The 54165-nt window shown below is 71.6% G+C and carries 56 protein-coding genes and 1 pseudogene (2 of these 57 cut by a window edge); 38 read left to right on the plus strand and 19 right to left on the minus strand.

The genetic code is table 11. The features are described 5' to 3' along the window. From hflX to PE066_RS20940, 7 genes are all read left to right on the plus strand, one after another. Nucleotides 1-484, plus strand: the end of a protein-coding gene (gene hflX, locus PE066_RS20910) for a GTPase HflX (protein ID WP_440480553.1). It extends 656 nt beyond the left edge of the window; 484 of the gene's 1140 nt are visible here — the last part of the coding sequence; the start codon falls outside the window, past its left edge; its stop codon occupies nt 482-484. Between the two features lie 45 nt (nt 485-529). Continuing rightward, on the plus strand, nt 530-1852 hold the full coding sequence (gene hflK, locus PE066_RS20915; protein ID WP_271234440.1) for an FtsH protease activity modulator HflK: 1323 nt from the start codon (nt 530-532) through the stop codon (nt 1850-1852). 22 nt (nt 1853-1874) lie between these two features. Beyond that, on the plus strand, nt 1875-2774 hold the full coding sequence (gene hflC, locus PE066_RS20920) for a protease modulator HflC (protein ID WP_271234441.1): 900 nt from the start codon (nt 1875-1877) through the stop codon (nt 2772-2774). A 10-nt stretch (nt 2775-2784) separates the two neighbouring features. Beyond that, nucleotides 2785-2973: a DUF2065 domain-containing protein gene (locus PE066_RS20925; RefSeq protein ID WP_271234442.1), complete on the plus strand. Its 189-nt coding sequence runs from the start codon at nt 2785-2787 to the stop codon at nt 2971-2973. 110 nt (nt 2974-3083) lie between these two features. Then, nucleotides 3084-4232 (plus strand): ATP phosphoribosyltransferase regulatory subunit, encoded by a 1149-nt coding sequence (locus PE066_RS20930; RefSeq protein ID WP_271234443.1) that lies wholly within the window; start codon nt 3084-3086, stop codon nt 4230-4232. 31 nt (nt 4233-4263) lie between these two features. Further along, nucleotides 4264-5592, plus strand: a complete 1329-nt coding sequence (locus tag PE066_RS20935; RefSeq protein WP_271234444.1) for an adenylosuccinate synthase — start codon at nt 4264-4266, stop codon at nt 5590-5592. A gap of 47 nt (nt 5593-5639) precedes the next feature. After that, a complete protein-coding gene (locus tag PE066_RS20940; protein ID WP_271234445.1) occupies nt 5640-6164 on the plus strand; it encodes a phosphoribosyltransferase in 525 nt (174 codons plus the stop codon). Between the two features lie 7 nt (nt 6165-6171). On the opposite strand, the gene PE066_RS20945 is transcribed toward PE066_RS20940, so the two are convergent. Then, nucleotides 6172-7086, minus strand: coding sequence for a LysR substrate-binding domain-containing protein (locus PE066_RS20945; protein WP_271234446.1), 915 nt, complete (start codon nt 7084-7086; stop codon nt 6172-6174). 108 nt (nt 7087-7194) lie between these two features. On the opposite strand from PE066_RS20945, the gene PE066_RS20950 reads away from it, so the two are divergent. The 3 genes from PE066_RS20950 (at nt 7195) to PE066_RS20960 (ending at nt 9370) form a co-directional block, all read left to right on the plus strand. Further along, on the plus strand, nt 7195-7842 hold the full coding sequence (locus PE066_RS20950; protein ID WP_271234447.1) for an FMN-dependent NADH-azoreductase: 648 nt from the start codon (nt 7195-7197) through the stop codon (nt 7840-7842). Nucleotides 7843-7885: 43 nt separating this feature from the next. Beyond that, the gene (locus PE066_RS20955; RefSeq protein ID WP_271234448.1) at nt 7886-9097 is read left to right on the plus strand and encodes a PLP-dependent transferase; all 1212 of its coding nucleotides are present in this window, start codon (nt 7886-7888) and stop codon (nt 9095-9097) included. 81 nt (nt 9098-9178) lie between these two features. After that, nucleotides 9179-9370: a hypothetical protein gene (locus PE066_RS20960; protein ID WP_271234449.1), complete on the plus strand. Its 192-nt coding sequence runs from the start codon at nt 9179-9181 to the stop codon at nt 9368-9370. 47 nt (nt 9371-9417) lie between these two features. Here the strand turns inward: PE066_RS20960 and mnmH are convergent, their stop codons facing one another. Next, nucleotides 9418-10479, minus strand: a complete 1062-nt coding sequence (gene mnmH / locus PE066_RS20965) for a tRNA 2-selenouridine(34) synthase MnmH (RefSeq protein ID WP_271234450.1) — start codon at nt 10477-10479, stop codon at nt 9418-9420. After that, nucleotides 10476-11099 (minus strand): arylesterase, encoded by a 624-nt coding sequence (locus PE066_RS20970; protein WP_440480554.1) that lies wholly within the window; start codon nt 11097-11099, stop codon nt 10476-10478. The genes mnmH and PE066_RS20970 overlap by 4 nt, the downstream gene beginning before the upstream one ends. Nucleotides 11100-11114: 15 nt before the next feature. Here PE066_RS20970 and PE066_RS20975 point away from each other — a divergent pair, with 15 nt between their 5' ends. Genes PE066_RS20975 through PE066_RS20985 form a run of 3 tightly spaced genes read left to right on the plus strand, consistent with a single transcriptional unit; the run spans nt 11115 to nt 13283 of the window. Then, nucleotides 11115-11789, plus strand: a complete 675-nt coding sequence (locus PE066_RS20975) for an ABC transporter ATP-binding protein (protein WP_271234451.1) — start codon at nt 11115-11117, stop codon at nt 11787-11789. Nucleotides 11790-11820: 31 nt separating this feature from the next. Beyond that, complete coding sequence (gene rlmB, locus PE066_RS20980) at nt 11821-12558, plus strand: 23S rRNA (guanosine(2251)-2'-O)-methyltransferase RlmB (RefSeq protein ID WP_271234452.1); 738 nt, start codon at nt 11821-11823, stop codon at nt 12556-12558. After that, nucleotides 12555-13283 (plus strand): SIR2 family NAD-dependent protein deacylase, encoded by a 729-nt coding sequence (locus PE066_RS20985; protein ID WP_271234453.1) that lies wholly within the window; start codon nt 12555-12557, stop codon nt 13281-13283. The genes rlmB and PE066_RS20985 overlap by 4 nt, the downstream gene beginning before the upstream one ends. A gap of 3 nt (nt 13284-13286) precedes the next feature. On the opposite strand, the gene PE066_RS20990 is transcribed toward PE066_RS20985, so the two are convergent. The 5 genes and pseudogenes from PE066_RS20990 to PE066_RS21010 form a co-directional block, all read right to left on the minus strand. Then, a complete protein-coding gene (locus PE066_RS20990) occupies nt 13287-13859 on the minus strand; it encodes a chromate transporter (protein ID WP_271234454.1) in 573 nt (190 codons plus the stop codon). 10 nt (nt 13860-13869) lie between these two features. Next, nucleotides 13870-14466: a chromate transporter gene (locus PE066_RS20995; protein WP_271234455.1), complete on the minus strand. Its 597-nt coding sequence runs from the start codon at nt 14464-14466 to the stop codon at nt 13870-13872. Continuing rightward, nucleotides 14463-15350 carry a DMT family transporter gene (locus PE066_RS21000; protein ID WP_271234456.1) on the minus strand — a complete coding sequence of 296 codons (888 nt, stop codon included), beginning with the start codon at nt 15348-15350 and terminating at the stop codon, nt 14463-14465. Before PE066_RS21000 ends, PE066_RS20995 begins: the two co-directional genes overlap by 4 nt. Before the next feature lie 7 nt (nt 15351-15357). Next, a pseudogene (locus tag PE066_RS21005) lies at nt 15358-15843 on the minus strand (GNAT family N-acetyltransferase); the annotation flags it as partial. A 116-nt stretch (nt 15844-15959) separates the two neighbouring features. Further along, entirely contained in the window at nt 15960-16718 is a 759-nt protein-coding gene (locus PE066_RS21010) for an alpha/beta hydrolase (protein WP_271234457.1), read from the minus strand. A 514-nt stretch (nt 16719-17232) separates the two neighbouring features. On the opposite strand from PE066_RS21010, the gene PE066_RS21015 reads away from it, so the two are divergent. From PE066_RS21015 to PE066_RS21035, 5 genes are all read left to right on the plus strand, one after another. Further along, entirely contained in the window at nt 17233-19359 is a 2127-nt protein-coding gene (locus PE066_RS21015) for an AAA family ATPase (RefSeq protein WP_271234458.1), read from the plus strand. Between the two features lie 227 nt (nt 19360-19586). Beyond that, nucleotides 19587-20084: a response regulator gene (locus PE066_RS21020; RefSeq protein ID WP_271234459.1), complete on the plus strand. Its 498-nt coding sequence runs from the start codon at nt 19587-19589 to the stop codon at nt 20082-20084. Between the two features lie 139 nt (nt 20085-20223). After that, the gene (locus PE066_RS21025) at nt 20224-22347 is read left to right on the plus strand and encodes a hybrid sensor histidine kinase/response regulator (protein ID WP_271234460.1); all 2124 of its coding nucleotides are present in this window, start codon (nt 20224-20226) and stop codon (nt 22345-22347) included. Between the two features lie 84 nt (nt 22348-22431). Continuing rightward, nucleotides 22432-22713: a hypothetical protein gene (locus PE066_RS21030; RefSeq protein WP_271234461.1), complete on the plus strand. Its 282-nt coding sequence runs from the start codon at nt 22432-22434 to the stop codon at nt 22711-22713. 69 nt (nt 22714-22782) lie between these two features. After that, on the plus strand, nt 22783-25122 hold the full coding sequence (locus PE066_RS21035; RefSeq protein WP_271234462.1) for a DUF3482 domain-containing protein: 2340 nt from the start codon (nt 22783-22785) through the stop codon (nt 25120-25122). 9 nt (nt 25123-25131) lie between these two features. On the opposite strand, the gene PE066_RS21040 is transcribed toward PE066_RS21035, so the two are convergent. From PE066_RS21040 to PE066_RS21050, 3 genes are all read right to left on the minus strand, one after another. Next, nucleotides 25132-25317, minus strand: a complete 186-nt coding sequence (locus PE066_RS21040; protein ID WP_271234463.1) for a CsbD family protein — start codon at nt 25315-25317, stop codon at nt 25132-25134. A 107-nt stretch (nt 25318-25424) separates the two neighbouring features. Beyond that, on the minus strand, nt 25425-26243 hold the full coding sequence (locus PE066_RS21045; RefSeq protein WP_271234464.1) for an alpha/beta fold hydrolase: 819 nt from the start codon (nt 26241-26243) through the stop codon (nt 25425-25427). 124 nt (nt 26244-26367) lie between these two features. Further along, nucleotides 26368-28629 (minus strand): ATP-dependent DNA helicase, encoded by a 2262-nt coding sequence (locus PE066_RS21050; RefSeq protein WP_271234465.1) that lies wholly within the window; start codon nt 28627-28629, stop codon nt 26368-26370. Nucleotides 28630-28683: 54 nt separating this feature from the next. Between PE066_RS21050 and PE066_RS21055 the strand changes: the two genes are divergently transcribed. The 8 genes from PE066_RS21055 (at nt 28684) to PE066_RS21090 (ending at nt 38496) form a co-directional block, all read left to right on the plus strand. Next, nucleotides 28684-31614 (plus strand): monovalent cation/H+ antiporter subunit A, encoded by a 2931-nt coding sequence (locus PE066_RS21055; RefSeq protein ID WP_271234466.1) that lies wholly within the window; start codon nt 28684-28686, stop codon nt 31612-31614. Further along, nucleotides 31614-31958, plus strand: a complete 345-nt coding sequence (locus PE066_RS21060) for a Na+/H+ antiporter subunit C (RefSeq protein ID WP_271234467.1) — start codon at nt 31614-31616, stop codon at nt 31956-31958. Before PE066_RS21055 ends, PE066_RS21060 begins: the two co-directional genes overlap by 1 nt. Further along, entirely contained in the window at nt 31955-33646 is a 1692-nt protein-coding gene (locus PE066_RS21065; RefSeq protein ID WP_271234468.1) for a monovalent cation/H+ antiporter subunit D, read from the plus strand. The genes PE066_RS21060 and PE066_RS21065 overlap by 4 nt, the downstream gene beginning before the upstream one ends. After that, nucleotides 33643-34131: a Na+/H+ antiporter subunit E gene (locus tag PE066_RS21070; RefSeq protein WP_271234469.1), complete on the plus strand. Its 489-nt coding sequence runs from the start codon at nt 33643-33645 to the stop codon at nt 34129-34131. Before PE066_RS21065 ends, PE066_RS21070 begins: the two co-directional genes overlap by 4 nt. Beyond that, complete coding sequence (locus PE066_RS21075) at nt 34128-34406, plus strand: K+/H+ antiporter subunit F (protein WP_271234470.1); 279 nt, start codon at nt 34128-34130, stop codon at nt 34404-34406. Before PE066_RS21070 ends, PE066_RS21075 begins: the two co-directional genes overlap by 4 nt. Further along, entirely contained in the window at nt 34403-34750 is a 348-nt protein-coding gene (locus tag PE066_RS21080) for a Na+/H+ antiporter subunit G (protein ID WP_271234471.1), read from the plus strand. Before PE066_RS21075 ends, PE066_RS21080 begins: the two co-directional genes overlap by 4 nt. A gap of 105 nt (nt 34751-34855) precedes the next feature. Then, nucleotides 34856-35746, plus strand: a complete 891-nt coding sequence (locus PE066_RS21085; protein WP_271234472.1) for a universal stress protein — start codon at nt 34856-34858, stop codon at nt 35744-35746. Then, a complete protein-coding gene (locus PE066_RS21090) occupies nt 35746-38496 on the plus strand; it encodes a cation-transporting P-type ATPase (protein WP_271234473.1) in 2751 nt (916 codons plus the stop codon). The genes PE066_RS21085 and PE066_RS21090 overlap by 1 nt, the downstream gene beginning before the upstream one ends. 102 nt (nt 38497-38598) lie before the next feature. Here PE066_RS21090 and PE066_RS21095 read toward each other — a convergent pair whose 3' ends face one another. From PE066_RS21095 to PE066_RS21105, 3 genes are all read right to left on the minus strand, one after another. Next, complete coding sequence (locus PE066_RS21095; RefSeq protein WP_271234474.1) at nt 38599-38844, minus strand: DUF6139 family protein; 246 nt, start codon at nt 38842-38844, stop codon at nt 38599-38601. A 25-nt stretch (nt 38845-38869) separates the two neighbouring features. Beyond that, nucleotides 38870-39040, minus strand: coding sequence for a hypothetical protein (locus PE066_RS21100; protein WP_271234475.1), 171 nt, complete (start codon nt 39038-39040; stop codon nt 38870-38872). 109 nt (nt 39041-39149) lie between these two features. Next, nucleotides 39150-39602 (minus strand): hypothetical protein, encoded by a 453-nt coding sequence (locus tag PE066_RS21105; protein ID WP_271234476.1) that lies wholly within the window; start codon nt 39600-39602, stop codon nt 39150-39152. A gap of 110 nt (nt 39603-39712) precedes the next feature. Here PE066_RS21105 and PE066_RS21110 point away from each other — a divergent pair, with 110 nt between their 5' ends. After that, a complete protein-coding gene (locus PE066_RS21110; RefSeq protein WP_271234477.1) occupies nt 39713-39940 on the plus strand; it encodes a hypothetical protein in 228 nt (75 codons plus the stop codon). A gap of 30 nt (nt 39941-39970) precedes the next feature. Here the strand turns inward: PE066_RS21110 and PE066_RS21115 are convergent, their stop codons facing one another. Further along, nucleotides 39971-40216, minus strand: a complete 246-nt coding sequence (locus PE066_RS21115) for a hypothetical protein (protein ID WP_271234478.1) — start codon at nt 40214-40216, stop codon at nt 39971-39973. A 127-nt stretch (nt 40217-40343) separates the two neighbouring features. Between PE066_RS21115 and PE066_RS21120 the strand changes: the two genes are divergently transcribed. Then, on the plus strand, nt 40344-41162 hold the full coding sequence (locus tag PE066_RS21120; protein WP_271234479.1) for an exodeoxyribonuclease III: 819 nt from the start codon (nt 40344-40346) through the stop codon (nt 41160-41162). Between the two features lie 17 nt (nt 41163-41179). Continuing rightward, nucleotides 41180-41554, plus strand: a complete 375-nt coding sequence (locus PE066_RS21125; RefSeq protein WP_271234480.1) for a hypothetical protein — start codon at nt 41180-41182, stop codon at nt 41552-41554. Nucleotides 41555-41561: 7 nt separating this feature from the next. Here the strand turns inward: PE066_RS21125 and PE066_RS21130 are convergent, their stop codons facing one another. Beyond that, entirely contained in the window at nt 41562-42128 is a 567-nt protein-coding gene (locus PE066_RS21130) for a DUF924 family protein (RefSeq protein ID WP_271234481.1), read from the minus strand. 82 nt (nt 42129-42210) lie between these two features. Here PE066_RS21130 and PE066_RS21135 point away from each other — a divergent pair, with 82 nt between their 5' ends. Continuing rightward, nucleotides 42211-42498, plus strand: a complete 288-nt coding sequence (locus PE066_RS21135; protein WP_271234482.1) for a hypothetical protein — start codon at nt 42211-42213, stop codon at nt 42496-42498. Nucleotides 42499-42565: 67 nt separating this feature from the next. Further along, on the plus strand, nt 42566-44368 hold the full coding sequence (locus PE066_RS21140; RefSeq protein WP_271234483.1) for a sensor histidine kinase: 1803 nt from the start codon (nt 42566-42568) through the stop codon (nt 44366-44368). Nucleotides 44369-44557: 189 nt separating this feature from the next. Here the strand turns inward: PE066_RS21140 and PE066_RS21145 are convergent, their stop codons facing one another. Both PE066_RS21145 and pobA read right to left on the minus strand, forming a co-directional pair. Then, nucleotides 44558-45454 carry a CoA transferase gene (locus PE066_RS21145; RefSeq protein ID WP_271234484.1) on the minus strand — a complete coding sequence of 299 codons (897 nt, stop codon included), beginning with the start codon at nt 45452-45454 and terminating at the stop codon, nt 44558-44560. Between the two features lie 29 nt (nt 45455-45483). Then, nucleotides 45484-46674 carry a 4-hydroxybenzoate 3-monooxygenase gene (pobA, locus tag PE066_RS21150; RefSeq protein ID WP_271234485.1) on the minus strand — a complete coding sequence of 397 codons (1191 nt, stop codon included), beginning with the start codon at nt 46672-46674 and terminating at the stop codon, nt 45484-45486. A gap of 130 nt (nt 46675-46804) precedes the next feature. Here pobA and PE066_RS21155 point away from each other — a divergent pair, with 130 nt between their 5' ends. The 7 genes from PE066_RS21155 (at nt 46805) to PE066_RS21185 (ending at nt 52856) form a co-directional block, all read left to right on the plus strand. Then, nucleotides 46805-47560 (plus strand): IclR family transcriptional regulator domain-containing protein, encoded by a 756-nt coding sequence (locus PE066_RS21155; RefSeq protein ID WP_271234486.1) that lies wholly within the window; start codon nt 46805-46807, stop codon nt 47558-47560. A 91-nt stretch (nt 47561-47651) separates the two neighbouring features. Next, nucleotides 47652-48293 (plus strand): peroxiredoxin, encoded by a 642-nt coding sequence (locus tag PE066_RS21160; RefSeq protein WP_271234487.1) that lies wholly within the window; start codon nt 47652-47654, stop codon nt 48291-48293. 57 nt (nt 48294-48350) lie between these two features. Then, nucleotides 48351-49343: a sulfate ABC transporter substrate-binding protein gene (locus PE066_RS21165; RefSeq protein ID WP_271234488.1), complete on the plus strand. Its 993-nt coding sequence runs from the start codon at nt 48351-48353 to the stop codon at nt 49341-49343. Nucleotides 49344-49442: 99 nt separating this feature from the next. Further along, nucleotides 49443-50291: a sulfate ABC transporter permease subunit CysT gene (gene cysT / locus PE066_RS21170; RefSeq protein ID WP_271234489.1), complete on the plus strand. Its 849-nt coding sequence runs from the start codon at nt 49443-49445 to the stop codon at nt 50289-50291. 1 nt (nt 50292) lies between these two features. Further along, complete coding sequence (gene cysW / locus PE066_RS21175) at nt 50293-51174, plus strand: sulfate ABC transporter permease subunit CysW (protein WP_271234490.1); 882 nt, start codon at nt 50293-50295, stop codon at nt 51172-51174. Nucleotides 51175-51190: 16 nt separating this feature from the next. Next, nucleotides 51191-52285 (plus strand): sulfate/molybdate ABC transporter ATP-binding protein, encoded by a 1095-nt coding sequence (locus PE066_RS21180; RefSeq protein ID WP_271234491.1) that lies wholly within the window; start codon nt 51191-51193, stop codon nt 52283-52285. 49 nt (nt 52286-52334) lie between these two features. Beyond that, nucleotides 52335-52856, plus strand: a complete 522-nt coding sequence (locus PE066_RS21185) for a disulfide bond formation protein B (RefSeq protein ID WP_271236634.1) — start codon at nt 52335-52337, stop codon at nt 52854-52856. 81 nt (nt 52857-52937) lie between these two features. On the opposite strand, the gene argA is transcribed toward PE066_RS21185, so the two are convergent. Next, on the minus strand, nt 52938-54165 hold the 3' portion of the coding sequence (argA, locus tag PE066_RS21190) for an amino-acid N-acetyltransferase (protein ID WP_271234492.1). 122 nt of this gene lie beyond the right edge of the window; 1228 of the gene's 1350 nt are visible here — the last part of the coding sequence; its start codon lies beyond the right edge, outside the window; the stop codon is at nt 52938-52940.

A 54165-nucleotide genomic window follows, 5' to 3' on the forward strand; every position in this document is an offset into this window, starting at 1 on the left:
CCTGGATACCACCACCCGCCGGCTCTACCTCGACGACGAGGAGGGCGGCAGCGGCGGCCGGTCGGTGTCGCTGTCCGACACGGTCGGGTTCATCCGCGACCTGCCGCACGGCCTGATCGACGCCTTCCAGGCCACCCTGCAGGAGGCGGCCGACGCCGACCTGCTGCTGCACGTGGTCGATGCCGCCAACCCGCACCACCCCGAGCAGATCGAGGAGGTCCAGCGGGTGCTGCACGAGATCGGCGCCGACCGGGTGCCGCAGCTGCTGGTCTTCAACAAGCTCGATGCGCTGGACGCATCGCGGCGCCCGCATCGGCTGGCCGACCATGTCGAGGTCGAGGGCACGCCGGTGCGCCGCCTGTTCGTCAGCAGCCGCACCGGCGAGGGCCTGGCCGCGCTGCGCCGCGAGCTCGCGGCCCGTGCCGCCGCCCGCGCCAGCGCATCCATGCCGCCGACCCCCGAATTGCACGATGCCGCCGCCTGATTGGGCACAATCGGCCCAGCCCAACGAAAAGAAACACCGACCGGAATGAAGCCTCACGCCCCCCGCATGCTCGCCGCGCTGTCCTGGCGCCTCCGAGGCATGTTCAACCTGAACGATCCGCGCTGGGGGCGCGGCAACGGCAACGACGACGGCAAGGACAACCGGCCCGACCCCCAGCGCCCGGATGGCCCGCGCGGCCCGAACCAGGGCCCGCCCGACCTCGACGAACTCTGGCGCGACTTCAACCGCCGCCTGGGCGGGCTGTTCGGCGGCGGCCGCGGCCGCCGTCCCGAGCCGAACGGCAACTTCCAGCCGGACATGAAGAGCGCCGGCATCGGCATCGGCCTGATCATGGCGGTGCTGGTGCTGATCTGGCTGGGCACCGGGTTCTTCATCGTGCAGGAAGGCCAGCAGGCGGTGATCACCCAGTTCGGCCGCTACAAGTCCACGGTGGGCGCCGGCTTCAACTGGCGGCTGCCGTACCCGATCCAGCGGCACGAGGTGGTGTACGTCACCCAGATCCGCTCGGTCGACATCGGCCGCGACGCCGTGATCAAGGCCACCGGGCTGAAGGAATCCGCCATGCTGACCCAGGACGAGAACATCCTGGACGTCAAGTTCTCGGTGCAGTACCGGCTGAAGGATTCGCGCGCCTACCTGTTCGAGATCCGGAACCCGGCCGAGACGGTGGGCCAGGCCGCCGAGACGGCGGTGCGCGAGGTGGTGGGCAACATGCAGATGAACGCCGCGCTGGGCGAGGAGCGCGAGCAGATCGCCCCGCGCGTGCGCGGCGTGATGCAGGCCATCCTGGACCGCTACAACTCCGGCGTCGAAGTGGTCGCCATCAACCTGCAGCAGGGCGGCGTGCGCGCGCCCGAGCAGGTGCAGGCGGCGTTCGACGACGTCAACAAGGCCAGCCAGGAGCGCGAGCGCCTGAAGAACGAGGGCGCCGCCTACGCCAACGACGTCATTCCGCGCGCCGCCGGCTCCGCCGCGCGCCTGCGCGAGGAAGCCGAGGCCTACAAGGCGCGCGTGGTCGCCACCGCGCAGGGCGATGCGCAGCGCTTCCGCTCGGTGCTGACCGAATACCAGAAGGCGCCCCAGGTGACGCGCGACCGCATGTACCTGGACACCATGCAGCAGGTCTACGCCAACGTCACCAAGGTGATGGTCGATTCGCGCCAGGGAAACAACCTGCTGTACCTGCCGCTCGACCGCATCATGCAGCAGGTGGCGCAGGGCGGCGCCGCGACGGTGCCGCCGGAGCCGGCCGCCAACCCCGGCGCCGCGGCGCCCGGCGGCAGCGCCAGCCCCTCCGATGCGCGCACGCGCGACAACGCCCGCGGCCGCGAGCGCGAGACCCGCTGAGCGCGAAGGACTCACGAGAAACATGAACCGGATCGGACTCTTCGCCGCCGCCGCCCTCGTGGTGCTGGCCCTCCTCAGCTCCATGCTGTTCGTCGTCGACCAGCGCCAGTTCGGCGTGGTCTATGCCCTCGGCCAGATCAAGGAAGTGATCACCCAGCCGGGCCTGAACTTCAAGCTGCCGCCGCCGTTCCAGAACGTCAGCTACATCGACAAGCGCCTGCTCAACCTGGACGGCAACGACACCACGCCGGTGCTCACCGCCGAGCGGCAGCCGGTGGTGATCGACTGGTACGTGCGCTGGCGCATCACCGACCCCACCCAGTACATCCGCAACGTCGGCCTGGACGAAGCCACCGGCGCCAACCGCCTGAGCAACGTGGTGCGCAGCGCCTTCAACCAGGAGGTCAACAAGCGCACCGTGCGCGAGCTGCTGTCCTCCGAGCGCGACGAGGTGATGAACGACGTCAAGAACCAGGTGCTGGCGCAGGTCAAGGGCGCGCAACCCTGGGGCATCGACGTGGTCGACGTGCGCGTGACCCGCGTCGACTACAGCGAGGCCATCACCGAATCGGTCTACCGCCGCATGGAAGCCGAGCGCAAGCGCGTGGCCAACGAGCTGCGCTCCACCGGCGCCGCCGAGAGCGAGAAGATCCGCGCCGACGCCGACCGCCAGCGCGAGGTGATCATCGCCAACGCCTACCGCGACGCGCAGAAGGTCAAGGGCGAGGGCGATGCCCAGGCCGCCGCCATCTACGCCGACGCGTTCGGCCGCGACCCGCAGTTCGCCCACTTCTACCGCAGCCTGGAGGCCTACCGCGCCACGCTGAACAAGCGCAGCGACCTGCTGGTGGTCGATCCCGACGGCTCCGAGTTCTTCCGCGCCTTCCGTGGCGGCGCGGGCGCGTCCGGCCCCCGACGGTAGGGGGGCTGCGTTGGACGGCTCGACGCTCTGGGCCGCGCTGGCCCTGGTGCTCGTCTTCGAAGGGCTGTTTCCCCTGCTGGCCCCGCGCGCCTGGCGCGACACCTTCCGCAAGCTGCTGGAGCTGCGCGACGGCCAGCTGCGCTTCTTCGGGCTGTGCAGCGTGGGGCTCGGCCTGCTGCTCCTGCTGCTGGTGACATAGCGCCGGCGCGGGCCCGCAGACCGGGCGCCGGCGAGGCGGCCCATGGCCGAGGCAGCGGACCTCATCGCATGCGCCGGTAGAATCCCTCTTTTAACAGCCCCCCTTTGTCCATGTCCGCCTGGGTCCTGCCGGATCACATCGCCGACGTCCTGCCTTCCGAGGCCCGGCACATCGAGGAATTGAGGCGCCAGCTGCTCGACACCGCGCGAGGCTACGGCTGCGAGCTGGTGATGCCGCCGCTGCTGGAGCACCTGGAGTCGCTGCTCACCGGCACCGGCGAGGCGTTGGGGCTGCAGACCTTCAAGCTGGTCGACCAGCTCTCCGGCCGCACGCTGGGCCTGCGCGCCGACACCACGCCGCAGGTCGCGCGCATCGACGCCCACCTGCTCAACCGCGCCGGCGTGGCCCGCCTGTGCTACTGCGGGCCGGTGCTGCACGCCCGCCCCGACCGTCCCCATGCCACCCGCGAGCCGCTGCAGTTCGGCGCCGAGGTCTATGGCCACGCGGGGCTGGAAGCCGATCGCGAGGTGCTGCTGCTGGCGCTGGACTGCCTGCGGGCGACCGGGGTCGCGCCCCTCACGGTGGACCTGGCCGACGCGCGCATCGTGCGCGCCCTGTTCGCCGGCGTGCCGGTCGATGCCCAGGTGCTGCGCGACGTGCACGCGGCGCTGGCCGCCAAGGACGCCACGGCGCTGGCGCAACTGACCCGCAACTTCCCGGCCGCCTCGCGCGAGGGGCTGGCCGCGCTGGTGACGCTGTACGGCGATGCCCAGGTGCTGGCCGAGGCGCGCCGCGTGCTGCCGGCATCGACCGCCATCGGGCAGGCGCTGGACCAGCTCGAATGGCTGGGCCGCGACCTGGGCGAGGCGGCGGTGAGCTACGACCTGGCCGACCTGCGCGGCTACGCCTACTACAGCGGCATGCGCTTCGGCATCTACACCCCCGGCGCCACCGACGCGCTGGTGCGCGGCGGCCGCTACGACGAGGTCGGCGCGGTGTTCGGCCGCAACCGGCCGGCAGTGGGTTTTTCGCTCGACGTGCGCGAGCTGTCCGGCGTGGCCGCCGCGCGGCCGCTCAAGGCCGCCATCCGCGCGCCCTGGGGCGAGCAGCCCGAGCTGCGCGCCGCGATCGCGCGCCTGCGCGCCGACGGCGAGACGGTGGTGTGCGTGCTGCCGGGCCACGACAGCCAGGTGGACGAGTTCCACTGCGACCGCGAGCTGGCCGAGCAGGCCGGCCGCTGGGTCGTGCGCGGCCTCTGATCCTCTTTTTTTCATTTCCGGTTTTCAAGTCATGAGCAAGACAACGGGTCGCAATGTGGTCGTCGTGGGCACCCAGTGGGGCGACGAAGGCAAGGGCAAGCTGGTCGACTGGCTGACCGAGATGGCACAGGGCGTGGTGCGCTTCCAGGGCGGCCACAACGCCGGCCACACGCTGGTGATCAACGGCGTCAAGACGGCGCTGCACCTGATTCCCAGCGGCATCATGCGGCCGGGCGTGAAGTGCTACATCGGCAACGGCGTGGTGCTGTCGCCGGCCAAGCTGTTCGAGGAGATCGAGGGGCTGGAGAAGGCCGGCGTCGAGGTGCGCTCGCGCCTTCGCATCAGCGAGGCCTGCCCGCTGATCCTGCCGTTCCACGCCGCGCTGGACGTGGCGCGCGAGGCGCTGCGCGAGAAGGGCGGCGACGAGAAGATCGGCACCACCGGCCGCGGCATCGGCCCGGCCTACGAGGACAAGATCGCCCGCCGCGCGCTGCGGGTGCAGGACCTGAAGAACCCGGCGCGCTTCGCCGAGAAGCTCAAGGTGCTGCTGGAGCTGCACAACCACGTGCTGACCACCTACCTGCACGCGCCGGCGGTGGAGTACCAGCCGGTGCTGGACGAGGCGCTGCGCCTGGGCGAGCAGCTCAAGCCGATGATGGCCGACGTCTCGCGCGAGCTGAACGAGGCGCACCGCCACGGCGACAACCTGCTGTTCGAAGGCGCCCAGGGCACGCTGCTGGACGTGGACCACGGCACCTACCCGTACGTGACGTCCAGCAACGTCGTGGCCGGCAATGCCGCCGCCGGCGCCGGCGTCGGGCCCGGCATGCTGCACTACATCCTGGGCATCACCAAGGCCTACTGCACGCGCGTGGGCGGCGGCCCGTTCCCCACCGAACTGGACTGGGAGAAGCCGGGCACCGTGGGCTACCACCTGTCCACCGTCGGTGCCGAGCGCGGCGTCACCACCGGCCGGGCGCGCCGCTGCGGCTGGTTCGACGCCGCGCTGCTCAAGCGAAGCGCCCAGGTCAACGGCCTTTCGGGCCTGTGCATCACCAAGCTGGACGTGCTGGACGGCCTGGAGGAGCTCAAGCTGTGCACCGGCTACGAGCTCGATGGCGAGCACATCGACATCCTGCCGCTGGGCGCCGACGAGATCGCGCGCTGCAAGCCGGTCTACGAGACGCTGGAAGGCTGGAGCGAGAGCACGGTGGGCGTGACCGAGTACGACCAGCTGCCGGTGAACGCGCGGCTGTACCTGCAGCGCATCGAGCACGCGACCGGCGTGCCCATCGATATCATCTCGACCAGCCCCGACCGTGACCACACGATCATGATGCGGCACCCGTACCTGGCGTGAGCGCCAGGCCCCCGTTCCCCGACCCAACCTCCCGAGTCCCCAGCCCCATGTTGACCGAAGACGGCAAGCACCTGTACGTGAGCTACGACGAGTACCACAACCTGATCGAGAAGCTCGCGATCAAGGTGTACCAGTCGGGGTGGGCCTTCGACACCATCCTGTGCCTGGCCCGCGGCGGCATGCGGCCGGGCGACATCCTCTCGCGCATCTTCGACAAGCCGCTGGCCATCATGTCCACCAGCTCCTACCGGGCCGACGCCGGCAAGGTGCAGGGCCACCTGGACATCGCGCGCTACATCACCACGCCCAAGGGCGAGATCGCCGGCAAGGTGCTGCTGGTGGACGACCTGGCCGACTCGGGCCACACCCTGCACCGGGTGGTGGACCTGCTGCGCACCAGCTACCAGCCGATCACCGAGCTGCGCAGCGCGGTGATCTGGACCAAGGGGCTGTCCAGCTTCACGCCCGACTACTCGGTCGAGTTCCTGCCCAGCAACCCCTGGATCCACCAGCCGTTCGAGGGCTACGACGCCATGGGGCCGGACAAGCTGCTGGAGAAGTGGAAGGTCTGAGCGCCTGTCACTCGGGGCAGTCCGTGCCCTCCGCCGACACCTGTTCCCCCAGGAAGTCGAGGAAGGCGCGCACCGCCGGCGTCATGCCGCGGCGCGATGGGAACACCGCGTGCAGCACCCCCGGCTGCGGCTCCCAGCCTGCCAGCACCGGCACCAGGCTGCCGGTGCGCAGCTCCTGGCGGCACATGAACTCCGGCAGCACGCCCATGCCGATGCCGCCCAGCACCAGCAGCTTGAGCGTCAGCATGTCGTCGGCGGCGCAGCGCGGCTGGTGCTGAAGCTCATGGCGTTCGCCGGCCGGGCCCAGCAGTTGCCAGCGGGCGCGGCCGTCGACGGCGGACATGGCCACGGTCGGCAGCGCCGCCAGGCCTTCGGGTGAGGCCGGCCGGCCTTCGCGCGCCAGCAGCGAGGGCGCGGCCAGCAACGGCGTGCGGCTCAGCCCGAGCCGCTTGACCACCAGGCTGCCGCTGTCCTCCAGCGTGGCGCGAACCCGCAGCGCCACGTCGATGCCTTCGTCCACCAGGTCGACCGCGCGGTTGGTGACCTGCATGTCGATGCGCACGCGCGGATGGGCTTGCAGGAAGCCGGGCAGCAGCGGCGCGAGCGTGGTCTGCGCGACCGTGACCGGGCAGGTCACGCGCACGGTGCCGGTCGGCTCGCTGCGCACGTGCGCCACCGCGTCCTGCGCCGCCTGGGCCTCGTCTCGCAGGGCCGCGCAGTGGCGGTGGTAGGCCTCGCCGGCCACCGTCAGCGACAGCTTGCGCGTGGTCCGGTGCAGCAGTCGCACCCCCAGCTGCGCCTCGAGCGCGGCGATGCGCCGCGACAGCGTGGACTTGGGCAGGCCCAGCTTGCGGCCGGCGGCGGCGAAGCTGCCCTGGTCCACCACCTCGGCGAAATAGAGCATGTCGTTGAGGTCTTGCATGGCTTGATTGTCCTGCTGATGGAACGATTATTCCCGCCGAAGCGGGCTTATCAGAGAGGCGTTCCACCTCCATCATTCCAGCACCGATTCAAGAACAGGACGACAACCATGAAACTGCTGCATGTCGATTCCAGCGCCAAGGGCGCTGCCTCCGCTTCCCGGCAACTGAGCGCGCAGGTCGTGCGCGAGTGGGTCCAGGCCCATCCCGGCACCACCGTCGAGTCCCTCGACCTGGTGGCCGACGCCCCCAGCCACCTCGACGAGCACTCGCTGGGCATCAAGTTCGCGCCCGGCGCCGAGGGCGTCACCGAGCGGCAGCGCCAGGAGAACGCGCTGAGCGAAAAGCTGGTCAGCCAGTTCCTGGCGGCCGACGTGGTGGTGGTGGGCGCGCCCATGTACAACTTCGCCATCCCCAGCCAGCTCAAGGCCTGGATCGACCGCCTGGCGCAGGCCGGCCGCACCTTCCGCTACACCGCGGCGGGCCCCGAAGGCCTGGCCGCCGGCAAGACGCTGGTGGTGGTGTCCAGCCGCGGCGGCGCCTACGCCGGCACGCCCTACGAGGCGGCGATGGACCACCAGGAGAGCTACCTGCGCACCGTCTTCGGCTTCTTCGGCATCACCGATGTGCGCATCGTGCGTGCCGAAGGCCTGGACATGGGCGAGGACAGCCGGGCCCAGGGCCTGGAGGCGGCCGGACGCGACATCCGGGCGCTGCTCGACGCGGCGGCCAACGAGGCGCAGAAGCTGGTCGCCTGACCCGCGCCGAGGCGGGGTCGGGGGGGCGCGCTACCATCGAACGATGCCCGCGCGTCCCACCGACCTCATCCACCACCGCTACGTTCCGCCCGCCGGCTTCGAGGCGCTGCAGCCGGGGGTGTTCAAGGCCTCCACCGTTCTCTTCCCGAACGTCGCCGCGCTACGGGCGCGCGACTGGAAGCACAAGGACGGCTACACCTACGGCCTGCACGGCACGCCCACCACCTTCCTGCTGGAAGAGCGCATCGCCACGCTCGAAGGCGCCAGACACTGCCTGCTGGTGCCCAGCGGGCTGGCGGCGATCAGCGCCGTCAACTGCGCGCTGCTCGCGGCCGGCGACGAAGTGCTGCTGCCGGACAACGTCTACGGGCCATCGAAAGCGCTGGCCGAGGGCGAACTGGCGCGCTGGGGCGTCAGCCACCAGCGCTACGACCCGATGAAGCCGGCCGACCTCGAGCGGCGCATCGGGCCGAAGACCCGGCTGGTCTGGCTGGAGGCGCCCGGGTCGGTGACGATGGAGTTCCCGCCGCTGGCGCAGCTGGCGCAGGTCTGCCGCCAGCGCGGCATCACCAGCGCGCTGGACAACACCTGGGGCGCCGGCCTGGCCTTCAACGGCTTCGACCTGGGCACGGGCGGCCGCGTCGCGCCGGGCAGCGGCGCCGACATCGTGGTGCATGCGTTGACCAAGTACCCCAGCGGTGGCGGCGACGTGCTGATGGGCAGCATCGCCACGCGCGACGACGCCCTGCACATCAAGCTCAAGCTCTCGCACATGCGCATGGGCTGGGGCGTCGGCGCCAACGACACGGAGTCCGTGCTGCGTTCGCTGCCCAGCCTGGAGCTGCGCTACCGGGCGCAGGACGCTTCGGCGCGGGCGCTGGCGCGCTGGCTGCAGGCCCGGCCCGAAGTCGCGCAGGTGCTGCATCCGGCGCTGGAGGGCTCGCCCGGCCATGAGCACTGGCGGGCGCTGTGCGGCGACGACGGCCTGGCGGCCGGCCTGTTCTCGGTGGTGTTCCACGAGCGCCATGAGCCGGCCCAGGTCGACGCGTTCTGCGATGCGCTCCGGCTGTTCCGCCTGGGCTATTCCTGGGGCGGCCCCGTCAGCCTGGCCGTGCCCTACGACATCCCTTCCATGCGCAGCGCGCAACTGGGCACCTGGCCCTACCGCGGCGTGCTGGTGCGCCTGGCGATCGGGCTGGAGGACACGGCCGACCTGCAGGCCGACCTGGAACAGGCGCTGCGGGCGCTCGGCTGAACGGGCGGGGGGCGGCCAGGTGTCCGGCCCCTCCCTTTTGGCTTACAGTGCCCGCATCCCCCTTTAACCTACGGATGAGCTGTGGCCACACCCAATTACGGATACGAGAAGCGACAAAAGGAACTGGCCAAGAAGCGCAAGAAGGAAGAAAAGCTCCGGGCCAAGGCCGATCGCAAGGCCGGCGTCGGGGCGCCGGCCGATGAGGCCGGCAGCGAAGCCGAGCCGAGCGAGGGCGCGCCCGCGACCGAAAGCCCGCAACCGCCGCAGAACTGAGTCCGCCCCGCGCACACCGAGCCCCATCTCGGCCCCGGCGCAGCCGTTCAGCGCTGCGCCTGCACGATCTCCTGCGCCAATCGCGCCAGGCTGGCCGCGCTGCGGTCCTGCAGCCGCCACACCGGCGCGTCGGCGTAGCCGCTGAAGTTGCGCTGGATCGAGGCCGAGTAGCCGGGGTCGTAGTGCGCCTGCAGCAGTTCGCGCACCACGGTTTCCAGCTCGCCCATCCGCACCAGGGCCTGCCAGCGCCCGACCAGGGCCTTGCCGCGCAGTTGCACCAGCGCCTCGAGCCGGCTGCAGAACAGCCCGGGGTCCTGGACGAAGAAGGCGTAGTCCTCCAGCAGCAGCGCCACCCGCTCGTCATCCGGCAGCTCCAGCCGCAGGCAGGGGCTGGCGCGCATGGCGGCCATCAGCGCCTCGGGCACCGCCACGTTGCCGACCTTGCGGCTCTCGCTTTCCACGAACACCGGCCGGGCCGGGTCGAGCCGGCGCAGCACGTCCCAGACCCGCGTGTCGAAGGCCTTCTGGCCGGGCTGGGGCTGGCCCGGGATCAGGCCCAGCACCGAGCTGCGGTGGTGGGCCAGGCCTTCCAGGTCCAGCACCTGCGCGCCGGCCGCGGCCAGCGCGTGCAGCAGCCGCGTCTTGCCGACCCCGGTCGGGCCGCAGACCACGCGGTAGGGCAGGCGCTGGGCCAGCTGCGGCAACTGCGCCAGCACCGCGCCGCGGAAAGCCTTGTAGCCGCCTTCGACCAGGCTGACGCGAAAGCCGATCTGGTCCAGCACCAGCGCCAGCGACCCGCTGCGCTGGCCGCCGCGCCAGCAATACAGCAGCGGCTGCCAGCCCTTGGGCTTGTCGTGCACTTCGCGCTGGAGGTGGCGGGCGATGTTGGCGGCGACCAGGCCGGCGCCGACCTTGCGCGCCTCGAACGGGTTGACCTGCTTGTAGATCGTGCCGACCCGCACGCGCTCCTCGTCGCCGAGCGCGGGCCAGTTCACCGCGCCGGGCAGGTGGTCCTCGGCGTACTCCGACTCGCTGCGCGCGTCGATCACGGTGTCGAATTCCGACAGGCGCGCCGCGGCTTCGCCGGCGGCCAGGCGAAGCAGGCTCACTTGAGCAGCTTTCGCAGTTGCGGCCAGACGTTGGCCAGCATGCGCGGCTGCGCATCCACGTTGGGGTGGATGCGATCGGGCTGGAACAGCCGGGTCGGGTCCGGCCCGTCGGCCACGCCCTCGAGCAGGAAGGGCACGAGCGCCGCCCGCTGCTCGCGCGCCACGTCCGCGTACAGCGCCGCGAAGCGCTGGCCATAGCCGGCGCCGTAGTTGGGCGGCAGTTGCATCCCGACCAGCAGCACCCGGGCGCCGGCTTTCTGCGCCGCCTGCACCATGGCCGCCAGGTTGGCGCGGGTCATCTCCAGCGGCAGCCCGCGCAGGGCGTCGTTGCCGCCCAGCTCGACCACCACGTGGCTGGGCTTGTGCTGGGCCAGCAGCGAAGGCAGGCGCGAGCGTCCGCCCGAGGTGGTGTCGCCGCTGATGCTGGCGTTGACCACCCGGGCGTCGATCTTCTCGGCCGCCAGCTTCCGCTCCAGCAGCGCGACCCAGCCGCTGCCGCGCGGCAGGCCATACTCGGCGCTGAGCGAGTCGCCGACCACCAGGACCGTCGCGCCGGCCGCACGGGCCAGCCGGCTGAACGGGGCGGCCAGCCCGGCCGCGATAAAGTGCCTGCGCCTCAAGAAAACAAGACCTCCATGCCGCCACCCATCATCGCCGTCGAACACGTCCACAAGTCGGTGACCGATTCGACCGGAACGCTCGACATTCTGCGCGATATCGATTTCAGGCTGGCCGAGCGGGAAACGGCCGCCATCGTCGGTGCGTCGGGATCGGGCAAGAGTACGCTGCTGTCGATCATCGCCGGGCTGGACACGCCCACGCGAGGCACCGTGCGGCTGGCCGGCGAGGACCTGTTCGCGCTGGACGAGGACCAGCGCGCGGCGCTGCGCGCGCGCAAGGTCGGCTTCGTGTTCCAGAGCTTCCAGCTGCTGGGCAACCTGACGGCGCTGGAGAACGTGATGCTGCCGCTGGAGCTGGCCGCGCGGCGCGATGCGCGCAAGGCCGCCGCCGCGATGCTGCAGCGCGTGAACCTGGGCGAGCGCCTGGGCCACTACCCCAAGGTGCTGTCCGGCGGCGAGCAGCAGCGGGTGGCGCTGGCGCGCGCCTTCGTGGTCGAGCCGGCCGTGCTGCTGGCCGACGAGCCGACCGGCAGCCTGGACTTCGCCACCGGCGAGCGGGTGATGGACCTGATGTTCGAGCTCAATCGCGAGCGCGGCACGACGCTGGTGCTGGTGACGCACGACCGCGCCATCGCCCAGCGCTGCGAGCATCGCATCACCATCGAGGCTGGCCGCATCGTTTCCGGCTGAGTCGGGCTCGCGCGGCCCGATAATCGGGCCGATGTCTTCCCCAGCCAGGATCCTGTTCGGATTCCACGCCGTCGGGGTACGGCTGAAGACGGCGCCGCAAACGGTGCTGGAGGTTTTCTTCGAGCCGACCCGACGCGATGCGCGCATGCGCCAGTTCCTCGAGCGCGCGCGCGAAGCCGGCGTGCGGCTGATCGAGGCCGATGCGCTGCGCATCGCCAAGCTCGCCGGCAGCCACGGCCACCAGGGGGTGGCCGCGCGGGTCGAGCCGATGCCCGCCGCCCACTCGCTCGACGACCTGCTCGACGCCATCGAAGGCCCGCCGCTGCTGCTGGTGCTGGACGGCGTGACCGATCCGCACAACCTCGGCGCCTGCCTGCGCGTGGCCGATGGTGCCGGCGCCCACGCGGTGATCGCGCCCAAGGACCACGCGGTCGGCCTGAACGCCACCGTCGCCAAGGTGGCCAGCGGCGCCGCCGAGACGGTGCCGTACTTCATGGTGACCAACCTGGCGCGCACCCTGGGCGAGCTGAAGGACCGCAACATCTGGTGCATCGGCACCAGCGACGATGCGCCGCGCACGCTGTACCAGGCCGACCTGAAGGCGCCGGTGGCGCTGGTGCTGGGCGCCGAGGGGCCCGGCATGCGCCAGCTCACCCGCAAGACCTGCGACGAGCTGGTGTCCATTCCGATGCGGGGTGCGGTCGAGAGCCTGAACGTCTCGGTCGCCAGCGGCATCTGCCTGTACGAGGCCCTGCGTCAACGGTCATGAACCTGGACCGGGTGCGCGGCTGGGTCGCGGCGGCAGGCCGCGTGGCCGTGCTCACCGGTGCCGGCATGAGCCAGGAGTCGGGCGTGCCGACGTTCCGCGATGCCCAGACCGGCCTGTGGGCCCATTTCCGTCCCGAGGAACTGGCGACCGAAGAGGGTTTCCGCGCCGACCCGCAGCGGGTGTGGGACTGGTACGCGCAGCGGCGCGCCGCCATGGCGCAGGTGGCGCCGAATGCCGGCCACGTGGCGCTGGCGGACTACGGCCGGCGGCACCCCGGCAAGCTCACGGTCATCACCCAGAACGTCGATGGCCTGCACCAGCGCGCCGGCAGTGCAGGCGTGCTGGCGCTGCACGGCAACATCTTCGAGGACCGCTGGGTGGAGCCGCCGCGCGCCTGCTGCTCGTCCCGCCCGCCCGTGGAGGCCCGTCCACCCCGATGCGCCGTGTGCGGCAACCTGCGCCGGCCCGCGGTGGTCTGGTTCGGCGAGATGCTGCCGGAGGCTGCGCTGGAGGCCGCCGAGCAGGCGGCGCAGGCCTGCCAGCTGATGCTGGTGGTCGGCACCAGCGGCGCCGTCTACCCGGCGGCCGGCCTGGCGCACGTCGCGTCGGAAGCCGGTGCCCGGGTGGTGGTGCTCAACCCGCATCCCAGCGACCTCGACAGCGTTGCCGACGAAGTCCTGCGCGGGACTGCGGCCACGCTGCTGCCGAAGTTGCTGGTGGATTGAGCCCTACACCAACCCGAACCACCCCAGCACCGCCCCCGCCCCCAGCAGCCACAGCAGGTGGAGGCGGGTGCGCCAGACGACCAGCGTGGCGGCCAGCGCCACGGCCCACAGCGGGGCGTCGCTCCATTGCGGGCGGGCGCCGGACGCCAGCACCCAGCCGGTGGCGACCAGCAGCGACACCACGATCGGCGCCATGCCCTGCTTGAAGGCGCGCACCGCGCGCAGCTCGCGGTTGCGATGGCCCCACTGGGCGGCGAAGTAGGTGAGGGTGGTGCTGGGCAGCAGGATGCCGAACAGCGTCAGCAGCACGCCCAGCAGCGCCAGGTGCAGGCCGCCGGCGTTCAGCCCGACCTGCCATCCCATCAGGGCGACGAACAGCACGTTGGGGCCGGGCGCGGCCTGGGCGATCGCGACCGACGCGCTGAACTGCGGGTCGGTCAGCCAGTGCCGCTCCTGCACCAGGAAGCGGTGCATGTCGGGGGCGGTGGTGATCGCGCCGCCGATCGACAGCAGCGACAGCACCAGGAAGTGCAGCAGCAGCGACAGCCAGTCGCCCGCGTCCATCACGATCTGCATGACGCTCCCATCAGGCCCGGCCCAGTCGCTGCCAGGTCAGCGCGCACGAGAGCCCGCCCAGCACCAGCAGCACCGCCAGCAGCGGCAGGCGCAGCACCGCGATGGCGACGAAGCTGGCGAGCCCGAGCAGCAGGCAGGCCGCCCGTCCGAGCGGATGCGTGCGCAGCGTCGGCAGCAGCTTCAGCCCGGTGGCGGTGATCAGCCCCGCAGCCACGGCGCCCATGCCGCGCAGCGCGCCGGCCAGTTGCGGCGAATCGGCAAAGCGCGCGTGCAGCAGGGCCAGCAGCAGCACCACCGCCAGCGGCGCCACCAGCATGCCGGCCAGGGCCACCAGGGCGCCGCGCCAGCCGAAGTGGCGGGCGCCGATCATCAGCGAGAGGTTGACCACGTTGGGTCCGGGCATGATCTGGGCGACGGCCCAGTCCTCGACGAACTCCTCGCGCGTCAGCCAGCGCTTGCGTTCGACGAGCTCGCGCTGCACCACCGCCAGCACGCCGCCGAAGCCCTGCAGCGCCAGCCAGGTGAAGGACAGGAACAGGTCGGGGAGGGAGCGTGGCCGCGGCCGCTCCTGCGGCGCAGCTTCGGCCGGAGCGGAGGGAAAACTCATGGGCGCGGATTATCGGCCGGGCGCGTCGCCAGCCACAGGCCGGCGGCGATCGGCAGCAGCGCCAGCCAGCCGGTGGCGCCGGGCTGCTCGCCCAGCAGCAGCCAGCCGAGCAGCGCGGCGGTGACCGGGTTGAGCGCCAGGAACACGGTCACGCGCGTCGGCGACTCGTGCTTCAGTGCGTACAGCCACCAGAAGTAGCCGATGCCGCTGGACAGGCCGATGAAGGCGATCGCGCCCCAGGCCAGCGGGCTGAAGGTCGCCAGCCGCGCCGGCCAGCCTTCCGGCAGGGCCAGCAGCGCCAGGGCGGCGACCGAGGCCAGCATCGCGAACGCGGAGACCGGCAGCACCGGGTAGCGCTGCAGCCACGGCCGGTAGAGCACGCTGCACAGGGCGCCGGCGATGGCGGCCGCCAGCACGGCCAGTTCGCCCCACCAGTTGCCGTGCCTCGCGCCGGCTTGCAGCTTGGGCAGCAGCGTCAGCGCGACGCCGGCGATGGACAGGACGACGCCGGCCAGCAGACGCCACGACGCACGCTCCCGCCCCAGGGCTGCCGCCAGCCCCAGCGTCAGCAGCGGAAACAGGCTGAAGATCAGGGCCGCGGGCGCGGCCGGTATGCGCTGCAGGCCGAAATTGAGCAGGGCGATCAGCACGCCGAACTGGACGATGCCCAGCGCCGCCATCGCCGCCACGTCGCGCACCGGCAGCGGCCGCGGCAGCGCGGCCAGCGGGCGCAGCGCGAACGGCAGCAGGCAGGCGAAGCCGATCGCGTAGCGCAGCATGGCCAGGGTCAGGGGCGGCACTTCGGCCACGGCCAGGCGCGATGCGACGATGGCGGCGCCCACCTGCACGCCGGTGCCGGCGGCAGCCCACAGCGCCAGGTTCATGCGCGCTTCACCGCAGGGCCAGCGACCAGCTCTCGCCCACCAGCTTCCGGCCGTACGCGTCCAGGGGCTCGCTCGTCACGAGTTCGAAGCCGCGCGACGCGTAGAGGGCGCGGGCGGCATCGAGCTGGCCATTGGTCCACAGCACCATCTCGCGGTAGCCCTTGCCGCGGGCGAAGGCGATGCATTCGTCCACCAGCCGCGCACCCAGCCCGAGGCCGCGCGCTCGCGGCGCGAGGATCAGCAGGCGCAACTGAGCCACCGTGGCCGACTTGCGCACGACGAACACGGAGCCCACCCGTTCGCCTTCCAGCTCGGCGATCCAGCCCTTTTCCCAGGCGGGATCGAACTTGCGCAGCCAGTCGGCCGCCACCTCGGCGACCAGCGCCTCGAACTCGCTGCTGTAGCCGTACTCGCGGGCATAGATCTCGCCATGCTGCATCACCACCCAGCCCAAGTCGCCCGGGCGGGGGTCGCGCAGGCAGATGGAGCGGGTGCCGTTGGCAGGCCGGGTCGACGCGGAGGGAAGAGCCATGGGGCCCCAAGCTTACGCGTTGGGAAACCCCGGTTCCTCGAGTCGATGCCAGTGCGACTGGCAACAGGGGCGCCGGGTCACGCTCGACCGGCCGCGGCGAACGGGCGCCAGCGTCCCTCCGGCTGCGCCAGCCGGTGCGTGATCACTTCCAGCGCCCGCGGGTGCATCGCGAGGCCTTCATGGCGGACGCCGGACAGCTCGATGTTCTCGCTCTCGGCGGTTTCGGTCTCCACGCACTGCTCCCAGCGCACCACCGTATCGTTCTTGCTGTAGATCGAGGTCACGGGCACCGGCGGGCGCTGGCGCAGACCGGTGCGCATGGACAGCGGCATGCGATCGGGTCCGCTGTCGAGCAGGGCGAGCACGCGGCAGCGGCGCTGCGGGTCGGCGGCGGTGTTGAAGGGCGTGCCCAGCGTGATCACCTGCCGCACCAGCGGATTGGCGCGCTTGGCCAGTTCGCGCGCGTAGATGCCCGACAGGCCCCAACCCAGCAGGGTCACCGGCGCCTGGGTCGCCTCGAAGGCGTCGATCACGCAGTCCTCCAGCTTGCGCAGCCAGCGCGACAGCCCCATGCCGCGGGGGCCGTGATTGACGCCGTAGCCCCAGTCGAACGGGCGAAAGCCGGCCTGCTGCAGCGTGCGGTGCAGCGGCGCCGTGCTCTCCGGGCCGGTTCCCTGGCGCGGAAACACGATCACCGGCTGGCCGTTGCCCTCGTAGAGGCGCCCTTGCGCCGTGCGGCGGGAGCGCGCCGGCTGGAACAGCTCGAACAGGGGCTGGGCCACCCCGTCCAGCTTCGGGCTCGGCGCCAGGCCGGACAACAAACCCGCGTGGGTCATGCGATGCCTCCCTTTGCATGCCGCTCGGACGCGGCAAGGAAGGGGATGCTAGGAAGCGCGGCAGCGTGCCGTCCTGGGAGCTGGCGCTGTTACATCGTAGGACGCTGCCTACTGCTTGTAACCGGGCGCCAGGGACCGGAAGGAAGCAGCATGAAAAAGTCCCCCGGCCGGCGAAGCGGCAGGGGGACGAAAGAAGCCGGGGGAAGAAACTTGAAAAAACCCGGCTGCCTATTGGACGCCATCGACGCCCCGGGGTTCCTCCCGCAGAGCCAGCGATGAACCGGGGAAACCCGGCTGAGCAGGTCCTGTTGCCGTGCAGGCCGACCGCATGCTCGGAACACGGATGGCGCAAGCCGGAAAACAGCCGCGTTTCCCAGCGAAAAACGGCTCAGCCAGCCGCTGTTTTTGCGCGTGCATAAGTCACGATGAGGCCGCTCACGAAGCCCCTTCCGCACTTTTCGCTTACGCCGAAAAAACCCCGTCTGTAGGATTGCACCGACAAGAGAGGACTCGCATGTCTGATTTATCCGTCAGTTCCCATCCCGCCCCCGAGTTCGGCAAGGACGAGCAGCCTTCCGGCGGCCTCTGGCTGTCGATCAAGAAGGCGGCTGCGCGCGTTTCCGACTGGTTCGTCATCCAGAGCGCGGCCGTGAAATTGCTGGTCGTGGCCGTGCTCCTGATGATCCCGGTGACGGGGATCTATTCGATTGTGCTGATGCAGAAGCAGGCCGCCGTCGCGGCCGAGGTCCAGGCCATGGCCCAGGCCGGCCGCAAGGCCGCCTTCGACGAAAGCAAGCCGGTGGTGTTCGGCACCGGCTCGCTGCTGGGCTTCGTGCAGGCCAACCCGGTCGAGCGCATCACGGTGGTCTACAAGCCGCTGCTGTGGAACGTGTCCGAGCGCGTCGTGCTGGTCGAGTCGGCCGGCAAGCAGTACGCCTACTACCCGTCGGACATGGAAACCCAGATCTTCACCGACCAGGCGGTCACGGCGCCCTGGAGCGGCAAGCTGGCCTTCGTGCCGCGCTCGGACCTGAACGAGGCGAGCGTGAAGATCCTGGAGCGCCTGGACCAGGGCTTCGCCGGCGCCCGTCCGCAGTCGGAGAAGGACGCCTGGAAGGCCGGCGTGTCCGGCGTGCTGTCGGCCGCGCTCACCCTCGGCCTGCTGGGCTTCCTGGCGTTCCAGCTCAAGGGCCAGTTCAAGTCGCTCAAGTTCATCGAGCCTTCGCACGTGAGCGGCTCGCTGTCCGACCTGGTCGGCATGGACGACATCAAGTCCGAGGTCGCGCAGATCAAGGACCAGTACATGCGGCGCGCCGAGTACGCCGAGTACGGCATCAACAAGCCGTTCAACGTGATGTTCAGCGGCCCAGCCGGCACCGGCAAGACCAAGCTCGCCAGCTACCTGGCCAAGGAGCTGAACCTGCCGATCCTGTTCCACTCGGCGGTGAACCTGGAGACCGGCTACGTCGGCGGCGGCGCCGGCACGCTGTCGCGCATCGTGTCGATGGCCAAGCGGCGCAAGCGCTGCATCGTGTTCCTGGACGAGGCGCAGGACCTGTTCATGAAGCGCGGCGGCCACCGCAAGTTCGACGACGACACCCAGAACATGCTGCTGGCGGTGCTGGACGGCGTGCGCACCAAGAGCGACGCCGAGATCATCTGGATCGTTGCGTCCAACTTCAACAGCGAGCAGATGCAGATGGACGAGGCCATGCTGCGCCGCTTCCAGATGAAGGTGGACTTCCGCCTGCCCAACCGCGAGGAGCGGCTGGCCATCATCGAGCACTACTTGTCGCAGCGCGCCGACAAGGTGCTGCCGGAGCTGGACCTGCGCCACCTGGTGGAGATCACCGAGGGCCGCAGTCCGGCCGACCTGGAGACCATCGTCAACCAGGCCGGCATCACCGCGGTGCAGGCCGGCATCATGATCGGCTCCGACACGCTGATGCAGGCAGCCGAGCGCGTGCTGGTGGGCAACGTCAACGCCAACGCGACCAAGGAGCGTGAGCGCGACCGCCGCGTCATCGCCATCCACGAGTGGGGCCACTTCCTGGTCGACTTCGAGCAGGAGCGCAAGAAGGCCGGCGGCGACTGGGACGCGATCCTGGCCGACATGAAGACCATCAAGATCTCGCTCAAGGCCAACCCGCGCAACAACGCGCTGGGCTTCGTGTTCCACAAGCAGGGCGCCAACCTGCTCAAGACCAAGGCCGACATCGAGCACGACGTGCGCGTGCTGCTGGGCGGCATGGCCAACGAGGAGCTGTTCTTCGGCGAGGAGGGCACCACCAACGGCGCCCACAACGACATCACCCGCGTGACCAAGCTGCTGCACCACGCCGTCGGCGAGATGGGCATGTACCGCAAGACGCGCCTGAACTTCGGCGCGCTGGCCAACGACGGCCAGGGCGGCCGCCAGCTCGACGAGGAGACGCGCAGCATCATGGAAGCGCAGAGCGAGCGCCTGTACGGCGAGACCAAGTCGCTGCTGCTGCGCCTGAAGCCGCTGACCGAGCACCTGGCCGGCAAGCTGATGGAGCGCGGCGAGATGAGCCTGCGCGAGGCGCTGCACGAGATCCGCAGCTTCGAGGCGGCGTGCTGGTCGTTCAACTCCCGCATGGGCCTGCAGCCGGCCGCCTGAGCGCCGCAGCGCAAGCCTTGCCACGAAGGGGCCGCAGCGATGCGGCCCCTTCGTTCGTCTCGGGGCGCCCCATCAGGTCGCGCGCTCATGGTCGGGTTGGTGGCGCGCCACACCCGATGGAGCGCGCCAGCGTGATGCTGTGCGCACTTGCGCACCGTGTCCCGGGAATGCCCGGTTGTGCGGTCCTGCTGGGCTGGCCCGCGTGGCATCATCCGTTACAGATGTACATGTTCGAGGATCGCGTCTCTCACCGCGAAGGCAGGTCGACCCCGGCGGCCTCCCACTTCCCGCGCCAGCCGGCACCGCCCGCGCCCCTCGCGCCGGCCCCGCAGCGGCATGCCGGCGCCGGCATGCGCCGCGTGCTGGTCGTCGAGGACAACCCCGACGGGCTGGAGACGCTGCTGGCCCTGCTGGGCATGCTGGGCCACGAGGTCGCCGGTGCCGCCGACGGCGCACAGGCGCTCGAGCAGGCCATCGCCTTCCAGCCCGATGTCGTGCTGCTCGACCTCGGCCTGCCGGTGCTCGACGGCTTCGAGGTCGCGCGCAATCTGCGCCGCGACCCGCGCGCCGAAGGCGTCTTCATCGCGGCGCTGACCGGCTGGGGGGCCGACGGCGATCGCCAGCGCACCGCCGAGGCCGGCTTCGACGCCCACCTGACCAAGCCGGTGGAACTGGACGCGCTCGAGGCCGTGCTGGCCGGCAGCACGGTGCGCGGCAAGCGCTGACCGCGGCGCAGGCCTGTCGTTATCGTCGCGCCTCGGAATGCGTCATGGCTGAGTTGGGTTTGGGCTAGGCTCGCATCCGTTTCACCAGCGTCCCGAGCCCTTGATCTCCGTCACCGCCGTCCCGCCCGGAATCGAGCCATTGCCCTCATCGCCGTCGCCGCCTCCCGGGCGGTCGAGCCTGCAGGCGCTGCGCTGGCTGCCCTGGCTGTGCCTGCTGCTGCCCTTGCTGGCCTGGGCCAGCGTCGGCGTCCATCGCTACCAGCAGATGCGCAGCGAGACCGAGGTGCGGCTGGACCGCGCGCTGCGCATCGCCAGCGAGCACGCGTTGCGCGTGATGGATACCACCGAGTCGCTGCTGGCGCGGGTGGTGGACATCGCGGCCAGGCCGGGGCTGCACGTCGAGCACCAGCAGGCCGGCGTCCATGCGCTGCTGAGCGCCATGGCGCAGAACAAGCCGCAGCTGCAGAGCATCCTGGTGTTCGGCACCGATGGCCGGCCGCTGGTGAGCAGCCGCCTGTACCCGGCCCCGCCGATCGATGCATCCGACCGCGACTACTTCCGCTGGCACCAGCAGGGACGCGGCGGGGTCTATGTCTCGAGGCCGCTGGTCTCGCGCGTCACGGGGGAATCGTTCTTCGACGTCAGCACCGCGCGCCGGCAGCCGGACGGCAGCTTCGGCGGCGTGGTGTCGATCCGGCTGTTGACCGACTATTTCGAGCAGTTCCACCGCGACCTGGCCGCCGATGAGCCGGGCCTGGCGATCAACCTGCTGCGCGAGGACGGCCTGGTCTTCACGCGCTGGCCGGTGCTGCGCGATGCACCGGAGCGGCTGGCGCACAACAGCCCGGTGATGTCGCGCATCCGCGCCGGCGCCAGGGCCGGCACCTTGCACGGGGTCTCGTCGATCGACGGCCGCCCGCGGCTGCTGGCGTTCCGCAGGGTCGGCGACTACCCGATCTACCTGGGCACCGGCATGGACACGCTGGAGATCCGCAAGCGCTGGCTGCGCGAGATGGGCTGGCTGGCGGCCTTCGGCGCGCCGCCGGCAGTGGCGCTGTTCCTGGCGGTGCGGCTGGCGCTCCGCCGCAGCGGGGATGCGCTGGCAAGCGCGCACCGGCTGCAGCAGGAAACCGAGGCGCGCCGGCGGGTCGAGGAGGCGCTGCTGCAGGCGCAGAAGCTGGAGGCGCTGGGACGCCTGACGGGCGGCGTGGCGCACGACTTCAACAACGCGCTGATGGTGATCAGCAACAACCTGCTGCTGCTGCGGATGAAGCAGCCCCCCTCCGACGGGCCGTACCTCGATTCGATCCGGCGCGTCGCTTCCGCCACCAAGCTCACCCGCCAGTTGCTGGCGTTCTCGCGCCGCCAGGCGCTGGTGCCCGAGCAGGTGCGGCTGCAGGAGCGCCTGCCCGCCATCCGCGACCTGCTGGGCCCGGTGCTGGGCAGCCGCACCCGGCTGGAAATCACGGTCGAGCCGGACACCCGGCCGATCCGCGTCGATGCGGCCGAGTTCGAACTGGCCCTGCTCAACCTGGCGATCAATGCGCGCGACGCGCTCGAGCAGGACGGCCTGCTCGCGCTGTGCGCCCGCAACGCCGGCCCCGGCGAGCTGCCGCCGCTGGTGCAGGGCCCGCTGGTGATGGTGGAGGTGGCCGACAACGGCCGCGGCATTCCGCGGGACGTGCTCGACCGCGTGTTCGAGCCGTTCTTCACCACCAAGCCGGTGGGCGAGGGCACCGGCCTGGGCCTGAGCCAGGTCTATGGCCTGGCCCAGCGCGCCGGCGGCACCGCCACCGTTGCCAGCGAGCCAGGCCGGGGCACGCAGGTGCGCATGTTCTTCCCGCCCGACGAGCGCCCGCCGCCCAAGGACGACACGCTGCCCTCGCTCGGGCGGGCCCTGGCGCTGCAGGTCCTGATGGTGGAGGACAACGCCGAGGTGGCGGCGGCGCTGGCGCCGGTGCTGGAGGCGCTCGGCTGTCGCGTCACGCACTTCGACCGCGCCGGGGCCGCGCTCGCCTGGCTGGCGGCGCAGGAGCGCCTGCCCGATGTGCTGCTGACCGACGTGGTCATGCCCGGCGAGATGGATGGGGTGGCCCTGGCGCGCGCGGTGCGCCAGCGCTGGCCGTCGCTGCGGGTGATCGTGATGACCGGCTACGCGGAACAGCTCGACGTCATCGCGCAGCAGGGCTTCGACATCCTGCCCAAGCCGTGCACGCCCGAGATGCTGGTGCAGACGCTCGGGCGCGGTGCCGCCGCAACGTGACGGCTTGCACGGCGTTGCATCCGCCTGTGTGATGTTGCACACCGGTTGCACTTCGACACGCGGCGGCGGCCTAGCATGCCCTGCATGCGCTACACCCGCGAAGAGTACGCCAACATGCAGGCCGTGCAGCGCCGCGTGGCGCGGGCCGAAGCGGACTATGCGCGCTTTCGCGCGGCCTACCTGGAGATCGCCCAGCACCAGCCCGACCACGAGGTCGCGCTGGCCATGATCGGCGCCGACATGAACCGGGCCCACGCCTACCTGCAGGCGCTGATCGGGCTGCCGCCCACGCCATTCGAGAAGCAGCCCAGCGTGGTCGTGATGCGCGAGGCGCGCCGGCTGGCCGAGGAAAAGGGCAAGCACTAGGGATCGACCTGCGGTCGGCAAGGGCGAGGCGGCGTGGAGGCGGCTCGTCCTGTTCCTAGAATCGCAGGCTTGCACAGCGCCACCCCACCCACCGAACCGATCCACGTCAACGAGGCGCAGGCGCGCCGCATCGTGCTGGTGCAGGCGCTGGACGCGGCGGATCCGCACGGCAAGCTGGTCGGTGCGGCCGAGCGCGAGCAGGCCGACCGCGAGGCGCTGGCCGCCACTGGCGATCCGGCGCGCGGCGAGGCGCTCGACGCCAGGGCCTGGGTGCTGGAGCGGGCGAGCCGCCTGGCCGGCCTGCTGGAGCACCGGCAGCCGCGGCTGGCGGCCCTGCAGCGGCCGCCCCACTGGATGGCGTGGCTGGCCTGGGGGCTGCCCATGCTGGCGCTGGTGGCCGGCGGGCTGATCGAACGGATCGACAACCCCAAGCAGGTCAACCTGCTGTCGCCGCCGTTGCTGGCCTTCCTGCTGTGGAACCTGGCGGTCTACCTGTTCATCGCCGTCGCGGCCTTCTGGCCGCCCCGCGCTGCCGCCGGGCCGGGGCGCTGGGCGCGCCACCTCGAGGCACTGGCGGAACGCCCGCGCGGCGGCGTGGCGCAGCAGGTGGCCAACCGGTTCCGGCTGCAGTGGTGGCGCGTGGCCGGCGCGCTGGAGGGCCAGCGCTGGCGCCGCATCCTGCACACCTCGGCGGCGGCGTGGGCCGTCGGCGTCGCGGCCTCGATCGCCCTTGGCGGGCTGGTGCGCGAGTACCGCATCGGCTGGGAGAGCACGCTGCTGGAGCTGCCGCAGGTGCATGCCTTCCTGCAGTTCCTGTTCGCGCCGGTGGTCGCCGTCACCGGCATGGAGCCGTTCAGCCTGGACGAACTGGCGCGGCTGCACTTCGGCTCGGGCGAGGGCGTGGGCCGGGCCGAGGCCCGGCGCTGGGTGTTCCTCTACATGGGCCTGCTGGGCCTGCTGGTCGTGCTGCCGCGCGCCTTGCTGGCCCTGTGGGCGGCGCTGCGGCAACGCTGGCTGGCGGGCTCGATCGCGCTGGACCTGGGCGATGCCTACTTCACGCCGCTGCTGGGGCGGGTGCGGCCGGCGCGCGTGCTGCTGGCGATCGGCCGGGCCGCGGCCGATGGCGCGGATCCCCTGCAAACCATCCTGCGCCAGGCCTCCGGCGGCGTCCTGCCGGCGCGTCCCGGCGAGCCGTTCACCCTGTTCACCAGCGCGCGCGGCGACAGCCTGCAATGCGTCGTGCTGCCGGTCGGGCAGGCGGCGCCAATGGCGGTGCGCGCCGAGCCTCCCGCGGGCCGCTGGCCGGCATGGCTGCCGCTGGGCCGGCGCCCGCAGGCGCCGCTGGCCGTGGCGGGCGCGACCGACACGCTGCGCGCCGACGTGCTGCTGCTGGCCTGTTCGTCGCAGGACCCGCCGGACGCCTGGAGCGGGCTGCTGCAACAGGGCGCCTGGCCCGCGCTGCTGCTGGCCGGCGCGGGTTGCGAGTCGGCCTGTGCCGCGCTGCTGCGGCGCGCGCCGGCCGGCGGCGAGACCCTGCCGCTGGCGGCGCTGCCGACCTGGCGCGAGGACAGCCGGCTGCGCGCCGCCATCGAGCGCCTGCTGCCGCCGTACAAGGCGGCCGGCGCGCAGCGCCTGTGGTCGGTCTGGGAGGAACGCGCCCATGCCCGCCATGTCGAGTCGATGCGGCTGCTGGCCGCGGAAGTGGCGCAGGCGGCGCGCGACAGCGCGGAGCTGAACACCCGGCCCACCGGCATGCGCCAGCTGGTGGTGCGCGAGGAGCGCGAAGCCGGCCAGGCGGCCCGGCGGCAAGCCATGGCCGCGCTGCTGGGGCGCGTGCGCGAGCGCCAGGCCGGCGGCGACGCGCGACTGCGCGCGTTGCACGGGGTGGAGGGCGGGGGCGGGTCGCCGCTCGAGGCGCACGACCTGCCGGAGCGGTTCCGCATCGAGCAATCGGTGCACGAGCCCCAGGCCGGGCTGGCCGGGGCGGCGAGCGGCGCCGCGATGGGGGCCGCGGTCGACCTGATGACCGGCGGCCTCACGCTCGGCGCGGCGAGCGCGCTCGGCGCACTGGTGGGCGGCGGCGCCGCGCTGGTGGCGGCCGCCTGGAAGAACCGGGGCTCGCAGACGCCGGGCGGGTCCAGCGTGGCGCTGAGCGACGAGATGCTGCAGGCGCTGGTGGCCGCGGTGCTGCTGCGCTACCTGGACGCAGCGCACCGCGGCCGCGCCCTCGCCGAGCCTGACTTGTGGCGGACGAGGGCCGAGGCCGCGGTCACCGGTGAGCTGGCGGCGCTGCAGGCGCTCTGGCCACGGCTGCGAACCGAGGCCGCCGAGGGGGACGCCGTGGCGTCCCTCGCGAACTTGCTGGAGCGGCTCAGCCTGCGGGTGCTGGGCGAGCTGGGTGGCGGCTGACGCCGGCCGTCACGGCTTGCGCACGATCTGGTCGACGCCTTCCTTCACGTCGCCGACCTTCTTCTGCACCTTGCCCTGCTGTTCGCGGGCATGCCCCTTGGCCTCCTGCTCGCGGTCGCCGGTCGCCCGGCCGAGCCGTTCCTGGGCCTCGCCGGCGACTTCCTTCAGCTTGCCCTTGACCTGGTCCTTCTTCATCTCGAACTCCTTGGTGAATGAGGATGCGCACAAGGTAGGCCGCAGCGCGCGCGCTGCAAGCAAGAACAGGGCGGACGAACGCGTCCGTGCAGGCCTACACGATCCGCTCAGCGGGGGCTGCCCGCTTCCACCGTTTCCCGGATCCAGCGCACCGCCTCCTCGGCCGAGGCCATGGGCGCCCCCAGGTGGTCGGCGCGCGGCTCGTACAGGCGGTTGGCCGGGTGCGGCGGCAGGCCTTGCCACAGTTCGCGCCTGACCTTGCGCAGGTTGGCCAGGTCGCGTGTCGGCACCACCAGCAGCACCGGCGTGCCCGGCCGCAGGCGGCGCCACACGGCCTGCCAGTTCATCGCGCCGTCCGGGTCGAACCAGCTCACGTAGGCCGAGGGCACGGCTTGCGGCAGGTCGTAGCGCGCGGGGCTGACCACGTCGGAGTCCTGCAGCAGCGTGGGCTCGTTGCCGCGGCCGGCCGCCACCAGCCCGCGCGCCTTGGCGAGCTGGTCGTCCAGCGGCTTCATGTCGGCGCCGCCGTTCGGCGCGATCGCCACCAGCGCATCGACCGGCAGCCGCCCGGCCATGTGGGCGGCGAAAAAGCCGCCGAGGCTGAAGCCGGCCAGCACCAGCCGGGTCGCGCCTTCGCGGCGCAGCGCGTCCAGCGCGTCCTGCACGATGCGCTCGGCCGCCGCCACCGGCTGGCTGAAGGCGCGCGGGCCGCCATAGGGCAGGTCGGGCGTGCGCACCCGCCAGCCGGCGTCGCGCAGCCGGGCGGCCAGCGGCGCCATGCTCTGGCCATCGGCGCCGATGCCGTGCAGCAGCACGATGCCGATGCGGTGCGCGGGACCGGCGGCAGCGGGCGGCTGCGCCGGCGCGGCCCTCGCGCGGCCGAACAGGCTGGAAAGCAACAGGGCGGTCAGGGTGCGGCGGGACATGTCCACGGTTCGGATTCCGGCAACGGGGCGCAGCGCGAAGACCGACAGCGCGCCGCGGGCCACGCCCCGAACATAAACCGTGCACCCGCCGCGGGGGCCCGCGCGTGCTGGCCCGTTCGGGCCATCAGGCGTCCAGCTGCAGCCGCCACCACGCCGGCAGCAGCGCGCGCACCTCGGGGCGGGCGAAGCGGTCGTCGATCAGCACCACCGTGCCGCGGTCTTCGCGCGTGCGGATCACGCGGCCGGCGGCCTGCACCACCTTGCGCAGGCCGGGGTACAGGTAGGCGTAATCCCAGCCGGCGCCGAACGCGCGGCCCATGCGCCGGCGCATCTCCTCGTTGACCGGGTTCACCTGCGGCAAGCCCAGCGTGGCGATGAAGGCGCCGACCAGCCGGTCGCCCGGCAGGTCGATGCCTTCGCCGAAGCTGCCGCCCAGCACCGCGAAACCGAGCGCCCGGCCGCCGGGCACGAAGCGGTCCAGGAACTCGCGCCGCTGCGCTTCGGGCATGGCCGGCGACTGCTGGAACACCGGCCAGTCCGGCTCGCGCTCGCGCAGCGCCGCCGCCACCCGCGCCATGTAGTCGAAGCTGCTGAAGAAGGCCAGCCAGTTGCCCGGCTGCGCCCGGTACTGCCGTGCGACCAGCTCGGCGATCGGCGCGACCGAGCGCTCGCGGTCCTGCCAGCGGGTGGAGATGCTGCGCACCAGCCGCACGTTGAGCTGGTCGGCCGCGAAGGGGGAGTCCACCGCGATCCAGGCCGTCTGCTCCGGCAAGCCGAGCATGTCGCGGTAGAAGCCGTCGGGCGCCAGCGTCGCCGAGAACAGCACCACCGACTGCGCGTTGCGCACGCGCTCGCCGAGGAAGGGCGCGGGAATCAGGTTGCGGATGCACGGCAGCGCCTGCGGGCCGCGCGGGCCGGCGCGCAGCGTCACGTCGAACACGGAGTGCTCGCCGAAGCTCTCGGCCAGCCGCAGCATCGCCAGCGCATCGAACCAGAACTGCTGCAGCTGCGGGGCCGGCTCCTGCGGCGCCTCGGCCAGGTGGTCGGCGATGGCGGCCGAGGCGTTCTGCAGCGCATCGAGCCAGTCGTCGGGCAGCTTCTCGTGCACCGCGTAGGCCTCCTGCTGCGAGGCGGCGAGCCCGTCCCAGGCGCGCGCCAGCCGGCCCAGCGCGCGCTTGACCTTGGGCGGCGCCTTGGGGCGCAGCGCATGCAGCGCCGCCGGATCCATCTGCGCCGAGTACATCTCGCGCCCGCGCTCGACCAGGTTGTGCGCCTCGTCCACCAGCAGCGTGGCGCGCCAGCCTTCCTCCTGCGCCAGCGCGTGCAGCAGCGCCCCGCCGTCGAACCAGTAGTTGTAGTCGCCCACGACCACGTCGGTCCAGCGCGCCAGCTCCTGCGACAGGTAGTAGGGACAGACCGAATGGGCCAGCGCGACCTCGCGCAGCGGCGCGCGGTCCATGGCGCCGCCAGCCAGCGCGGCGGCCCGCGCCGCCGGCAACCGGTCGTAGAAGCCCTTGGCCAGCGGGCAGGAGTCGCCGTGGCAGGCCTTGTCCGGGTGCTCGCAGGCCTTGTCGCGTGCCACCAGTTCCAGCACGCGCAGCGGCGCGCCGGCCGCCGTACCGGTGATGCGCTCGAGCGCGTGCAGCGCCAGCTGCCGCCCGGGCGTCTTGGCGGCCAGGAAGAACAGCTTGTCGATGCGCGCGCCGGGCAGCGCCTTGAGCACCGGGAACAGCGTGCCCACGGTCTTGCCGATGCCGGTGGGCGCCTGCGCCAGCAGGCAGCGGCCGTGCATCGCGATGCGGTAGGCGGCTTCGGCCAGTTCGCGCTGCCCGGGCCGGAACGCCTCGTGCGGAAAGGCGAGGGCGGCCATCGCCGCGTCGCGCCCCTCGCGGTGCGCCAGCTCCTGGTCGGCCCAGTCCAGGAAGCGCGTGCACAGCGCCTCGAAGAACGCGCGCAGCTCCTCGCGCGTGTGGAGCGCCTCGATGCGCGTCTCCTTCTGGCGGCCGACGTCGTAGTAGACCAGCGCGATCTCCAGCGACTCGATGCCGCGTGCCTCGCACAGCAGCCAGCCGTAGATGCGGGCCTGGGCCCAGTGCAGGTGGCGGTGGTTGGCCGGCTGGCGCGCCAGGTCGCCGCGGTGGGTCTTGATCTCCTCCAGCCGGTTGCGCGCCGGGTCGTAGCCGTCGGCGCGGCCGCGCACGCGCAGGCGGCCGAAGCTGCCTTCCAGCGCCAGCTCGCGCTCGTAGCCGGCGCCGCGCGCGCGGGTCACCGCCGCGTGGCCGGCGATGCCCTCCAGCGCCGTCGGCGCCGGCGTGAAGCGCAGGTCGAGGTCGCCCGCCTTGGCCGTGAACTCGCACAGGGTCCGGACGGCGACGGTGTAGGCCATGGCCGTCGATGGTAGCGGCGCGCTGCTGAACGACCGTCCACTACACTCGAGTGGATGTCCTTGGGGTGGGTGCTTCTTCTTCCGTTCGTTGGCAGCGCGCTGGCTGCCGTGCTGCCCACGCGCGCCCGCAACCAGGAGTCGCTGCTGGCCGCCGTCGTCGCGCTCGCCACGGCGGTGCCGCTCGCGCTGCTGTTTCCCGACGTGGCCGGTGGCGGGGTGGTCAGCCAGCGCATCGAGTGGCTGCCCAGCCTCGGGCTGGACCTGCTGATCCGCGTCGACGGCTTCGCCTGGATGTTCGCGATGCTGGTCACGGTGATCGGCGCGCTGGTGGTGGTCTATGCGCGCTACTACCTGTCGGCCGACGATCCGGCGGCGCGCTTCTATTCACTGCTGCTCGGCTTCATGGGCTCCATGCTCGGCGTGGTGCTCTCGGGCAACCTGATCCAGCTGGTGGTGTTCTGGGAGCTCACCAGCCTGTTCTCGTTCCTGCTGATCGGCTACTGGCACCACCGCAAGGAGGCGCGGCGCGGCGCGCGCATCGCCTTCGTGGTCACCGCCACCGGCGGGCTGGCGCTGCTGGCCGGCGTGATGCTGATCGGGCACATCGTCGGCAGCTACGAGCTCGACGCGGTGCTGCTGGCCGGCGAGCGCATCCGCGGCCACGAGTTCTACCCCTATGCGGTCGTGCTGGTGCTGCTGGGCGCGCTGACCAAGAGCGCGCAGTTCCCCTTCCACTTCTGGCTGCCGCATGCGATGGCGGCGCCCACGCCAGTGTCGGCCTACCTGCACTCGGCCACCATGGTGAAGGCCGGCGTGTTCCTGATGGCGCGGCTGTGGCCGGTGCTGGCCGGCACCGACGCCTGGTTCTGGATCGTCGGCGGTGCCGGCGTCACCAGCCTGCTGCTGGGCGCCTACGCCGCCATGTTCCAGAACGACCTGAAGGGACTGCTGGCCTACTCCACCATCAGCCACCTCGGGCTGATCACCCTGCTGCTGGGCCTGAACAGCCCGCTGGCGGCGGTGGCGGCGGTGTTCCACATGATGAACCATGCGACCTTCAAGGCGTCGCTGTTCATGGCGGTGGGCATCATCGACCACGAGACCGGCACCCGTGACATGCGCCGGCTCGACGGCCTGTACCGCTACATGCCGAGCACCGCCCGGCTGGCCATGGTGGCCTGCGCCGCCATGGCCGGCGTGCCGCTGCTCAACGGCTTCCTGTCCAAGGAGATGTTCTTTGCCGAGACCGTGTTCGTCCAGGGCCAGCCCTGGCTCGAGCACGGGCTGCCGATCGTCGCCACGCTGTACGGCATCTTCGCCGTCGTCTATTCGCTGCGCTTCGGCCACGACGTGTTCTTCGGCCCGCCGCCGGTCAACTGCCCGCGGGTGCCGGAAGAGCCGGTGCGCTGGATGCGCGCGCCGATCGCCTTGCTGGTGCTGGCCTGCCTGCTGGTGGGCATCGTGCCCAACTGGGCGATCGGCGACGTGCTGCGCGCCGCCGCCGATCCGGTGGTGGGCGGCAAGCTGCCGGCCTTCAGCCTGGCGATCTGGCACGGCTTCACCACGCCGCTGGCGATGAGCCTGCTGGCCCTGCTGGGCGGGATGCTGCTGTACCGGGTGTTCGGCGAGCGCCTCAAGCAGCGCACCGCGCGCAGCACGCCGCTGATCGGCGCGCTCGACGGCAAGCGCCTGTTCGAGGTGGTGCTGGCCCAGCTCACCCGCGCGGCGCGGCGCTCGATGCGCATCACCAGCAGCCCCCACCTGCAGACCCAGGTGCTGTGGATGCTGGTGATCGCCGGCGCCGCCGGCCTCGGCTCGACGCTGCTGGTGCCGCTGGAGTGGGGCCAGCGCGAGCGGGTGCCGGCCACGCCGGAGTTCGTGCTGCTGTGGGCCGTCGGGGCCGCCGCCGCCGTGGGGGCCGCCTGGCAGGCCAAGTTCCACCGGCTGGTGGCGCTGATCCTGCTCAGCCTGGTGGGCATCGTGCTGTGCCTGACCTTTGCCTGGTTCTCGGCGCCCGACCTGGCGCTGACCCAGCTGGCGGTGGAAGCGGTCACCGCCGTGCTGTTCCTGCTCGGCCTGCGCTGGATGCCCAAGCGGATCGCGCAGGACGACCCCAGCACCCGCCTGCGCGCGCAGTGGCGGCGCCGGCGCGACTTCGTGCTGGCGGTGCTGGCCGGCGCCGGGTTGGCGGCGCTGTCGTACGCGATGCTCACGCGCAGCGCGCCGCAGAGCATCTCGCCGTTCTTCCTGGACAAGGCGCTGCCCGAGGGCGGCGGCACCAACGTGGTCAACGTGATGCTGGTGGACTTCCGCGCCTTCGACACGCTGGGCGAGATCACCGTGCTGGGCATCGTCGGCCTGACCGTGTTCGCGCTGCTGCGCCGGTTCCGGCCGCCGCGCGAGGTGATCGAGCTGCCGCCGCAGCAGCGCGCCTTGCGCGGGGTGCCGTCGACCGACCTGCTGCGGCCGCAGGGCGCGGTTGTGCCGGAGGAGGAAGAGGAAGCGAACCCGCACGGCTACATGATGGTGCCGGCGGTGCTGGTGCGGCTGGTGCTGCCGCTCGCCATCGTGGTGGCGGTGCACCTGTTCCTGCGCGGCCACAACCAGCCGGGCGGCGGCTTCGTCGCCGGCCTGGTGATCGCGATCGCCTTCATCGTCCAGTACATGGTGGGCGGCACCCAGTGGGTGGAAGAGCGGGTCAACCTGCGGCCGCCGCGCTGGATCGCCTGGGGCCTGGTGCTCGCGGTCGCCACCGGGCTCGGGTCGCTGGCCTTCGACCATCCGTTCCTGACCACGCACACCGCCCACGTCGAGCTGCCGGTGATCGGCGAGGTGCACTTCCCGAGCGCGACCCTGTTCGACCTCGGCGTGCTGGCGGTGGTGGTCGGCTCGACCCTGCTGATGCTGACGGCGTTGGCGCACCAGTCGCTGCGTGCCCGGCGCCGTCCGCTGCGCACCGCCGTCAAGGCCGAGGAGGCCGCCTGATGGAAGTCGTGGTCTCGCTCGCCATCGGGGTGCTGGTCTCGGCCGGGGTCTGGCTGGTGCTGCGGCCGCGCAGCTACCAGGTGCTGATCGGCCTGTCGCTGCTGTCCTATGCCACCAACCTGTTCATCTTCGCGGTGGGCAGCCTGTCCGAGGCCAACGAGCCGATCGTCAAGCCCGGGCTGGCGGCCGACCTGGTCAACTACACCGATCCCCTGCCGCAGTCGCTGGTGCTCACCGCCATCGTGATCGGCTTCGCCACCACCGCGCTGTTCCTGGTGGTGCTGCTGGCGCTGCGCGGCCTGACGGACACCGACCACGTGGACGGGCAGGAGGAGCGGCCATGATTTTCGGCCTGACCCAGGCCCACCTGGTTGCCGCGCCGATCCTGCTGCCGCTGCTGACGGCGGCGCTGATGGTGGCCATCGGCGAGCGCCGCTGGATGATCAAGGCCGGGCTCAACATCGTCTCGATGATGGCCAGCCTGGCGCTGGCCGCGTGGCTGCTCGGCTGGGTGCACGCGGGCGGCCAGCCCGGCGTGTTCGGCGTCTACCTGCCCGGCAACTGGCCGGTGCCCTACGGCATCGTGCTGGTGCTGGACCGCCTGTCGGGCCTGCTGCTGGTGCTGGCCGCCTGCGCCGGGCTGGCCGCACTGCTGTTCTCGCTGGCGCGCTGGCACCGCGCCGGCGTCTGGTTCCACCCGCTGCTGCAGTTGCAGCTGATGGGGCTGAACGGGGCCTTCCTCACCGGCGACCTGTTCAACCTGTTCGTGTTCTTCGAGGTGCTGCTGGCGGCGTCGTACGGGCTGCTGCTGCACGGCGGCGGCGGCCTGCGGGTGCGCGCCGGGCTGCACTACATCGCCGTCAACCTGCTGGCCTCGCTGCTGTTCCTGCTCGGGGTGGCGCTGATCTACGGCGTGACCGGCACGCTCAACATGGCCGACATCGCCGCCAAGCTGCCGGCGGTGCCGGACACCGACCGCGGCCTGCTGCATGCCGGCGCCGCGCTGCTGGCGATGGCCTTCCTGGCCAAGGCGGCGCAGTGGCCGCTCAACTTCTGGCTGCCGCCGGCCTATTCGGCCGCCAGCGCGCCGGCGGCGGCGATGTTCGCCATCCTCACCAAGGTCGGGGTGTACGCGGTGCTGCGGCTGTGGACGCTGTGCTTTCCGGCCGGCGCCGGCGAATCGGCGCACTTCGGCGGCAACGTGCTGGTCTGGGGCGGGCTGGTCACGATCGGCTTCGGCGCCTTCGGCATGCTGGCCTCGCAGCAGCTCGGCCGCCTGGCCGGCTATTCGATCATCGCCTCGGCCGGCACGGTGATGGCCGCGATCGGCTTCGACCGGCCCACGCTGACGGGGGGCGCGCTGTTCTACCTGTCCAGCTCGGTGCTGGCGGGCGCGGCGATGTTCCTGCTGGCCGAACTGGTCGAGCGGGCGCGCGAGGCCGAGGTGGACCCGCCGCGCGCCGACAACGTGGTGGGCCGGCTGCCGATGTTCGGCGCCGAGCCGCCGCAGGACGTCAACCTGGACGACGAGCAGGTGGCGCTGATCGGCCGCGTGATGCCCGCCGCCGTCGCCTTCCTGAGCCTGGCCTTCCTGCTGTGCACGCTGGCGCTGGCCGGCCTGCCGCCGCTGTCCGGCTTCGTCGGCAAGGTGGCCATGCTGTCGGCGCTGCTGGAGAGCGGGCCGACCGAGGCCTCGGGGCCGGCCGCGCGCTGGACCCTGTTCGGGCTGCTGTTCGTCTCCGGCCTGTTCGCCGCCATCGCGCTGACGCGTGCCTTCATCGGCCACCTGTGGGCGCCGCAGGGGCGGCGGCCGCCGCAGCTGCGCCTGACCGAGGCGCTGCCGGTGGCGCTGCTGCTGGGCGGCACCATCGTGCTGGTGCTGCGCGCCGAACCCGCGCTGGCCTACATGCAGGCGACGGCGGCCGACCTGCACGAGCCGCAACGCTACATCTCGGCGGTGCAGTCGGCACGGCCGGTGCAGCGGACCGATTCGCTGGCACGGCCCGCGCGCGACGGGGAGGACGGGCCGTGAGGCGCTGGTTTCCCTCGCTCATCCTGTCGGCCGCGCTGTGGGTGATGTGGCTGGTGCTCAACGGCAGCGCCAGCCCGGGCCACCTGATCCTGGGCGGCGTGATCGGGCTGGCGGTGCCGGTGCTGGTGGCGCCGCTCAAGCCGGCGGCCGGCCGCCTGCGCAAGCCGCTGGTGCTGGCCCGGCTGATCCTCGTGGTGGGCCACGACGTGGTGCAGTCGGCGCTGGACGTGGGGCACGGCATCCTGCGCTCGCGGCGCCAGCCGCCGCGCGGCAGCTTCGTCGACATCCCGCTCGAACTGCGCGACCCGTTCGGGCTGGCGGCGCTGGCGATGATCACCACCGTGGTGCCGGGCACGGTGTGGTCGGAACTGGCGCCCGACAGCAGCACGCTGCGGCTGCACGTGTTCGACCTGGCCGGCGAAGCCGAATTCATCGAGCACTACAAGCGCCGCTACGAGCGCCCGCTCAAGGAGATCTTCGGATGAGCACCCTGTTCACGCTGGCGGTCGGCGCCACCCTGGTCCTCTACGCCCTGGCCATCATCGTGGCCACGCTGCGACTGGCCCGCGGACCGCGCGCCCAGGACCGGGTGCTGGCGCTGGATTTCATCTACGTGGTGGCGACGCTGGTGGTGCTGGTGCTGGCGATCCGCTACGACAGCAGCATGTACTTCGAGGCCGCGCTGCTGATGGCGCTGTTCGGCTTTGCGAGTTCGGCCGCCATGGCCAAGTTCCTGCTGCGCGGCGAGGTGATCGAATGATGCTGCTGGTCGAGACCGTCGTCGCGCTGCTGCTGCTGGCCAGCGGCCTGGTCACGCTGGTCGGCGCGCTCGGCCTGTGGCGGCTGCAGGACTACTTCCAGCGCATGCACGCGCCGGCGCTGGCCTACACCCTGGGCAGCTGGGCGGTCGCGTTCGCCTCCATGCTGTACTTCAGCTTCAGCGAACACCGGCTGTCGCTGCAGGCCTGGGTGATCATCATCCTGCTGTCGATCACGGCGCCGGTCGCCACCGTGCTGCTGGCGCGCGCTGCCCTGTTCCGCGAGCGCCAGGCCGGCGCCACCGGGCTGCCGCCGCCGCTGGGCCCGCAGGACGACGCGACCTGATGCACGCGCGGTGCCGGCACGCCGAACGTTGGCGCCGGCAACGCGTCGAATCCCCCTGCGGCAGGCACGGCCCGGCCGCGCGGCCTTCCACCAGGAGAACGTGACATGGATGCCCTTCAGCTCGTGCTCGCCGCCACCGACTTCTCGCCCGACAGCCGGCTGGCCGCCCGGCGCGCCGCCCGCATCGCGGCGTCCCAGGGCGCCGCACTGGGCCTGCTGCACGTGGTCGATGCCGGCGGCTGGCTGGCCCTGCGCGACCTGCTGGCCAGCCGGCGCGAACTGAAGCCGGCGGTGCTCGAGCAGGCCCGCATCCAGCTCGCCGTCCAGGCCCAGCAGCTGCTGGACGAAGGGCATGCGAGGGCCGTGCACCAGGACCTGCGCGAGGGCGATCCGCTGCAGCAATTGCTGGGACAGGCCCGCACCGCGGACCTGCTGGTGATCGGCGCGCACGGCAGCCACGCCCCGCGCGACCTGGCGCTGGGCACGCTGGCCGACCGCCTGTCGCGCAGCGCCGAGCGCCCGCTGCTGGTGGTGCGCAACGAACCCGCCGCCGAATATCGGCAGGTGCTGGTGCCGGTCGATTACTCCGACGCCTCGCGCGAAGCCGTGCGTGCCGCCCAGCGCGTCGCGCCGGCGGCCGCGCTGCACCTGCTGCATGCCTACGACCTGGCGGAGGAAGGCAAGCTGCTGACCGCCGGCGTGAGCGACGAGGCGATCGCCGCCCACCGCGAGCAGCGCCGCTGGGAGGCGCAGGCCGGCATGGACGCCCTGGTGGCCGACCTGGGTCCCGGCGCCCGGGCCAGCGCCACCGTCTGCCCGGGCGACATCCGCATGGTCATGCTGGAGGTCGCCCGCGACCGCGGTTGCGACCTGATCGCGCTCGGCAAGCAGGGGCAGTCGCGCCTGGGCGACCTGTTCCTGGGCAGCGTCACGGTCTGGGCGCTGGAGCACGCGCAGGCCGACGTGCTGGTGGTGCCGCGCAGCGCGCAGGGCTGATGGCAACGGCGGGTTGCGCGGTCGACCCGCCGGACGCCGGCGCCGCAGCGCCCGCCTGGCACAGCCTCGGTGCCGACCAGGCCTTGCAGGCGCTGGCGGCCGGCGCCCACGGGCTGGACAGCCGGCAGGCGCGCGAGCGGCTGGCCCGCCACGGCCCCAACCGGCTGGCGCCGGCCCGCCGGCGCGGGCCGGTGCTGCGCCTGCTGCGGCAGTTCCACAACATCCTGCTGTACATCATGGTGGCCGCCGCCGCCATCACGGCCGTGCTCGGCCACGGGGTCGACACTGCGGTGCTGCTGGGGGCGGTGGTGGTCAATGCGCTGATCGGCTTCGTGCAGGAGGGCAAGGCCGAGTCGGCGATGGATGCGATCCGCTCGCTGCTGGCGCCGCGGGCGGTCGTGCGGCGCGACGGCCAGCGGCGCGAGATCGAGGCGGCGCAGCTGGTGCCCGGCGACATCGTGTTCCTGGCCTCCGGTGACCGCGTCCCGGCCGACCTGCGGCTGCTGGAGGCGCGTGAGCTGCGGGTGGACGAATCGGCGCTGACCGGCGAGTCGGTGCCGGCCGAGAAGGACACCGCGGCGGCGGCCCCCGATGCGCCGCTGGCCGAGCGCTTCGGCATGGCGTACTCGGGCACGCTGGTGGTGTCCGGCACGGCGCGCGGCGTGGTGGTCGCCACCGGCGCCGCCACCGAGCTGGGCCACATCAACCGCATGGTGGGCGCGGTCGCCAGCCTGGCCACGCCGTTGATGCGGCAGATGGCGCGCTTCGGCCAGCTGCTGGCCGGAGCCATCCTGCTGCTGGCAGCGGGCACCTGGCTGCTGGGCACCGCCGCGCTGGGCCATCCGCCGGCCGAGATGTTCATGATGGTGGTGGCGCTGGCGGCCTCGGCCATCCCCGAAGGCCTGCCGGCCGTGATGACCATCACGCTGGCACTGGGCGTGCAGCGCATGGCAAGGCGCAAGGCCATCGTGCGCCGCTTGCCGGCCGTGGAGGCGCTGGGGTCGGTCAGCGTGATCTGCACCGACAAGACCGGCACGCTGACGCGCAACGAGATGACGGTGCAGCGGCTGGTGTGCGGCGGCCACGTGGTCGACGTCGGCGGCATCGGCTATGCGCCGGTGGGCAACCTCAGCCGCGACGGCCGCCACGTCGATGCCAGCGCCAACCCGGCGCTGGCCATGGCGGTGCGCACCGGGCTGTTGTGCAACGACGCGACGCTGCACGAGGCCGAGGGCATCTGGCGGGTCGATGGCGACCCGACCGAGGGAGCGCTGCTGGTGCTGGCACGCAAGGCCGGCCTGGCCGGCGAGTCGGGCGCAGCGGGCTGGCCGCGGCTGGACGCGATCCCGTTCGAGTCCGAGCACCGGCTGATGGCGACCTGGCACCGCGACCCCGCGGGCGCGCCCTGGATCCTGGTCAAGGGCGCGCCCGAGCGCGTCATCGACCTGTGCGCGACCGAGTGGCGCGCGCATGGGGAGCTTCCGGTCGACGTCGACTGGTGGCGCCGCATGGCCACCGACACCGCCGCCCAGGGCCTGCGGGTGCTGGCGCTGGCCTGCAAGCCGGCGGCGCCGGCCGGCGCGCGGCTGGGCTGGGACGACGTGCGCAGCGGCTACGTGATGCTGGGGCTGGTGGGCATCATCGATCCGCCGCGCGAGGAGGCGGCGCAGGCGGTGCGCGAGTGCCACCGTGCCGGCATCCGCGTCAAGATGATCACCGGCGACCATGCCGAGACCGCCAAGGCGATCGGCGCCCAGCTGGGCCTCGGCCTGGGCAAGCCGGCGGTCACCGGTTCCGAGATCGCGCTTATGGACGATGCCGCGCTGCGGCGCATCGCCTGGGACATCGATGTGTTCGCCCGTGCCTCGCCCGAGCACAAGCTGCGGCTGGTGCAGGCGTTGCAGGCGCGCGGTGCGGTGGTCGCTATGACCGGCGACGGGGTCAACGATGCGCCGGCGCTCAAGCGCGCCGACGTCGGCGTGGCCATGGGCCTGAAGGGCACCGAGGCCGCCAAGGAGGCGGCCGACATCGTGCTGGCCGACGACAACTTCGCCACGCTGGCGACGGCCGTGCGGGAAGGGCGCGGGGTCTACGACAACATCCGCAAGTTCATCCTGTTCATGCTGCCGACCAACGGCGGCGAGGCGCTGGTGGTGGTGTCGGCCATCCTGTTCGGCCTGACGCTGCCGCTGACGCCGGCGCAGGTGCTCTGGATCAACATGGTGACCTCCAGCACGCTGGGCCTGGCGCTGGCCTTCGAGCCGGCCGAGCCCGGCCTGATGGCGCGGCCGCCGCGGCCGCCGTCGGAACGCCTGCTGTCGGGCTTCTTCGTCTGGCGCGTGCTGTTCGTGTCGGTGCTGATGATGGCCGCCACGCTGGGGCTGTTCCTGCTGGAGCTGCACAGGGGCACGCCGCTGGACACCGCGCGCACCATCGCCGTCAACGCCGTGGTGGCGGCCGAGATGCTGTACCTGCTGAACAGCCGGTCGATCCTCGCGCCCGCCTTCTCGCCTGGCGCCGGGCGAGGCAACCCCATGGTCTGGCTCACCATCGCCGCCTGCGTGGCGCTGCAACTGGCCTTCACCTACCTGCCGCTGCTGCAGCGGGTGTTTGCCTCCACCGCGCTCGACCTGCAGCAATGGGCCCGGGTGCTGGCCGCCGGCCTGCTCGTGTTCGCGCTGGCGGAGCTGGAGAAGTGGGCGATCCGCGCCCGGCGGTCGCGGGCGGCGATGGCACCGGCACAGGGCTGAGGGCTTGTCGTCCCTCTCGCAGGCGCAGGAGCCAGCGCAACGCGCCTGCGGCGCATGCGTCCGCGTTGCGGTGGATTCCCGCCTTCGCGGGAATGGCCAGCTTCAGTCGCTCGCTTCCAGCTGGTGCAACACGCTGGTGATGGCGTAGCCCTTCTCGCGGATCTGGCGTCCGGGGTGCTGGATCTGGTACTCGGTGATGCACGCCGACTCGGCGTCCAGCTCCAGGTTGTTGGCGACGACCCGCCAGTCCACGTTGGTGACTTCCTGCGGGACCATCTGGCCCGCCGGCACGGCCATGAAGGAAAGCTTGTGCTGCGGCTCCGGCCGGCGGTAGATGTCCAGTTTCATGGGGTCTCCTTCTCGCTGCGAGGTTTCAGCCGCCCTGGTGCGGCCGCTTGCCGGGATTCTTCTTGTTGCGCGTGCTCGTGCCGCGTTCCAGGCTGACCTTCTGGCCGAGGCCCTTCTTGGGCGGGATGTAGCCGGCGCTGGCGGGCGGCGGCGGGGTGGCGCGGCGGTCGGCCTCGGTCACGATCTTCTTTCCCATGGATGGGCTCCTGTGCTGGCGCAACCCGCCCATTGCGCCACGCGAACCGCCGCGCGTGCGTAGGCCTGTTCTTGCGATCGCTGTCAGCCGCCACTGCCCGTGCCCCCGATCAGGGACAGCGAACGACCGGACCGGCGGTCACGCAGGCGCCGCCCGGCCCGATCAGCAGCGGACCCGACCGGTTCAGGCGGGTGCCGTCGCTGGTCCAGCAGCCGCCCAGGTCGCAGCTCGTGAGCACCGGCGGCCGGTCGATCGTCACCGGCGGCGGCGCGGGCGGCGTGTCCACCGGGGCGTCGGGCGGCGCGGGCACCTCGATCACCGGAGGCGGTACCACCACGGGTGGCTGGGCCGTGGGGGAGGGCCGGCGCGGCTCGCCGCTGCCGCCCAGGCAGGCCTGGGTGGCCTGCCGCCGCAGCGATTCGATGTCGCCGGCAGCGGCGCGCGCCGCCTGCAGCGCCGCCAGGCTGCGGCCGCATGCGGGCGACTTGAGCGGATCCACGGCCGATGCAGCCAGCGGGCAGCAGGCCAGCAGGACGGCGGCCACGAGCGGAACGGAGCGCATCGTGCGGATTTGGAGCCCGCGCGGGCGGCCCGAGTTCTGCCGCGGCTTCCTACACGTACGCGCTGGCGCCGCCTACGGCAGGGCGCCGGCGGGCCGGCAGCATCGAAGCCATGCGATGGACCCGCCGCCAGGACACCCGCCCGACGCGCACCAGGCTCGGCAGCGCAGCCACCGAGCCGCCGCCGGCCCGGCCCGACCCTGGGGACAACAGCGCCAGCACGATCATCGAGGCGCCGCAGGGCCCGCACCGCAACCGGCTCGACCCGCACGACTTCCCCGATGGCGGCGGCAGCGGCGGCGCCGAGGCGTTCCGGCGCAGCAAGGTCAAGCGGGATTGAACGCCCGCAAGGGCCGGCGGACAGGCCGGCTCAAGGCTGGAAGCGCTTGTCGGCGTCCTTGACGAAGCCGGCCTGGTTCTCGTCCTTGCCCGGCCGGGCTTCGCCTTCAACCTGGCCGCGCTCGCTGCACGGCAGGTCGGATCGGTCGCGCGGCGTGCCGTCGCCGCCGACGCGCGGGTCCAGCCCTTCCATCGTGCCATCGTTGCGGGCCGCCTCGCCCAGGATGTCGTCCAGCGCCGCCGGCGCGCTCTCGCGGGGTTGCTTGGGATCAGCCATGGGGTCTCTCCTGCAGTCGCGGCAAATCTAGGACGCACCCCGTGGGCGCGCAGTAGGACGCAGCCTTGCCTCAAGGCGCGGTCCTACGGCCGCGCAAGGAGGGCGGCGCCATCATCGCAACCCGCCGATGAAGATCGCCACCTACAACGTCAACGGCATCAAGAGCCGGCTGCCCAACCTGCTGGAATGGCTGGACCGCGAGCGGCCCGAGGTCGCCTGCCTGCAGGAACTCAAGGCGCTGGACGAGGCGTTCCCGGCGGCGGCCCTGCGCGAGGCGGGCTACCACGCGCTGTGGAAGGGACAGCGCTCGTGGAACGGCGTCGCGATCCTCAGCCGCGAGCCGGCCGTCGAGGTCCGGCGCGAACTGCCGGGCGACGCCGAGGACGGGCAGAGCCGCTACCTGGAGGCCGCGGTCGACGGCGTGGTGGTCGCCTGCCTGTACCTGCCCAATGGCAACCCGCAGCCGGGACCGAAGTTCGACTACAAGCTGGCCTGGTTCGAGCGGCTGATCGCGCACGCGCAGGCGCTGGCCGCGGGCGAGCACCCGGTGGTGATCGCGGGCGACTACAACGTGGTGCCCACCGACTTCGACATCTACGACCCGCGCTCCTGGCGCAAGGATGCGCTGCTGCAGCCGCAGAGCCGCGAGGCCTACCAGCGGCTGCTGGGTCAGGGCTGGACCGACGCGATCCGGCACCTGCATCCGCAGGAGCCGGTTTTCACGTTCTGGGACTATTTTCGCCAGCACTGGGAACGCAACGCCGGCCTGCGCATCGACCATCTGCTGCTCCATCGAACGCTGGCTCCCGCGCTGGTGCAGGCCGGCGTGGACACCTGGGTGCGTGGCCGTCCGCACGCGAGCGACCACGCGCCGGCGTGGGTGCGGCTGGAACTGCCGCCCGCGCCATCGGCGCCGGCCGGGCGCCGCAACGACCGATCCGCCTGAGCCAGAAGGAGATTCGCATGCCGACCATCCTCGCAGCCTTCGACGACCGCCACGCCGCGCAACTCGCCCTGCACGAGCTCGCGCGGCACGGCATCGCCCGCGACGACATCCACATCGAGCACGATCTGGAGCGGCTCAGGAAGGTGGAGAAGGCGCGCAAGCAGGGCAGCGAATCCTTCCTGCAGGCGCTCGGCGAGGTGTTTGCCGACCTGGTGCGCAACACCGTCAACCACCACCAGGTGGACGTCATCACCGAGGCGATGGAGCGCGGCGCCACCGTGCTGGTGGCGCGCACGCCCGATGCCGCCCTGGCCGAGCGCGCCGCCGCGCTGGTGCGGCAGGCGGGCGCCTTCAGCGTCGGCGTGCAGGGCGCGGCGGTGCAGCCGCACTGAGGGAGGGTCAGCCGGCGAAGCCGCCCCCGGCCAGGAAGTCCAACTCGGCGCGCGTGCTCGGCCGCCCCAGCAGCGCATTGCGGTGCGGGAAGCGGCCGAAGCGCTCGACGATCTCGTGGTGCTCGCAGGCGTGCGGCTCGGAGGGTGTGCCGCGCGCCAGCGCCACGGCGCGCAGCTGGTCGGGCAGCCATTCCGAGTGCATGTAGGGCAGGTAGAAGAAGTTGCGCAGGCCGGGGTCGGCCACCTGGCGGTCGTGGCCGGCGGCCACGGCCTGGTGCGCGATCGTGCGCGCCAGCGCGTCCGTCGCGTACATGCGCGCGCTGCCGCGGAAGGCGTTGCGCGGGAACTGGTCCAGCAGCACCAGCAGCGCCAGCGAGCCTTCGGCGCTGGTGCCCCAGACGGCCAGCCGGCCGTGCGCGGCCGCCTCGTGCGAGGGCAGGAAGCGCTCGCGGAAGTCGCGGTCGAAGGCCTCGTCCTTGCGGAACCAGCGCTCGGGGCCGGCCTCGGCCCAGAACCGGACCACCTCGGCGGGCCTGGCGACGGGGTGGGGCGAATCAGGCGATGCGACGCTCATGCGGGCCATGGTATCGGCCCGGGCCTACATCCACGGCCAATGCGGACTCCTAGAGTGGTTTGATACCGTGACGGGAGAACCCATGAGCAGCAGCACCAGCATCGGCCGCGGCCCGGCCCACGGCAGCAACGAGAACCACGCGGGCGACCCGACCCACAAGACCCTGGGCGAGGACGCCTCGCAGCAGCAGCCTCCGAGCGGCGCCGACCTGCTCGACCAGGCTGCCCCCGAGGTGCCCGCCGGCGTGAAGGTCGGCCAGCCGAAGCCGGGCATCGCGAAGGGGCCGCAGAGCTATCCGGACGGGCCGAACGTCGAGTCCAGCCCCGGGGAGCTGGAGGCCGCGCGCGGCAAGATCCCCCCGGAAGAGTAGAAGGAACAGGTCTGGCCGCCCAAGGGGCCGCCTCCCACCATGCGGGTCCCGCTCCGAACGACCTGACTTGACCGACCGCGTTGACAACACCGGGTCCGCCGGCGGCACCGGCCACGCCGCGCAGGGTTCGCGTGTCGGGAGCCCATGGCTGGGGCCGCAGGAACTGCAGGCGCCGGGCCGCCTGCCCGCGCGCCGTCCCGTGCGGCGCCTAGTCATCGGCGCCGCGATCGCAGCCTGGCTGCTGGCGGCGCTGCTGGTCGCGGCCCTCCTGTGGCGCGAGCGCAAGCAGGAGTTCGAGCAGACAGCGGCCATCGCCACGGCCACGACGGCGCTGATGGAAGCGCACACGGTCAACACCTTGCAGGCGGTGGACCTCGCGCTGGCCGACATCGCCGGCCAGCTGGCCGGCGATGGCCTGCCGCGCCACGATCCAGGGCTGCGCGCCGACATGCAGCGCCGGCTGGCCGGCATGCCCTACGTGCAGTCCATGTTCGTGATCGGTCCGGACGGCTTCATCCAACACGACACCGACTACCCCACGACCCCCGACGTCTTGCTCGCCGATCGGGATTACTTCATCGCCCACAGGAGCGACCCGCAGCTCGAACGCTTCTTCTCGGCCACGATCAGCAGCCGCTCGAGGGGCACCTGGTTCGTCGCTTCCACCCGCCGCATCGGCGACGGTCGGGTGTTCCGCGGCATCGTCGTGGCCGCCATCCGGACGGAGTACTTCGGCGACCTGTACCGGCGCGTCGGCGTGGCCCAGGGCGGCCGGCACATCTCGCTGTTCCACCGCGATGGGCGACTGCTGGCGCAACTTCCGCAGCAGGCCGGCGAGATCGGCCGCAGCCATGCCCATACCGCGCTGTTTACGCAGCACCTGGCGCGCAGCCCGGCCGGCGTGTACCTCGACCGATACAGCGAGCCTTATGCCTTCGATGGGCTGCTCAGCTACGCCCAAGTGCGGGGCGTGCCGCTGGTGGTGACCCTGGCCATCGACAGGAGCGCGATGCTGTCGCGCTGGCGGTCGATCGCGATGGTCGCCGTCGCCGGGCTGCTGCTGCTGTTAGTGGCGCTGGCGCTGGCCGCCAGCGCGTTCCTGAGCGCGCTGGCCCAGCGGCAGCGTCTGCGCGAGCGCCAGATCCAGGGCGAGAAGATGCAAGCCCTGGGGCTGCTGACAGGCAGCATCGCGCACGACCTGGGCAACCTGCTGGGCATCGTCTCCGGGAGCCTGGAGCTGGTGCGGCGCAGCGTCGAGCCGGATGGCCGGGCCGCTGCCGCCGTCGCCCGGGCCGAACGGGCGATCGGTAATGGCACGCAGATGACGCGCCAGCTACTGTCGTTCGCCCGCGAGCGTCCCCTCACGGTCGCGGCCGCTGACATGCACGAGGTCGTGCGGTCGGCGCTGCCGTTGCTGCAGCAGGCGGCGGGCAGCGGGATCGAGATCGGCCTCGAGCTGCCGGGCGGGCCGGCGCCCGCGCGCGTCGACCGGGTGCAGCTGGAGGTGGCGCTGATCAACCTGGTGGTCAACGCGCGGGATGCGATGCAGCAGCGCGGCCGCATCGTGGTGCGCGTCAACGCCCTGGACCGCGCCGTGCGGCGCTGGCGGCGGCGGGTGCCAGCCCAGCGCTTCATTGACCTGAGCGTGCAGGACGATGGGCCCGGCATGCCGGAGGAGGTGGTCAAGCGGGCGTTCGAGCCGTTCTTCACCACCAAGGGCGAAGGCGGCACCGGGCTGGGACTGCCGCAGGTGTACGCCCTGGTGCAGCAGCTCGGCGGCGACGTCGAGATCGACAGCCGACCCGGCCAGGGCACCACGGTGCACCTGCTGCTGCCGGCGGCGGCGGTCGGCGAGGGGCTCGAAGGCTGAAAAAGCGGAAAACCTGGACAGGGGGTGCCACGGCAGGTCGGCGAGGGACGACGAGCCGGGTGTGTGACGCGAAGGATCCGAGGTCCAGCGTGCGGACCTCCACGCTCTTTTGGCTAAAGCAGGCGCACGTGGGATTCCGTACGCCTGCCCATTGGCGTTCGCTTGCGATGCGACTGGCCGCCCGCGCCGCTACGCCGGCGCCAGCGTGTGCAAGGGAAGGTCGTGCTCCGCGGCCAGCTTGTCCAGCTCTTCGCGCGTCTTGCCGGCCAGGAACCGGCCGATCGCCTCGTGCGTGGCCGGCGCGAACATCGCCTGCATGTCCGATGCGGTCACGCCGGCAGCCGCGCACAGGCGGGCCGCGAAGTGCGGCTCCAGCGCGGCCACGGCCACGCGGCCATCCCGGCACGGGTACACGCGGTAGCCGGCATGCGCGCCGCCCACCGCGCCACTCGGCTGGGTCAGGCCCCAGTGCCGCGGCAGCGCCAGGTAGCCGGCCGCATCGGCCAGCGCGACTTCGAAGTAGCGCCCCTTCGGATGCACGTCGCCCGAGCCGGCGTAGCGCTCGGCCTGCAGCAGCGCCGCCTGCAGCACCGCCTCGCTCGCCATCAGCGAGCCGCCCATGTCGGCGAACAGGGTGGCGGGCAGGTCGGTGCCGGTGACCAGTCCGTTCTCGGCGAGGTAGGTCAGGTCGTGGCCCGGGATTTCGGCGCCGGCGCCGGGGCCGCCAACGATCGCCACCTGGCACAGCGAGGGATGGCGCGCGCTCAGCTGCGGCCAGTCCAGCCCCAGCTTCTTCATGGCCGAGGGCCGGAACGAGGTCAGCAGCACGTCGGCCTGGGCCAGTTCGCGCTGCACCACGGCCTGGCCGGCTTCGGTCTTCAGGTCGGCCTCGAGCACCCGCACGCCCTCGTGCAGTTCGTCGTAGGCCCGGCGGTTGTAGTGCCGCATCGGGTCGCCCGAAGGCGGCTCGATCTTGGTGCAGGCGGCGCCCATGCGCCGGCAGCGCATCAGGGCTGCGGGCCCGGGCAGGTTGAGCGCGAGGCTGAGGATGCGGACCTGGGCGAGGGGGCGGGGCGGGGGGCTCATGCCTGGGAGGCTAGCAGAGCCGCCGCGCCTCACGCCCGGCCAAAGTCCAGCGGCAAGCCGACGTAGTTCTCGGCGATGGTGCGCGAGCCGGCCTCGCTGTGCACCAGGTAGTCGAGTTCGGCTTCCTGCAGCTTCTGGCCGATCTCGCCGCCGTCGGGGAAACGGTGCATCAGGCTGGTGAACCACCAGGAGAAGCGCTCGGCGCGCCAGATGCGGCGCAGGCAGCGCTCGGAGTAGCTGTCGATGCCGGCCTCGCTCTTGTCGCGGTAGTACTCGATCAACGCGCCGGACAGGTACTTGACGTCGGTGGCCGCCAGGTTCAGGCCCTTGGCGCCGGTGGGCGGCACGATGTGGCCGGCATCGCCCGCCAGGAACATGCGCCCGAAGCGCAGCGGCTCGGTCACGAAGCTGCGCAGAGGCGCGATGCTCTTCTCGATGCTGGGGCCGGTGACCAGCTGCTCGCGCGCCTGCGGGTCCAGCCGCAGCTTCAGCTCGTCCCAGAAGGCCTGGTCGGACCACTCCTCCACCTTGTCGGTCAGCGGCACCTGCAGGTAGTAGCGGCTGCGGGTGTGGCTGCGCATGGAGCACAGCGCGAAGCCGCGCGGGCTGTTCACGTAGATCAGCTCCTCGTGCACCGGCGGGGTGTCGGACAGCACGCCGAGCCAGCCGAAGGGATAGACCTTCTCGAACTCGCGGATGGCCGAGCGCGGCACCGAGGCGCGGCACACGCCGTGGAAGCCGTCGCAGCCGGCGATGAAGTCGCACTGGATCTCGTGCTTCTGCCCGTCCTTGGTGTAGGTCACGAGCGGCCGGGCGGTGTCGTAGTCGAGGACAGCGACGTCCAGCGCTTCATAGACCGTCTCCAGCCCCTCGGCCCGGCGCGCGTCCATCAGGTCGCGCGTCAGCTCGGTCTGGCCGTACACCATCACGTTCTTGCCGCCGGTCAGGCGGTTCATGTCGATGCGGTGCCGCTCGCCCTGGAACAGCAGGTCGATGCCGCCATGCACCAGGCCTTCGCGGTGCATGCGCGCACCGACCCCGGCCTCGTCCATCAGGTCGATGCAGACCTGCTCCAGGATGCCGGCGCGGATGCGCCCCAGCACGTACTCGCCGGTGTGGCGCTCGAGGATGATGTTGTCGATGCCGGCCTTGTGCAGCAGCTGGCCGAGCAGCAGGCCCGAGGGGCCGGCGCCGATGATCGCGACCTGGGTTTTCTTCATGGCTGATATTTGTCAAGGGAACCGGCGCAGCTTAGGCCGGCGCGGGCGCCAGGGGCAGGGGGCGGGCCCCGCCTTTGTGCGATCATTGCCCGCGCTGCGCGATGATCGCGCAAACGTTCGACCCGCCGCCATGATCGCCCACGCCGATTTCATCGAAGGCATGGCCAAGGGCATGGCCGTGCTGGAGAGCTTCGACACCGAGCGCCAGCGCCTGAACGCCACGCTGGCGGCGCAGCGCGCCGGGCTGACGCGGGCCGCGGCGCGCCGCCACCTGCTGACCCTGGCCCACCTGGGCTACCTGGAGAGCGACGGCAGCTGGTTCTGGCTGGCCCCCAAGGTGCTGCGCTTTTCCGGCAGCTACCTGGCCTCGGCCCGCCTGCCGCGGGCGGTCCAGCCGACCCTGGACCGGCTGGCCGCGCGCACGGGCGAGGCCTTCTCGGTGGTCGTGCTCGACGGCGACCAGGTGGTGATCGTGGCGCGCAGCGGGCCGACCCGCCTGCTGGCCTATGGCCTGCACCTGGGCGCCCGGCTGCCGGCCCATGCCACCTCGACCGGACGGGTGCTGCTGGCGGCCAAGCGGCGGGCCGACTTCACCGACTGGCTCAAGGGGCGCGAGCTGCCGCGCCTGACGGCCCATACCGTGGTCGAGCCGAAGAAGCTGCGCCAGCTGATCGCGCAGGTGCGCGAGCAGGACTGGTGCGTGGCCAGCGAAGAGCACGAGCTGGGCGTGCACGCCGGGGCCGTGCCGCTGCGCAACCTGGAGGGCGTGGTGGTCGGTGCACTGAACGTGGTGACCCGGCGCGAGCGCGTGCTGCAGCCGGCGTTCGGGCGCGAGCTGCTGCCGCTGCTGCAGGAGGGGGCCCGGGAGGCGCGGCCGCTGGTCTGACCTTCCTGCATATGCATACAACCAGAGATTCGTTGGGTTTTCATAACCCAACCACCAGAATTCAGCTTCCCCTTATGCGAACGGAGAAGCCATGACGACGCTGCGACTGGGCGATACCGCCCCCGACTTCCAGCAGGACTCTACCGAGGGCCCGATTTCCTTCCACCAGTGGGCCGGCGATTCGTGGGTGGTGCTGTTCTCGCACCCGGCCGACTTCACGCCGGTGTGCACCACGGAACTCGGCAAGACCGCGGCGCTGCAGGGCGAATTCGCCAAGCGCGGCGCCAAGGCCATCGCGGTCAGCGTGGACCCGATCGACTCGCACCACGGCTGGGTCAAGGACATCAACGAGACCCAGAACTGCAGCGTCAACTTCCCGATCCTGGCCGACGCCGACCGCAAGGTGGCGACGCTGTACGACATGATCCACCCCAACTCGCTGGCCAACGCGACGGTGCGCAGCGTCTTCATCATCGACCCGAAGAAGACCATCCGGGCCACCATCACGTACCCGGCCAGCACGGGCCGCAACTTCGACGAGATCCTGCGCGTGATCGACTCGTTGCAACTGACCGACAACCACAAGGTGGCCACGCCGGTGAACTGGCAGGACGGCGACGACGTCGTCATCGTCCCGAGCCTGCAGGACCCGGTCGAGATCGCCCAGCGCTTCCCCAAGGGCTACCGCACCGTCAAGCCCTACCTGCGCCTGACGCCGCAACCGAACCGCTGATTTCCCGCTTTTTCCGCTTTCCCCGGGTCGCGCCTGCGGCCCAGCCTTTTCCTGACCATGAACACCATCAAGACTGCCGTGGCCGTGCTGGCCCTGGCGGCCAGCGGATTCGCTGCCGCCCAACAATCCCTGCTGAACGTCTCGTACGACGTGGCGCGCGAGTTCTACAAGGACATCAACGCCGCCTTCGTGCCCTTCTACAAGAAGCAGACCGGCAAGGACGTGAAGATCGAGCAGTCGCATGCCGGCTCCAGCGCCCAGGCGCGGGCCGTGGCCGACGGCCTGGATGCCGACGTGGTGACCATGAACACCACCACCGACATCGAGTTCCTGGCCGAGCGCGGCGTGGTGGCCAAGGACTGGGCCAAGCGCTTCCCCGACAACGCGGCGCCGACCACCTCGACCATGCTGTTCCTGGTGCGCGAAGGCAATCCGAAGGGCATCAAGGACTGGGACGACCTGCTGCGCCCCGACGTCAAGACCATCGTGGTCAACCCCAAGACCGGCGGCAACGGCCGCTACGCCTACCTGGCCGCCTGGGGGTACGTGAAGAAGAAGGGCGGCAGCGACGCCCAGGCGCAGGAGTTCCTGTCCAAGATGTACAAGAACGTGCCGGTGCTGGCCCGCGGCGGCCGCGACGCCACCAGCGCCTTCCTGCAGCGCAACACCGGCGACGTGCTGATCACCTTCGAGTCGGAGGTCGAGTCGGTCAACCGCGAGTTCGGCAAGGGCAAGGTGGACGTGGTCTATCCGTCCATCAGCATCATCGCGGAGAACCCGGTAGCGGTGGTCGAGCGCACCGTCGCCAAGAAGGGCACGGCCGACCTGGCCAAGGCCTACCTGGACTTCCTGTACACCGAGGAAGCGCAGGACATCGCGGCCAAGCACTCGATCCGCCCGCGCAACCAGAAGGTGCTGCAGAAGCACGCGCAGACGTTCAAGCCGATCAAGCTGTTCACCGTGCAGGAGCTGTTCGGCTCGCTGTCCGAGGCGCAGAAGGTCCACTTCAACGACGGTGGCCAGTTCGACAAGATCTACACGGTCCGGTAAATGCCCAACACAGCCATGACGGCGGCCGGCCGGCCGCTGCCTGGCCATGAGGGCGGAACCCGTCCCCGCGCCGGCGGGGATCCCGTGCTTCCGTCCTCCATGGCGAAGGCGGGCCGGGCTCGGGGCCGCAACCGCAAGGTCCTGCCCGGCTTCAACCTCACCCTCGGCTACACGCTCCTCTACCTGAGCCTGATCGTCCTGGTCCCGCTCTCGGCGCTGGTCCTCAAGACCTTCGGCATGAGCTGGGCGGCATTCTGGGACGCGGTGACCTCGCCGCGCGTGCTGGCCTCCTACCGCCTCACCTTCGGCGCGTCCTTCCTGGCCGCGGCCATCAACGTCGTGTTCGGCCTGCTGGTCGCCTGGGTGCTGGTGCGCTACTCGTTTCCCGGCAAGAAGATCGTCGACGCCCTGGTCGACCTGCCGTTCGCGCTGCCGACCGCCGTGGCCGGCATCTCGCTGACGGCGCTGCTGGCCGGCAACGGCTGGATCGGGCAGTACCTGGAGCCGCTGGGCATCCAGCTGGCCTTCAACCCCAATGGCGTGGTGATCGCGCTGATCTTCATCGGCCTGCCGTTCGTGGTGCGTACCGTGCAACCGGTGCTGGAAGACACCGAGCGCGAGCTGGAGGAAGCCGCGATGTGCCTGGGCGCCACCCGCTGGCAGACCTTCAGCAAGGTGATCCTGCCGTCCATCCTGCCGGCGCTGCTGACCGGCTTCGCGATGGCGTTCGCGCGTGCGATCGGCGAGTACGGCTCGGTGATCTTCATCGCCGGCAACATGCCGATGGTGTCGGAGATCACGCCGCTGGTGATCATCGGCAAGCTGGAGCAGTACGACTACGCCGGCGCCACCGCCGTCGCCACCGTCATGCTGGTGATGTCGTTCGCGCTGCTGCTGGTGATCAACGCGCTCCAAGCCTGGCAGCGCAAGCGGGCAGGGGGGCAGTGACATGACGGCCCTCACCAACCGCCGAGTCATCACCACCGAAGCGCCGTGGGTGCGCTACGCCCTGATCGGCACCGCGCTGGCCTTCGTGGTCCTGTTCCTGGTGCTGCCGCTGGCCGCCGTCTTCACCGAGGCGCTGCGCAAGGGCTGGGGCGCGTACCTGGAGGGCCTCAAGGAGCCCGCGGCCTGGTCGGCGATCCGCCTGACCCTGATCACGGCCGCCATCGCCGTGCCGCTGAACCTGGTGTTCGGCGTCGCCGCCGCCTGGTGCATCGCCAAGTACGAGTTCCGCGGCAAGGCCTTCCTGACCACGCTGGTGGACCTGCCGTTCTCGGTGTCGCCGGTGGTGGCCGGCCTGACGTACGTGCTGGTGTTCGGCGCCCAGGGGTGGCTCGGCCCCTGGCTGGCCGAGCACGGCATCAAGGTCATCTTCGCGGTGCCGGGCATCGTGCTGGCGACCGTGTTCGTCACCTTCCCGTTCATCGCCCGCGAACTGATCCCGCTGATGCAGGCGCAGGGCAACGAGGAGGAGCAGGCCGCCATCGTGCTGGGCGCCAACGGCTGGCAGACCTTCTGGCACGTCACCCTGCCCAACATCAAGTGGGGCCTGATCTACGGCGTGATCCTGTGCAACGCGCGCGCCATGGGCGAGTTCGGCGCGGTGTCGGTGGTGTCCGGCCACATCCGCGGCCAGACCAACACCATGCCGCTGCACGTGGAGATCCTCTACAACGAGTACCAGTCGGTGGCCGCGTTCTCGGTGGCCTCGCTGCTGGCGCTGCTGGCGCTGGTCACGCTGGTGATCAAGAGCGTCGCCGAGTGGCGGCAGGAGCGGCTGCTCAAGGCCATCGCCGAGCTGCCGCCGGAACGGCCGGTCGCGGCATGAAACAGGGCAGAAAGACATGAGCATCGAAATCCGCAACGTCAGCAAGCAGTTCGGCAACTTCCAGGCCTTGCGCAATGTCTCGCTGGACATCGATTCCGGCGAGCTGGTGGCGCTGCTGGGGCCCTCGGGCTGCGGCAAGACCACGCTGCTGCGCATCATCGCCGGGCTGGAGACGGCCGACGACGGCAGCATCCTGTTCGCCGGCGAGGACACCACCGACGTGCACGTGCGCGAGCGCCAGGTCGGCTTCGTGTTCCAGCACTACGCGCTGTTCCGCCACATGAGCGTGTTCGAGAACGTTGCCTTCGGGCTGCGCGTCAAGCCGCGCGGCCAGCGCCCGAGCGAGGTCCAGATCAAGCAGAAGGTGCACGAGCTGCTCGGCCTGGTGCAGCTCGACTGGCTGGCCGACCGTTTCCCGGCCCAGCTGTCGGGCGGGCAGCGGCAGCGCATTGCGCTGGCCCGCGCGCTGGCGGTGGAGCCCAAGGTGCTGCTGCTGGACGAGCCGTTCGGCGCGCTCGACGCCAAGGTGCGCAAGGAGCTGCGCCGCTGGCTGCGCCGCCTGCACGACGAGCTGCACGTGACCAGCATCTTCGTCACCCACGACCAGGAGGAGGCGCTGGAAGTGGCCGACCGGGTGGTGCTGATGAACGCCGGGCAGATCGAGCAGGTCGGCTCGCCGCAGGCGGTCTGGGACCACCCGGCCAGCCCGTTCGTGTACGGCTTCCTGGGCGACGTCAACACCTTCCACGGCCGCGCCCACCAGGGCCAGGTGCACCTGGAGGGCCTGCAACTGCAGGCGCCCGAGCATGCCGACGCCGAGAACGCCAAGGCCTTCGCCTACGTGCGCCCGCACGACCTGGACGTGCAGCGATACACCCCCGGCGCGCGCGGCATCGTCGCCCAGCTGTCCCGGGCCATCGTGGTCGGCCCGATCGCGCGGCTGGAACTTCTGCCGGTGGACGACACCCAAGCTGCGGACCCTGCCCGTCAGGACACGGTCATCGAGGCGCAGGTTCCTGCGCAACAATTCAGGGAGCTGGGCTTCCAGGAGGGCGACACGCTGGTCGTGATGCCGCGCCGGGCCCGGGTGTTCGTCGAAGGCGCGGCCTGAACCTGCGGGCCTGGCGCCCGCTTTCAGGAGAAGAGTCGTGTTCGAGTGGATGTTCGCGGCGCCGCGCCGCACCCTGGCCCTGGTGTTCGCCGCGTGCGTCGCCATGCTGGCCTTCGCCCTGTACCTGCAGCACGTGGTCGGGCTGGATCCCTGCCCGATGTGCATCGTGCAGCGCTACGCGCTGATCGGCGTGGCGGTGTTCGCGGGCCTCGGGGCGGCGATCCCGCGCCGCGCCGGCTGGATCATCGCCAGCGTGCTGGGGCTGGCGTCGGCCGGCTTCGGCGCCTTCGTCGCCGCGCGCCAGAGCTGGCTGCAGTGGTACCCGCCGGAGATCGTCTCGTGCGGCCGCGACTTCTACGGGATGATCGAGACCTTCCCGCTCAAGCGGGCCGTCCCCATGATCTTCCGCGGCAGCGGCGACTGCACCAAGATCGACTGGACCTTCCTGGGCGGCTCCATCGCCAACTGGTCTTTTCTCGCGTTCTGCGGCTTCGTGGTCGCCTTTCTCGTGGTGCTCTGCACCACGCTTGCAAGGCGGCGCGGCGCCGCGCACCCGAGCGCGACCGCTTAGTCGTTTCACGAACCCCCTCTCCCCAACCCTCTCCCCCGAAGGGGAGAGGGGGCGGAGCCTTGAGGATCAAGCGGTGCGGCCTCAGGCCAGCTTCTTCACGAACACCATCGAGCGCCGGTCCCAGTTGTACTTGCGCTTGCGGGCTTCGGGCAGCCACTCGGGCTCGACCTGGACGAAGCCGCGCTTGAGGAACCAGTGCATGGTGCGGGTGGTGAGCACGAAGATGCTCTCCAGGCCCATGGCGCGGGCGCGCTGCTCGATGCGCTTCAAGATCTTCTCGCCGTCGCCCTGGCCCTGGCTTTGCGGCGACACCGTCAGCGCCGCCATCTCGCCGGTCTTGGCCTCGGGGTAGGGGTACAGCGCCGCGCACGCGAAGATCACGCCGTCGTGCTCGATCAGGCTGTAGTTGGCGATGTCGCGCTCGATCTCGTTGCGCTCGCGGCGCACCAGGGTGCCGTCGCGCTCGAACGGTTCGATCAGCTGCAGGATGCCGCCGACGTCGTCGGCCGTGGCCTCGCGCAGGCTCTCCAGCTTCTCGTCGATCACCATGGTGCCGATGCCGTCGTGCACGTAGATCTCCAGCAGCAGCGAGCCGTCCAGCGCGAACGGGATGATGTGGCTGCGCTCCACGCCGGCCTTGCAGGCCTTGACGCAGTGCTGCAGGTAGAACGCGGTGTCGGTCGGCTGCTGCGGGTTCGGCAGCGCGGCCAGCAGCTGCTCGGCGGCGGCCAGCGGCAGCTCGGTGTCGATCGGGTTGTCCTCGGCCTGCGGCTCGTCCGGGCGGATGCGGATGCCCGGGATCTCGGTCAGGAACAGCAGCTTGTCGGCCTGCAGCGCGATCGCCACGCTGGTGGCGACTTCCTCCATGTTCAGGTTGAAGGCCTCGCCGGTCAGCGAAAAGCCGAACGGCGAGATCAGCACCAGCGCGCCGTGGTCGAGCGAGCGGTGGATGCCGGCGACGTCGACCTTGCGCACCAGCCCGGTGTGCTGGAAGTCGACCCCGTCGACGATGCCCACCGGCCGCGCCGTGATGAAGTTGCCCGAGATCACCCGCACGGTGGCGCCCGCCATCGGCGTGTTGGGCAGGCCCATGCTGAAGGCCGCCTCGATCTCGTAGCGCAGCTGGCCGGCGGCCTCCTGGGCGCAGTCGAGCGCCACGCCGTCGGTGATGCGCATGCCGTGCGAATAGCGCGCCGCGTGGCCCTTGGCCTTGAGCTGCTCGTTGACCTGGGGCCGGAAGCCGTGCACCAGCACCAGCCGCACGCCCATGCTCTGGATCAGCGCCAGGTCCTGGGCGATCGCCTGCAGC

The organism is Ramlibacter tataouinensis (assembly GCF_027941915.1).
Classification (GTDB): Bacteria; Pseudomonadota; Gammaproteobacteria; order Burkholderiales; family Burkholderiaceae_C; genus Ramlibacter; species Ramlibacter tataouinensis_C.

Excerpts from the sequence above, each read along its gene's own strand:
- PE066_RS20985 (WP_271234453.1), top strand. The coding sequence starts at position 12,555 with ATGAACCTGGACCGGGTGCGCGGCTGGGTCGCGGCGGCAGGCCGCGTG.
- PE066_RS21160 (WP_271234487.1), top strand. The coding sequence starts at position 47,652 with ATGACGACGCTGCGACTGGGCGATACCGCCCCCGACTTCCAGCAGGAC.
- PE066_RS20955 (WP_271234448.1), top strand. The coding sequence starts at position 7,886 with ATGCCCGCGCGTCCCACCGACCTCATCCACCACCGCTACGTTCCGCCC.
- PE066_RS21165 (WP_271234488.1), top strand. The coding sequence starts at position 48,351 with ATGAACACCATCAAGACTGCCGTGGCCGTGCTGGCCCTGGCGGCCAGC.
- PE066_RS21075 (WP_271234470.1), top strand. The coding sequence starts at position 34,128 with ATGAGCACCCTGTTCACGCTGGCGGTCGGCGCCACCCTGGTCCTCTAC.
- PE066_RS20990 (WP_271234454.1), bottom strand. The coding sequence starts at position 13,859 with ATGCAGATCGTGATGGACGCGGGCGACTGGCTGTCGCTGCTGCTGCAC.
- PE066_RS21080 (WP_271234471.1), top strand. The coding sequence starts at position 34,403 with ATGATGCTGCTGGTCGAGACCGTCGTCGCGCTGCTGCTGCTGGCCAGC.
- PE066_RS21095 (WP_271234474.1), bottom strand. The coding sequence starts at position 38,844 with ATGAAACTGGACATCTACCGCCGGCCGGAGCCGCAGCACAAGCTTTCC.
- PE066_RS21020 (WP_271234459.1), top strand. The coding sequence starts at position 19,587 with ATGTTCGAGGATCGCGTCTCTCACCGCGAAGGCAGGTCGACCCCGGCG.
- PE066_RS21120 (WP_271234479.1), top strand. The coding sequence starts at position 40,344 with ATGAAGATCGCCACCTACAACGTCAACGGCATCAAGAGCCGGCTGCCC.
- PE066_RS21055 (WP_271234466.1), top strand. The coding sequence starts at position 28,684 with ATGTCCTTGGGGTGGGTGCTTCTTCTTCCGTTCGTTGGCAGCGCGCTG.
- PE066_RS21000 (WP_271234456.1), bottom strand. The coding sequence starts at position 15,350 with ATGAACCTGGCGCTGTGGGCTGCCGCCGGCACCGGCGTGCAGGTGGGC.
- PE066_RS21155 (WP_271234486.1), top strand. The coding sequence starts at position 46,805 with ATGATCGCCCACGCCGATTTCATCGAAGGCATGGCCAAGGGCATGGCC.
- hflC (WP_271234441.1), top strand. The coding sequence starts at position 1,875 with ATGAACCGGATCGGACTCTTCGCCGCCGCCGCCCTCGTGGTGCTGGCC.
- PE066_RS21125 (WP_271234480.1), top strand. The coding sequence starts at position 41,180 with ATGCCGACCATCCTCGCAGCCTTCGACGACCGCCACGCCGCGCAACTC.
- PE066_RS20995 (WP_271234455.1), bottom strand. The coding sequence starts at position 14,466 with ATGAGTTTTCCCTCCGCTCCGGCCGAAGCTGCGCCGCAGGAGCGGCCG.
- PE066_RS21045 (WP_271234464.1), bottom strand. The coding sequence starts at position 26,243 with ATGTCCCGCCGCACCCTGACCGCCCTGTTGCTTTCCAGCCTGTTCGGC.
- PE066_RS21180 (WP_271234491.1), top strand. The coding sequence starts at position 51,191 with ATGAGCATCGAAATCCGCAACGTCAGCAAGCAGTTCGGCAACTTCCAG.
- PE066_RS21010 (WP_271234457.1), bottom strand. The coding sequence starts at position 16,718 with ATGACCCACGCGGGTTTGTTGTCCGGCCTGGCGCCGAGCCCGAAGCTG.
- PE066_RS21110 (WP_271234477.1), top strand. The coding sequence starts at position 39,713 with ATGCGATGGACCCGCCGCCAGGACACCCGCCCGACGCGCACCAGGCTC.
- hflK (WP_271234440.1), top strand. The coding sequence starts at position 530 with ATGAAGCCTCACGCCCCCCGCATGCTCGCCGCGCTGTCCTGGCGCCTC.
- PE066_RS20950 (WP_271234447.1), top strand. The coding sequence starts at position 7,195 with ATGAAACTGCTGCATGTCGATTCCAGCGCCAAGGGCGCTGCCTCCGCT.
- PE066_RS21085 (WP_271234472.1), top strand. The coding sequence starts at position 34,856 with ATGGATGCCCTTCAGCTCGTGCTCGCCGCCACCGACTTCTCGCCCGAC.
- PE066_RS21060 (WP_271234467.1), top strand. The coding sequence starts at position 31,614 with ATGGAAGTCGTGGTCTCGCTCGCCATCGGGGTGCTGGTCTCGGCCGGG.
- PE066_RS21100 (WP_271234475.1), bottom strand. The coding sequence starts at position 39,040 with ATGGGAAAGAAGATCGTGACCGAGGCCGACCGCCGCGCCACCCCGCCG.
- PE066_RS21030 (WP_271234461.1), top strand. The coding sequence starts at position 22,432 with ATGCGCTACACCCGCGAAGAGTACGCCAACATGCAGGCCGTGCAGCGC.
- PE066_RS21135 (WP_271234482.1), top strand. The coding sequence starts at position 42,211 with ATGAGCAGCAGCACCAGCATCGGCCGCGGCCCGGCCCACGGCAGCAAC.
- PE066_RS21130 (WP_271234481.1), bottom strand. The coding sequence starts at position 42,128 with ATGAGCGTCGCATCGCCTGATTCGCCCCACCCCGTCGCCAGGCCCGCC.
- PE066_RS21105 (WP_271234476.1), bottom strand. The coding sequence starts at position 39,602 with ATGCGCTCCGTTCCGCTCGTGGCCGCCGTCCTGCTGGCCTGCTGCCCG.
- pobA (WP_271234485.1), bottom strand. The coding sequence starts at position 46,674 with ATGAAGAAAACCCAGGTCGCGATCATCGGCGCCGGCCCCTCGGGCCTG.
- PE066_RS21015 (WP_271234458.1), top strand. The coding sequence starts at position 17,233 with ATGTCTGATTTATCCGTCAGTTCCCATCCCGCCCCCGAGTTCGGCAAG.
- PE066_RS20975 (WP_271234451.1), top strand. The coding sequence starts at position 11,115 with ATGCCGCCACCCATCATCGCCGTCGAACACGTCCACAAGTCGGTGACC.
- PE066_RS20945 (WP_271234446.1), bottom strand. The coding sequence starts at position 7,086 with ATGCAAGACCTCAACGACATGCTCTATTTCGCCGAGGTGGTGGACCAG.
- rlmB (WP_271234452.1), top strand. The coding sequence starts at position 11,821 with ATGTCTTCCCCAGCCAGGATCCTGTTCGGATTCCACGCCGTCGGGGTA.
- PE066_RS20940 (WP_271234445.1), top strand. The coding sequence starts at position 5,640 with ATGTTGACCGAAGACGGCAAGCACCTGTACGTGAGCTACGACGAGTAC.
- PE066_RS21145 (WP_271234484.1), bottom strand. The coding sequence starts at position 45,454 with ATGAGCCCCCCGCCCCGCCCCCTCGCCCAGGTCCGCATCCTCAGCCTC.
- cysT (WP_271234489.1), top strand. The coding sequence starts at position 49,443 with ATGGCGAAGGCGGGCCGGGCTCGGGGCCGCAACCGCAAGGTCCTGCCC.
- PE066_RS21115 (WP_271234478.1), bottom strand. The coding sequence starts at position 40,216 with ATGGCTGATCCCAAGCAACCCCGCGAGAGCGCGCCGGCGGCGCTGGAC.
- PE066_RS20935 (WP_271234444.1), top strand. The coding sequence starts at position 4,264 with ATGAGCAAGACAACGGGTCGCAATGTGGTCGTCGTGGGCACCCAGTGG.
- PE066_RS21050 (WP_271234465.1), bottom strand. The coding sequence starts at position 28,629 with ATGGCCTACACCGTCGCCGTCCGGACCCTGTGCGAGTTCACGGCCAAG.
- PE066_RS21185 (WP_271236634.1), top strand. The coding sequence starts at position 52,335 with ATGTTCGCGGCGCCGCGCCGCACCCTGGCCCTGGTGTTCGCCGCGTGC.
- PE066_RS20930 (WP_271234443.1), top strand. The coding sequence starts at position 3,084 with ATGTCCGCCTGGGTCCTGCCGGATCACATCGCCGACGTCCTGCCTTCC.
- PE066_RS21040 (WP_271234463.1), bottom strand. The coding sequence starts at position 25,317 with ATGAAGAAGGACCAGGTCAAGGGCAAGCTGAAGGAAGTCGCCGGCGAG.
- cysW (WP_271234490.1), top strand. The coding sequence starts at position 50,293 with ATGACGGCCCTCACCAACCGCCGAGTCATCACCACCGAAGCGCCGTGG.
- PE066_RS21065 (WP_271234468.1), top strand. The coding sequence starts at position 31,955 with ATGATTTTCGGCCTGACCCAGGCCCACCTGGTTGCCGCGCCGATCCTG.
- PE066_RS21090 (WP_271234473.1), top strand. The coding sequence starts at position 35,746 with ATGGCAACGGCGGGTTGCGCGGTCGACCCGCCGGACGCCGGCGCCGCA.